Raw genomic sequence first — 44,040 nt, forward strand, 5'->3', positions numbered from 1 at the left:
CGCCCCCCGGCGCCGCGCCCCCCGACTGGCCCCAGCCCACCCCGCCGGACGGGCGCACGCCCCTCCAGAGCCCTTCGCCCTCCCTCCAGGAAGGCGCACCCCCGTACGGCAGCGGGGCCGTCCCCAACGGGCGGGACCCCGCGCAGGGAACTGGCGCACCCCCGTACGGCGGGGTGGCCGTACCGCCGGGAGCCGCCCCGCCCGGGTGGGCCGGCAGCCGCGCCCCCGGGGAAGCCGCGTCCCAGGCGCCCCCGGCCTCCCTCCGGGAAGGCGCGCCCGCGGGGCGGGGTGACGGGCATACCCCAACCCAGGGGGCGCCCCCGTACGGCGGGTTTCAGGGCAGTGTGTACGCGCCGCCGGAGGGGGTGGTGAGTGCCGCGGGGGACCTGTGGTCGCTCGGGGCGGTGCTGTTCGCGGCCGTGGAGGGGCGGCCGCCGGTGCCGGGGGCGGCGCTCGCCAGGGCGGGGGTGATGGCGCCGGTCCTGGTGGGTTTGCTGTCCGGGGACCCGGCGCGGCGCCCGGCGCACGGGGTGCTGCGGCGGGAGTTGCTGGCCGCGCTGGCGCACGCCGGTTGAGATAGGTCGCGAATTGGAACCACGCCGGTGGCTCCAATCGTTGGACGGGCGACGCACAATGTGGGAGAGGCGGGGCGTGGGCCCCGCGTTCGGAGGAAGCTGAGGATGTCGCCAATCACGAAGTACGCCATCGGCGCAGGCGCCGCCGTCTTGCTCTCGCTGTGGTTCTTCGGCCCCGGGTTCATCACCCTGCTCGTCATCCTCGGCGTGGTCGCGGCCCCGGTGGTCGGCTACATGATGCTGGACCCGTCGCAGCGTGAGCGGTTGAAGCGGGCGCGCAGGCGCGGCATCGGCCGTTGACGGGGCGCGGCGGGCGGCGGGGGCGTCAGGCCTCCGCCGTCCGGCCGTCCACCTGCCCGGCGACGCGCACGGTGACGCGGCGCTCGACGTAGAACGACAGGAACGGCACGGTGCCGCCGAGCATCACGCCCAGCATGTACGGCCAGGACCAGCGGGCTTTCATGCCCAGGTTCATCACGGCGACGAGGTAGAGCATGTAGAGGCCGCCGTGGATGGGCGCGATGACCTTCGACAGCCCGTCGACGCCGAAGCCGTAGCGCATCACCATGGCGACGCAGAGGATCAGGAGCATGACGCCGACAATGTAGGCGAGCACCCGGAAGGGCTTGAGAGCCGATTCCACCGTTAACCTTCCAGAACCATCTCGGGGGACCCGGCTGCCCGGTCCCGGTCACTCCGTACGGCGTCGCGTACGAAGTGGAACCACATGAACACGGCGAATCCGGCGAAGATCCACCAGTTGGCGGCGTAAGCCAGGTTACGCCACGTGAGCGTGCCTCCGACCACGGGCGGTGACACCTCGACGGGGGTGAGGGCGGCGCCGGCGGCGGGCTGGGCGACGACGAAGCCGTTGCGCACCTTCTGCCCGCTCCACAGGTTGATCAGCTCGCCGGTCGACACGGTCTGCACCTGGCCCGCGGGCACGCCTTCGGGGCGGCGCTGGACGCTGTCGGTGCCCTGCGGGGGGCGCAGCCTGCCCTCGACGGTGGCACGTCCGGCGGGCACGGCGGTGCCGGGGTCGCCGGCCTGGGCGACCCAGCCCCGGACGACGGGCATGAGGGTGCCGTCGTCGAGCCGGAGCGGTGTGAGGACCCAGTAGCCCTCGCCGCGTGAGACGTTGCCGCCGGGCGCGTCGACGTGCGGCGGCCGGTCGGCGACGAGGAGCTGCCGGTCGGCGTCGTAGACGCCTTCGGCGGTGACCCTGCGCCCGACCGCTGCGGTGAGCATGTGGCCGCCGACGTCGGAGAGCGTGGTGACGCTCACCGGCGCGGGGTCGGTGGTGGCCTGCGGCTTGCCCGAGTCCTGGAACACGCCGAGTTGCCAGCGCCCGAGCAGGATGAACGCGGTGACGACCGCGATCGTGAGCAGGTGCAACCCCATGACGCGCAGCGAGAACAGGGTCTTGAGCATGGTTCCAAGCTATCCGCCCGGGGGGCCGGTCTCGTAACCAACCCACCCGTGGATCACGCGAAAAGGCGCAAAAGCGGCAGGCGATCCCGCTAGGCTGCTGCGCATGTCTGACCAGCATATCGACCCTGCGGGCAACACTCAGCAGTTCCGCGCGTTCGCGCAGCGGTCCGAGCAGGAGTCCAAGACGGTGAAGAAGTCGCCGGTCCTGCCGATCGTCGCCGTCGTCGTGGTGGTCGCCGCCATCGGCGTCGCCGCGTTCCTGCTCCTGCGCTAGCGCCCCGGGGCCGGACCCTCCCCGCCACGCGCCGTGGCGGGTTCTCGTCGTGCCCCGGGGCCGCGCCGCTCAGCGGTGTGAGCCGGCCACCATCGCGCTGCCGCCGCCGCGCCTGACCGGCTCGGCGACCGCCTGGATCCGGCCTCGGCCGAGGAACTCCAGCGCCGTGGCCGCCCCGATCTCCGGGTTCAGCACCAGGTCGTGCCCTCTCGCCTCCAGTTCGGTCTCGTACGCGTCGAGGAACGCCTGCTCGGCCTGCGTCTGGGCGGTGTTGCGCTGGGTGGCGCGCGGCGCGGCGAGCGCTTCCGGCAGCCGCATGCCGAACTCGTACCGGTTGACCAGGATCTGCAGCACGGTCGTGATGATCGTGGAGCCGCCGGGCGAGCCGAGCGCCATCACGGGCCTGCCGTCGTCGAACACGAGGGTGGGCGCCATCGACGAGCGGGGCCGCTTGCCGGGGGCGGGCAGGTTCGGGTCGCCGGGGGCGGGGCCGAAGGTGAAGTCGGTCAGCTCGTTGTTGAGCAGGAAGCCCCGGCCGGGGACGACGATGCCGTTGCCGCCGGTGGACTCGATGGTGAGGTTGTAGGCGACGACGTTGCCCCACCGGTCGGCGACGACGAGGTGGGTGGTCTCGGGGCCTTCGGCGGCGGTGGGGGTGGCGGGTGCGGTGTCCGAAGGCGGGGCGCAGGGCCCGTAGTCGCCGTCGGGGGCGCCGGGTCGGGCCGGGTGCGCGATGGCGCGCTCGCCGATCAGGCAGGCGCGTTCCTTGGCGAAGCCGTCCGACAGGAGCTCGCGCAGCGGGACGCCGGGGAGGTCGCCGACGTAGGCGTTGCGGTCGGCGAAGGCGAGCCGGGACGCCTCCAGGTATTCGTGCACGCCGACGCGGGGCAGCGCGTCGAGGATGTTGAGCGCCTCCCCCACGGTCGAGCCGCCGGACGACGGGGGCGCCATGCCGTAGACGGTCAGGCCGCGGTAGCCGACGCGCGTGGGCTCCCGCATGAGGGCCCGGTAGGCGCGCAGGTCGCCGAGCTCCATCAGGCCGGGCCGGACGTTGCGCGTCGAGCCGGGGGTCACGGGGGGCCGTTTGACCGTTTCCACGATCTCGCTGCCGAGCCGCCCGCCGTACAGCCAGCCGGGGCCGCGCCGGGCCAGCTCGCGGTAGGTGGCGGCGAGGTCGGGGTTGCGGAAGACGGAGCCGACCGCCGGGGGCGCGCCGCCGGGCAGGTAGAGGGCGGCGGTGGAGGTGAAGTCCTTGAACCGGGCGGCGTTCTGGGCGGTCTGGTCGTGGAAGGTCTGGTCGACGACGAAGCCCTTGGACGCGACCTCGATCGCGGGCTGGAGCGCCTGGCGCAGCGAGAGCGTGCCGAATCGGCGCAGGGCGAGGTCCCACTGGGCGACGGCGCCGGGGACGCCCGCCGACAGGCCGCTGGTGACGGCCTCCTCGAACGGGATGCCTTCGAGGCTGGTCGAGGTCATGGCGCGCGGGGCGGTCTCGCGGCCGTCGATGGTGTGGACCTGGCGTCTCCTGGCGTCGTAGTAGACCATGAAGCCGCCGCCGGCCAGCCCGGCGGAGTAGGGCTCGGTGACGCCGAGCACGGCGCCGGCGGCGACGGCGGCGTCCATGGCGTTGCCGCCGCGCCTGAGCACGGCGACGGCCGCCCGGCTGGCGTCGAGGTCGACGGTGGCGACGGCGCCGCCGTGGCCTTCGGCGACGGGGACCTTCTGCGGGGGCGGGTGGTGCGCGGCCACGGCCGGGGCGGCGGGGGCCAGTGAGACGAGGACTGCTGCTGCGGGAACGATCACTCGGCGCATGGTGTCCACGATGACCCAGCTACGCCTGTCGTGGTAGGGCCCCCTGCCACAACCGGAGGATGCGATGGTCATGCGCGGGGCCTAGCGTGGGGGTGTGGGCAAGAAGTCCGGGTTCGATCCCTACCTCGCTTTGATCATGGCGGTCGCCCAGGTCGTGCTGTCCCAGGGGGCGGCCTGGGGGCAGCGGGAGTTCAGGCGGCCGCTCGACGCGGTGGCGTACGTGCTGCTGCTGATCGGCCCGGCGGCGATCGTGTTCCGCCGCAAGTTCCCGGTCGCCTCGTCGGTCGTGGCGCTGCTCGCCACGTACGCCTACACCTGGCTCGACTACCCGCTCGGGCCCGTCTACTTCGCCCCGGCGATCCTGCTGTTCTGCCTGATCACCCAGGGGCGGCGGCTGGCCGGCTGGATCATGGCGGGGATCACGCTCGCGGTCTTCGTCGCGTACGGCTACATCGGCAGCGAGCTGTCGCTCGGGCTCTTCCACGACCTGGCCGTCACCGCGTTCATCCTGCTCATCATGGTGGTCGCGGAGCTCACCCGGATCTGGCGCGAGCGCCGCGCCCAGCAGCAGCGGGCCGCCGAGGAGGAGACCAGGCGCCAGGCCAGCGAGGAGCGGCTGACGATGGCGCAGGAGCTGCACGACGTGCTGGCGCACAACATCTCGCTCATCCACGTGCAGGCGTCGACCGCGCTGCACCTGATCGACGACCAGCCCGAGCAGGCCCGCACCGCGCTGACCACGATCAAGGCCGCCTCCAAGGAGGTGCTGGGCGAGATGCGCTCGGTGCTGAACGTGCTGCGCGAGGGCGCCCCGCGCGCCCCCACGGCGGGGCTCGACCGGCTGGACGACCTGGCCGAGCGCAGCGGCCTGGACGTGACGATCAAGCGGGTGGGCTCGCGCCCGCTGCCGCTGCCGGTGGAGCGGGCCGCCTACCGAATCGTCCAGGAGTCGCTGACGAACGCCGCCCGCCACGCGCCCGGCTCGCGGGTGACGGTGCGGCTGGAGTACGGCGCGGACGAGCTGGCCGTCCGGGTGACCGACTCCGGCGCGACGGCGCCGGGCGCGCTGTCCGAGGAGGGCAGCGGCAACGGCATCCCCGGCATGCGTGAGCGGGCCTCGGCCCTGGGCGGCACGCTGGTGGCCGGCCCGTCGGGCGACGGCTTCCAGGTCTCGGCCCGGCTGCCCCTACCCCAGGAGGATTGATGATCAAGCTGTTGCTGGCCGACGACCAGGCGCTCGTGCGGGCCGGGTTCAAGGCGCTGCTGGACGCCCAGCCGGACATGTCGGTGGTGGCCGAGGCGGCCGACGGGGCCGAGGCGGTCCGCCTGGCCGCCGAGCACCACCCCGACGTGGTGCTGATGGACATCCGGATGCCGGGCACCGACGGCCTCACCGCGACCCGGCAGATGCCGGAGGGGCCGCGCATCGTCATCCTGACGACGTTCGAGCTGGACGAGTACGTGTTCGAGGCGCTGCGCGGCGGCGCGAGCGGCTTCCTGGTCAAGGACACCGAGCCGGCCGAGCTGATCCAGGCCGTGCGGGTGGTGGCGGCCGGGGAGGCGCTGCTGTCGCCCAGCGTGACCCGCCGCCTGATCGCAGAGTACGCCTCCCGCGCCAAGGAGCCGCTGGCCGCCGAGGGCCTGGACCAGCTCACCGACCGCGAGCGGGAGGTGCTGACGCTGGTCGGCTCCGGCATGACGAACGACGAGATCGCCGCCCGGCTGTTCATGTCGCCGGCGACGGCCAAGACGCACGTGAGCCGGGCGATGATGAAGCTGCACGCCCGCGATCGGGCCCAGCTCGTCGTGATCGCCTACGAGTCCGGCCTGGTCAAGCCCGGCTGGCTCTGAGCGCCGGCCAGCGCCGCCGCCGGCGGGCCGGCGCGTCCGGGGGCGTGTACGGGCCGGTCGAGCCGTGCAGCAGCGCGGCCAGGTGGCGGGCGGGTCCCGGGTGGGCGAACACCTCGCCGAGCAGGTCGCGCAGGGCCGCGCCCTCCTCGCCGGACAGCCGTTCCAGCGCCCGCTGGGCGCGGGTGTGCGCGAGCGTCCGCTCGGCCTGCGGGCGGCGCTCGGCCTCGTACGCGTCGAGCACCCGGGCGGAGGCGCCGGCCAGGTGGGCAGCGAGCCTGGCGGCGAGCTCGGCGGCGTCGACGAGGCCGACGTTCAGCGCCGATCCGCCCGCCGGGAACAGGTGGGCGGCGTCGCCCGCGAGGAACACCCGCCCGGCCCGGTAGCGCTCGGCGAGCCGGGCCTGGGCGACGGTGGCGGTCAGCCAGATCGGCTCGCCCAGCGGCAGGTCGCGGCCGGTGACCCGGCGCAGGGCGGCCCGCAGGTCGCCGACGGTGACGGCCCCGCCCTTCTCCCCCGGGCCGCCCTTCTCGCGTACGGCGACGATGTGGACGCCGGGCCGCAGCGAGGTCAGCAGGACGCGGCCGCCGGGGAACTCGTTCCAGCCCCGCGCCAGCCCGCCGAGCTTCGGCCTGCCCCGGAAGTGGCCGAGCCGCAGCACCTCGTCGTCGGTGGTGCCGGGGAAGCCGATCCCCGCCTGCTCGCGGACCAGGCTGCGGCCGCCGTCGCAGCCGACGGCGAACCCGGCCCGCACCGGCCGCTCGCCCGCGACGTGCAGCGTCACGCCCTGCTCGTCCTGGGTGAGCGAGCGCACCTCCCGGCCGCGCCGGATCTCCGCCCCCAGCTCGGCGGCGCGCCCGGCCAGCAGTCTCTCCAGGCGCGGCTGCTGGATGACCACCGTCCGGAGCGGCACGTCCAGCCGGGCCAGCGGCAGCGGCACCGGCCCGAACGGGAAGCGCGGCGGCCTGCGGGCCCCCTTCAGCAGTCCCCGCTGTTCGAGCAGGTCGACGGCCTGCCCGATGACGCCGTTGGCGCGCGGCAGCTCGCTCGGCTCCGGCCTCTTGTCCAGCACGAGCGGCCGCACTCCGGCCAACGCCAGCTCACCCGCCAGCATCAGCCCGACGGGCCCGGCTCCCACGATCACGACATCGTCCATGCCTGTCAGGCTAGATTGACAAATCTCCGGCTGTCAATCTAGCCTGACAGCGTGGACATGGGAGAACTGTCTGAACGCATCAAGTCCCACGACCCCGCCGTGGGCCTGCGCGCTGTCGGCGCACTCCACCGGCTCGCCGAGCAGGTCGAGGCCGTCTCGGTCGGGCTCGCCCGCGAGCAGGGCTGGACGTGGGAGCAGATCGGCGACGCCCTCGGGATGTCGCGCCAGTCGGTGCACGCCAAGTACGGAAAGTGAGGCCCGCCATGTTCGGCATGGACAAGAGCCCGTTCGGTCAGGCGATCAAGGCCGCCCAGGACGAGGCCCGGCAGCGCGGCGACCGCCGCCTGGGCACCGAGCACCTGCTGCTCGGCCTGCTCCGCGACCCGTCCGGCGCCCCGGCGCGGACGCTGGGCGTCGACGCCGCGACGGCCCGGGGCGCGCTCGACACCCTCGACCGGGCCGCCCTGCGCGCGATCGGCATCGACGTCGGCGACGCCCCGGCGGCCAGGCCGCGCAAGCACCCGCCGCTCCCCGGCACCGCGCTGTCCTCCAGCGCCCGCGCCGCCATCGTCCAGGCGGCCAAGGCCACCACCAGGAAGAACCGCGACCAGGAAGGTCCGGGCCGGCTCCTGCTGGCCCTGCTCGACCAGCGCCACCCCGACCCGGTGGCCGAGCTCATCGACGCCCTCGGCGTCGACCGCGCCGCCGCCCGCGCCCGCCTCTCCCCCTGAGGCGTACGGACACCGGGCAGCGCGTACTCCCCCGGGCGGACCCCAGGACACGCCCGCCGTCCGATTCGCCGCGACCCTCCGGCGGCGACCCTGGAGGTACGCCGAAGGAGGAGAACATGAACACGTTCGCGCACGCGGGCTTCTGGCCCGTCATCCCGATGATCTGGGGCCTGTTCTGGATCGCCGTCGTCGCGCTCGCCGCCTGGACCTGGCGCCGGGGCGTCTGGGGCCGGCGGGGACGCCCCGCGGAGACCAGGCCCACCGCGCCCGCCGAGCAGATCCTCGCCGAGAGGTACGCCCGCGGCGAGATGAGCGACGACGAATACCTCGAAAGGATGTCCGTGCTCAGAGGCGGGGCCTGATAAACGGTACGCAGGGTGAAACAACTGTCACTGGCCGCATTCGGCACGCAAGGTTACTTTCCCTACAGGACCTCTTCCAGAAGTGGGGATGAGATGCGGTCAATCGCCAGGTTCTGCGGCCAGTGCAGCTGCGGCTGCCCGGAGCTGTTCGTCGACCCGACGGCGCCTGAGGATCGCCAGGTGGTCATCACGGACGACTTCGGCCAGCGGGTGGAGATGAGCCACGACCAGTTCGCCTCGATCGTGGAGGCGGCCAAGGCCGGATCGCTGGACGAGCTGGCGCTGGTCCACTGAGCACCACGGCACAGGCGCTCACGCTGCTCGGCAGCGGCCTGGCCGCCGGGCTGCTGGCGGGCACCGCCTCGTGCACCGCTGTGCACGGCGGCCTGATGGTCGGGCTGGCCGAGGGGCGCGGCCGGGCGGTGGCCTGGTTCCTGGCCGGCCGGCTCGCCTCCTACTCGGCGGCCGGCGCGCTGCTCGGGCTGATCGGCGCCGCCGTCAAACCGCCGCCCGCCGCCCGGGCGGTCCTGCTGGTCGCCGCGGGCGTGCTGGTGATCGTCTTCGCCGTGCGGGCGCTGCGCCGCACCGGCTGCGCGCCGGGCGGGCGGGAGCTGCCCCCGATGGCCGCGCCGCTGCTCGGGGCCGCCACGATCCTGGTGCCGTGCGGGGTGACGATCGGCATGGAGCTGGTCGCGGTCTCCAGCGGCTCGCCGCTGCCGGGCGCGGCGGTGATGGCCGGGTTCGTGCTCGGCAGCTCGCCCGCGCTGGCGCTCCTGGGTTACGTGCTGCGGCGCGTGTCCCGTACCCGGCTGTCCAAGGTGACGGCGGTGCTGGCCGTCGCGGCGGGGCTGTGGACGATCGGGGCGGGCGTCAACCTGGGCGGCTGGCTGCCCGCGGGCGCGAGCGCCGGGCCGGACCGGCCGCTGAGCAGGACCGTCACCATCTACGCCACCCACGACGGCTACCGGCCCGCGGCCGTGGAGGCGCCGGCCGGGGTGCCCGTCGAGGTGGTGTTCAAGCTGGTCGACCGGGGATGCGCGCAGACCGTGGCGTTCGCCGGGCGCGACCTGGCCGTGCCGGCGACGGTGAAGCTGCCGCCGCAGCCGCCGGGAGAGCTGCGTTACGCCTGCGGGATGGGCATGTTCACAGGCTTCATCAAGTTCTCCTGACAGGCTCGGCGATTACCGTTCGCGATCGGGCGATCACGTGCCACCCTGTGGGCCATGGCGTGGAGGCAAGGTGACGTGGCGCTGCCGGCCGTGCCGGCGCCACGGGTGGGGGACGAGGCCGAGCTGCTGATGGCGGCGCAGGCGGGCGACGCGCAGGCCGCGCACCGGCTGGGCAGGCTCTACGCGCAGCGCGGCGACCGCCTGTCGGCCAGGCAGTGGTGGGAGCGCGCCGCCGCGGGCGGCAACATCGACAGCGCCTACAACCTCGGCATCTGGCACGAGAAGCACGGCAGCCTCGACGAGGCCGTCACCTGGTACGAGCTGGCCGCCGGCACCGGCGACGCGGAGGCCGCCGTCAACCTGGCCACGCTGCTGCTGGAGCAGCGCGGCGACTACGCGATGGCGCGGAGCTGGTACGAGAACGCCGCGCGGGCCGGGTCGCGGGCCGCGGCGCGCCGGCTGGCGCTGATGTGCGAGGACGCGGGCGAGATCCAGGCGGCGCGGGAGTGGCACCGGCACGCCGCCGCCGCCGGTGACGCGCCCTCCGCGCACGACGCCGGGTTCCTCGCCTACTCGGGCGGCGACGAGGAGGAGACCGTGCGCTGGTGGGAGACCGCCTCCCGGGCCGGGCACGCCGAGTCGGCCTACTGCCTGGGCCTGTTCCTCCAGGCCAGCCGCGACCCCGAGGGCGCGGAGGGCTACTACCGGCTGGCCGCCAAGAGCGAGCACCCGGGCGCCGCCTCGCAGCTCGGCGCCATCGCGCTGTCGCGCCGCGACCTGCGCACCGCGCGCGGCTGGTACGAGCAGGCCGCCGGGGCGGGGCGGCTGGAGGACCAGCGGATGGCCGGGTTCGTCTGCGTGGAGCTGAACGACGCGCAGGGCGCCAGCCACTGGTTCGGCAGGGGCGCGGCGGGCGGCGACGCCGAGTCGGCGTTCAACTTCGCGCTGCTGCTCATCGCCGAGTTCGGCGACCTGGGCGGCGGCCAGCACTGGTTCCGCCAGGCGGCGCTGGCCGGGCACCACCGGGCGGCCGTGGAGCTGGGCGGCCTGCTGACGGCGGCGGGCAAGACGGCCGAAGCCGAGGAGTGGCTGGCCGACCCGCCGCCGCCCATCTGGGACCGGCCCGCCGAGCCGGAGCTGGTGGCCCGCGCCGAGCTGGCCGCCGCCGCCACCGGCCGCCGGGGCGGCCACGGGCTGTCGGTGACGGAGCTGACGGAGATCCTCGGCACCTGGGACCTGATGACCAGGCCGCTGCTCGACCACGCCGACGTGATCGGCTGGCTGGTGAGCCGCAGCGGGCTGCACGCCAGCGCGGTCGAGCACCTGGCCTCGGTGCGCGGCACGCTGCTGCGGCCCGGCAGCGGGCCGTGGCCGAGCCCGGGCGAGATCGAGCACGTGCTGGCCACGGCCCGCGAGCTGCGCCGCCGCCTCGGGACGGCCGGCGCCGCCCGCGACGGAGGCGGCTCGCCGCGCCGCCGGTGAACAACCGCCGACCGGCCCCGCGGCTCGGTCAGGCGGCCAGCACCTCGGCCACCGGCGTGTACGGAAGCTGGAGCGCCTGGGCGACCGGCTCGTTGGTGAGCGTGCCGGCGTGCGTGTTGAGGCCGCCCGCCAGGGTCGCGTCCGCGGCGAGCGCCTCCTGCCAGCCCAGGTCCGCCAGCTTGACCGCGTACGGGAGGGTGGCGTTGGTCAGCGCGTTCGTGGAGGTGTTGGGCACCGAGCCCGGCATGTTGCCCACGCAGTAGAAGACCGAGCCGTGCACCGTGTAGGTGGGGTTGGCGTGGGTGGTCGGCCGGGAGTCCTCGAAGCAGCCGCCCTGGTCGATCGCGATGTCGACGAGCACCGAGCCGGGCTTCATCCGCGAGACCAGCTCGTTGCTGACCAGCGTGGGAGCCTTCGCGCCGGGGATGAGGACCGCGCCGATCACCAGGTCGGCCCGCAGCACCTCCTGCTCGATCGCGTACGCCGTCGACACCAGCGTGCGCAGCCGGCCCTGGTAGACGGCGTCGATGAAGCGCAGCCGGTCGACGTTCGTGTCGAGGACGGTGACCTCGGCGCCCATGCCGACGGCGATCTGGGCCGCGTTCAGCCCCGAGACGCCGCCGCCGATCACCACGACCTTGGCCGGAGCCACGCCGGGCACGCCGCCCGGCAGCACGCCGCGCCCGCCGTTGGAGCGCATCAGGTTGTACGCGCCGACCTGCGGCGCCAGCCTGCCCGCGACCTCCGACATGGGGGCGAGCAGCGGCAGCGCCCGGCCCTCCTGGACCGTCTCGTACGCGATCGCGGTGGTGCGCGCCGCCAGCAGCGCGTCGGTGCACGGCCGCGACGCCGCCAGATGGAGGTAGGTGAACAGCACCTGGCCCTCGCGCAGGCGGTGGTACTCCTCCGCGATCGGTTCCTTGACCTTGAGGACGAGGTCGGCCTCTTCCCAGACCGCGTCGGCGCCCTCGCGGATCTTCGCGCCCGCCGACAGGTACTCCTCGTCCGTGATGTGCGAGCCGAGCCCCGCGCCGCGCTGGACCGTCACGCTGTGGCCGTGGCTGACCAGCTCGTGGACGCCAGCAGGGGTGACCGCGACGCGGTATTCGTGGTTCTTGACCTCGGTCGGCACGCCGATCTTCATGGGCGATGCTCCTTTCGGGAACAAAAAATCCGGTACGGCGAGCCGTACCGGATGGGGGGTTTCTACAATCGCGCCCACGCTTCCGTGAGCACCGAGCGGAGTATCGACCCGATCTCGTCGAACTCCTTCGGTCCTGCGATCAGCGGTGGCGCGAGCTGGATGACCGGGTCGCCGCGATCGTCGGCCCGGCAGTAGAGGCCGGCGTCGTACAGCGCGTGCGACAGGTAGCCGCGCAGCAGCCGCTCCGACTCGTCGGCGTCGAACGTCTCCTTGGTGGCCTTGTCCTTGACCAGCTCGATGCCCCAGAAGTAGCCGGAGCCGCGCACGTCGCCGACGATCGGCAGGTCCTTCAGGCCGTCGAGCGTGGCCTGGAACACGGGCTCGTTCCTGGTGACGTGGCCGAGCAGGTCCTCGCGCTCGAAGATGTCCAGGTTGGCCAGCGCGACGGCGGCGGAGACGGGGTGGCCGCCGAAGGTGTAGCCGTGGGCGAACATCTGGTCGCCGTTCTTGAACGGCTCGAACAGCCGCTCGTGCGCGATCATGGCGCCGATCGGCGAGTAGCCGCTGGTCATGCCCTTGGCGCAGGTGATGATGTCGGGCACGTAGTCGAACTTCTCGCCGCCGAACATGGTGCCGAGCCGGCCGAAGGCGCAGATGACCTCGTCGGAGACGAGCAGGACGTCGTACTCGTCGCAGATCTCGCGCAGCCGCTGGAAGTAGCCGGGAGGCGGCGGGAAGCAGCCGCCGGCGTTCTGCACGGGCTCGGCGAACACGGCGGCCACCGTGTCGGGGCCCTCCATCTCGATCGCCCTGGCCACCCGGTCGGCCGCCCAGATCCCGTACTGCTCGGGCGTCATGCCCGGCACGCCGGTGATCTCGTCGGCGCGGTAGTGGTTGGTGTTGGGCACCCGCACCGAGCCGGGCACCAGCGGCTCGAACATCTGCTTGAACGCCGGGATGCCGGTGATCGACAGCGCGCCCTGCGGGGTGCCGTGGTAGGCGATCTGGCGGCTGATGACCTTGTGCTTGAGCGGCTTGCCGACGAGCTTGTAATACTGCTTGGCCAGCTTCCACGCGGTCTCGACGGCCTCGCCGCCGCCTGTGGTGAAGAACACGCGGTTGAGGTCGCCCGGCGTCATCGCCGCCAGGCGCTGGGCCAGCTCGGCGGCCTTCGGGTGCGCGTAGGACCACAGGGGGAAGAACGCCAGCTCCTGGGCCTGCTTGGCGGCGGCCTCGGCCAGCTCGCCGCGCCCGTGGCCGACCTGGACCACGAAGAGTCCCGCCAGCCCGTCGAGGTAGCGTTTGCCGTTGATGTCGTAGATGTAGGAGCCCTCACCGCGGACGATGGTCGGGACCTCGGACTGCTGGTAGGCGCTGTGCCTCGTGAAGTGCAACCACAGGTTGTCCTGAGCGGCCTTCAGGACGTCGTTTTCCGGCTGCGTCATAGCTATCTTCCCTTGTGTCTGACCTCCCCACAGTCTGCATCTTCACCTGCGCTTTGCCAAGCGAATGCGTCGCGACACTCTGCAAGAAAACCGAGATCCGCAGAACCGGTATGTAACAACTACGAAATCCGCAGGTAGATTAGCCGATGCAGCATCCGGTTTCACGCACAGTGAAGCCTTGTGTGATGCAATGAGACGTTAACTATCGAGAACGACCCCGGGGGACCCACCCGTGACTCCTGACCAGATCGAGAGCGCCGTCGCGGCAGCCATGCCCCAGTCCGTCGAGGAACTGAGGCGCCTGGCCGCCATCCCCTCCGTGGCCTTCCCGGGGCACCCCGAGGAGCCCGTGCTGGCGGCGGCAGCGGCGGTGGAGGAGCTGCTGCGCAGCACCGGCCTGGCCCGCGTGCAGCAGATCCCCGTCGAGGGCAGCTTCCCCGCCGTCTACGGCGAATCGCCGGCCCCGCCCGGCATGCCCACGGTCCTGCTGTACGCCCACTACGACGTGCAGCCCGCCGGCGACCCGGCCGCCTGGCGCACCCCGCCCTTCGAGCCCACCCTCATCGACGGGCAGCTCTTCGGCCGGGGCGTGGCCGACGACAAGTCCGGCATCATCTCCCACGTCACCGCCCTGCGCGCCTTCCAGGGCCGCTTCCCCGTCGGCATCAAGGTCATCATCGAGGGCCAGGAGGAGTACGCCGGCGAGCGGCTGGAGGCGTTCGTCGAGCGCAACCCCGACCTGCTGCGCGCCGACGCCATCGTGGTCGCCGACACCGGCAACCCGCGCGTCGGCGACCCCGCGGTGACCACGTCGCTGCGCGGCATGGCGGCCTTCACGATGGAGGTGCGCACCCTGCGCGAGCCCGTGCACAGCGGCTCGTTCGGCGGCGCCGCCCCCGACGCGCTCGCCGCCCTGATGCGCATGGTGAGCGCGCTCCACGACGAGAACGGCGACATCCGCGTGCCCGGCCTGCCGCGCGGCAGCTTCCTCGGCCAGGGCCCCTCCGAAGAGGAGTTCCGCAAGACGGCCGGCGTCGTCGACGGCGTCTCGCTGGTCGGCTCCGGCTCGCTCGCCGACCGCCTCTGGGCCTCCTACGCGATCACCGTGACCGGCCTCGACGTGCCCAGCGTCTCGGGCGCGGTCAACGCCGTCCAGCCGGTCGCGCGGGCCCGCGTCACCGTCCGCGTCCCCCCGGCGGGCGACCCCAAGACCACGGTCAACGCGGTCGTGGAGTTCCTGCGCCAGGTGGCGCCGTGGGGCGTCAAGGTGTCGTTCGGCGACTTCACCGTGGGCTCCGGCTTCCAGGCCGACTCCGGCGGCAAGGCCCGCTCGGCGCTCAACCGCGCCATGGAGCGCGCCTTCGGCCGCCCGCCGCGCGACGTCGGCGCCGGCGGCTCCATCCCGCTGGTCAACACGCTGCTCAAGCAGTTCCCGGCGGCGGAGATCCTGCTGTTCGGCGCCGAGGACGAGGACGCGGCCATCCACGCGCCCAACGAGCGGCTCGACCTGGAGGAGCTGCGCCGGGTGGCCACCACCGAGGCGCTGTTCCTGCGCGAGCTCAGCCTCCCCTCGGCGCTCGGCGTCTAGGGAAAGCCAAGGGGTCAGGGGCGCCAGCGGGTCTGGGCGTAGTCGCCCTTGCGGAAGCCGAGCACCTTGTCCGGGGCGACCTCGAAGACCAGCGCCCGGCCGCCCTCCTCGCTGTGGAAGGCGCCGTCGCGCACCTCGAAGCGCCACTCCTCGCCGTACTTGGCCACGTAGGCGGCGGCGAGCGCGTGGAGCAGGCCGGGGCCGGACACCTGGGCGGCGACGCCCTCGACGACCAGGTCGAGGCCCTCGCGCAGGGTGCTGGCGCCGGTCGTGAGCGCGCACCGCTGGTTGGTCTCCAGGTTGCGGGCCTTCTGCTCGCCGGGGCCGGTGCAGAAGTAGAGCGCGCGCTCGTGCCAGACGGCGATCAGCGGCGTGACGTGCGGGCGGCCGTCCGCCCGCACGGTCGACAGCCAGTACGTCTGCGCGCGGGCCAGCTCGTCGCGGGCCTGCTCCCACGGCGTGGCGGTGGCGCCCGGCGCGCTGAAGCGCTCGTCGAGATGGGTCTCCATGGCGGGGTCCTTCCCGTGTCGGTTCGGGGGATTGGACTCCGGCGGGGTCAGGAACTCGTCGCCGGGCGCGGGAAGAGCCGGACGAACCGCTCGGCGACCTGCTTGTCCCCCTCGACGGCCATCCTGTCGCAGGGCTCGCCCATGAACACGACGGCGCGCAGCGTGCCGGGGTCGGTGTCGAGGACGGCCTGGGCCGGGGCCTGCCCGTCGGCCGCCCGGGTCAGCGTGAGCCGACCGCCGTCCACCGCGGCCAGGAAGCTCTGCTCGCCGAGGCGCAGCTCGACGCTGCCGGTGAAGCCTTCGGCGGCCCGGGGGTCGAAGGTGGACTTCAGGGCGTACATGAGCGCGTCGGGGCTGAGCGGCCGGTCGGAGCGCAGCGGCGTGCGGCTGCCCCAGCGGGCCAGCGCGAGCACGACGGGCTCCAGGTCGCGGCCGAGGCCGGTCAGCTCGTAGACCTGGCTCGCGGCGGGCGGCGGCAGCTTGCGGCGGCGCACCACCTCCGACTCCTCCAGCTCGCGCAGACGCAGGGAGAGCACGTTCTGGCTCGCGCCGGGCAGGCCCGCGCGCAGGTCGGTGAAGCGCTTGGGGCCGAGCAGCAGCTCGCGGACGATCAGCAGCGCCCACCGCTCGCCGACGTGGTCGAGGGCGCGGGCGATGCCACAGGGGTCGTCGTACGTTCTCATCAGGCTCCTTGCCAACTCGCACCAGCTAGTCCTAGTTTAGGACTATGGAGACCGACCTGAACACACTGCCGCAGGGCGACCTCAGGCTGCTGGAGCACGAGGTGGCCCGCAGGCTGCTCGTCTCGACGGAGCTGGCCAGGGTCGCCTACGTCGCCTCCGACGGCACGCCCCGCGTCTACCCGACGATGTTCCACTGGAACGGCGAGGAGCTGGTCATGGCCACGTTCGCCGGCGCGGCCAAGATCACCGCGCTGCGTGCCAGGCCCGACGTCGCCATCACCATCGACGCCAACACCATGCCGCCCGACGTGCTGCTCATCCGGGGCCGGGCCGAGGTGACCGACTGGGAGGGCATCGTCCCGGAGTACGCCCTGGCCCACCACCGCTACGCCGGCCCGGAGCAGGGCGCCAGGAACGTGGCCGAGGCGAACCGGCCCGGCGTGCGCATGGCCCGCATCACGGTCCGGCCCGCCTGGGTCGGGGTGCTGGACTTCCAGAGCCGCCTGCCCGCGCCGATCGCCGGCCGGGAGTGAGCGTGACGACGTTCGCACTGATCCACGGCGGCGGCTGCAGCGCCTGGTACTGGCATCTGCTGGAGGACGAGCTGCGCCGGCGCGGCCACACCACGGTGGCCGTCGACCTGCCCATCGAGGACCCGGACGCCGGGCTCGGCGACTACGCGGACACCGTGGCCGAAGCGGTCCGGCGAGCGGCCCCGAAGGCCGGCGGGGAGGGCACAGGGGAGAGCACCGGGCGGCTGGCCGTGGTGGCGCACTCGTGGAGCGGCTTCGTCGGCCCGCTGGTGTGCGACCGGGCCGGGGCCGACCTGCTGGTGATGCTGGCCGCGATGGTGCCCGTGCCCGGGGAGGCGCCCGGCGACTGGTGGGCCAACACCGGCTTCGGCGACAAGGACATCGACGACGAGGTGGCGCTGTTCATGCACGACGTGCCGCCCGAGCTGGCCGCCGAGGCGTCGCGGCACAACCGGGCGCACGCGGACAAGGCGCTCGTCGAGCCGTGGCCGCTGGAGCGGTGGCCGGACGTGCCGACCCGCTTCCTGCTCTGCCGGGACGACCGCTGGTTCCCGGCGCCGTTCATGCGGGAGATGGCCCGGGCGCGGCTCGGGGTGACGGCCGACGAGATCGACGGCAGCCACAGCGTCATGCTGTCGCGGCCCGCCGCGCTGGCCGACCGGCTCGAAGCCTACGACCGGGAGGCCGCCGAGGACGCGCGGACCGGCAGGTCGTAGACGCGACGGACGCTGCTGCCCAGCCTGCTCACGTCGGCCCCGTACACGTGGATCGACACCCCGACCTCGGCGCTGGTGTTGCGCACCTTGTGGATGTCGCCGGGCGGCGCGAAGCCGCTGACCTCGCCGGGCCGGTTGTCGGCGCGCCCGATCTCCAGCAGGTGGTCGCCCATGTCCCGGTAGAGGGTCTCGTGCTCGACGCCGCTGAGGACGCCGAACGCGCACCACGAGACGTGGTCGTGGATGACGGTGTCCTGGCCGGGCCGCCAGACGACCGCCACGACCGAGAACGCGTCCTGCGCGTGCAGCACGCGGGACACGTACCTGTCGGGTGAGCCGGCGCGCTCCTCCTCGGTGAGGATGTCCAGCGGGGGGAGCCCGTCGCGCAGCAGGTCGGCGACCGCGAACGCGGTCTCGCGGCGGCCGAGGCCGCGGTCGGTGATCGCGCGGATGCCCGGCACCAGCTCGCCGAGCCCGGGACGCAGGGTCGTCTTCATGGCTTGCCTCCTTTCCTCCACGGTCCTACGGCGGCATCGATAGGTCCAACAGAAGTAATGAGGCTCATTCATAGGTACGGTTGATGGATGCTTGATGTCGTGCGGCTTCGCGTCCTGCTGGCGGTCGCCCGGAAGGGATCGCTCACGGCCGCGGCCAAGGAGCTGCACTACGCCCAGCCGTCCGTCAGCCATCACCTGGCCAGGCTGGAGGCGGAGACCGGGGCCAAGCTGATCCAGCGGGCCGGGCGCGGCATCCGGCTGACCGAGGCGGGGCGGCTGCTGGCCGAGCGCGCCGCCGACATCGTGAGCCGGCTCGACGCCGCCGAGGACGACCTGGCCGCGCACGTCGGGCTGCGGTCGGGGCGGGTGCGGCTGGCGGCGTTCCCGTCGGCGCTCGGCACGTTCGTCCCCGTGGCGGCCGGGCTGCTCGGGCGCGAGCACCCGGGGCTGCGGCTGCACCTGACCGAGACCGAGCCGCCCGAGGCGCTCAGGCTGCTGCGGGCCGGGCGGGTCGACGTCGCGGTCATCTTCCGCTACGACGACACCGCGCCGGAGGACAACGGCATCCAGATGGTCCACCTGCTCGACGACCCGAGCTACCTGGTCTCGCCCGGCCCGGACCGGACGCTGGAAGAGCATGCCGGATCGACGTGGATCGCCGGGTGCGACCGGTGCCGCAGCCATCTGCTCGACCTGTGCGACAAGGTGGGATTCGCCCCGGACATCACGTTCACCAGCGACGACATCGTGGCCGTGCAGGCGCTGGTGGCCGCCGGGATGGGCGTCACCGTCCTGCCGGGGCTGGCGCTGCGCGCGCACCGCCACCCGGAGGTGTCGGCGACCCCGATCCCGGGCTCGACCAGGCACGTCTACGCCGCCGTCTACGGCGAGCCGCCGCACCCGCCGGCCACCGAGGCACTGCTGGCGGCACTGCGGTCGGCACTGGGGGCGGCACCACGGTCGGCGCTGGGGTCTGCACTGCGGGAAACCCTTTGACGCGCCCTCCTACGATGGCCGCATGCCGGATCTGACGACACTCGCCCTCTTCTGCGCGGCCACGCTCGCGCTGCTGCTGGTCCCCGGGCCCGCGGTGCTCTTCATCGTCACGCGCAGCGTCGCCCAGGGCAGGTCCGCGGGGCTCGTCTCCGTCCTGGGCGTGCACGCCGGGTCCGTGGTGCACGTCGTCGCCGCCACGCTCGGGGTCAGCGCCCTGCTGGCGGCCTCGGCGACGGCCTTCACCGTCGTCAAGTACGCGGGCGTCGCCTACCTGGTCTGGCTCGGGCTGCGCAAGCTGGTGCGCCGGGGCGGCGGCGAGGAGGCCGTGGCGGTGCCGGAGCAGTCCAGGCGGCGGATGTTCTGGGAGGGGTTCGTGGTCAACGTGCTCAACCCGAAGACGGCCATCTTCTTCCTGGCGTTCCTGCCGCAGTTCACCGACCCGTCCGCCGGGCCGGTCGCGCCGCAGATGCTGGTGCTGGGGCTGATCTGGATGGTGCTCGGCATGGCCAGTGACGGCACGTACGCGCTGCTGTCGTCGGCCCTGGCGGGTTACGTGCGCGGCTCGGCCCGGGCGCGGCGGCGGCTCGACGTGGGCAGCGGGCTGGTCTACCTGGGGCTGGCGGCCTGGCTCACCGGCGAGAAGGCGTAGCGGATGTAGCCGCCGGGTGACATGCCTCTTCCCGAATGATCGCCAGGCGGCGAAGAAGAGCGACAAGCCGGAAATTTCGTGTCTCTAGTGCCATAGTGAGCGGGTGGCGGGGGCTCAGGCGTTTCTGCGCGGCACCCGCCATCGGCGAACCCCATGTCACCCCGCCACCGCCTTCGCAGCGGCCGGAAAGGGTGACACCCTCGTCATGGACGACACTTCGGACGGCATGTAGCGAAGAGGCGGGCCCCATGCACAGGCCACCGCACAGCCTCGGGCTCCAGCGGGTCGTCGAGGTCTACTCCGGTCACGACGACCTCGTCGGCGCGACCGGATCCGGGTACGTGATCGGCCCCGACCTCGTGCTGACCTCGGCGCGCGACCCCGAGTCCCCCTGCCAGGTGCGCTCCTCGCGCTGGCCCTGGTGGGCCGAGGCCGAGCAGGTATGGCGCGGGCGCGGCAGCACCGACGCCGCCCTCCTCCGCGTCCCCGACGCGCCCTGGCGGAACGTGCCAGGCATCGACCACGTCCGCTGGGCCGCCACCCGGCAGGCCGGCCTGCCCTGCGTCGCGTACGGCTACGCCCTCGCCCACAGCCGCGACGACCACCCGCGCGCCCACCCCAACGGCGACCACCCCACCCACCCGAACGGCCACCGCCCCATGATCACGGCAACCGGCCACCTCGACGGCATCCCCGGCTGGGGCCCGCCCACCGCCACCGTGACCGGCTGGACCGTGCCCCCCGCCGTGCCCTCCGCCGTGCCCCCCGCCGAGGCGCCCGGCGGCGCGGACGTGGCGCTGCCGGACTGGCTCGGGCTCTCGGGAGCCGCGCTCGTCGGCGCTCACGGCCGGCAGGTGCTCGGCGTCGTGCGCGCCGGCCGCTCCGGGCACGCCCACCGCCGGCTGGACATCGTGCCCGTCGCCGCGCTGCTCGCCGACGCCGGGTTCCGCGAGCTGGCAGGCGTACGGCCCGAGCAGGTCGAGGAGCTGACCGGCGAGCCCGGCCTCCTCCTGCCCGACCTGCTGCTGTCCGCCCTCGACGAGCTGCCGCCCGGCTCCCCCGACTGGGCGCTGCTCGCCCCGCGCCACGCCGTCGTCCCGTTCCTCGGCCGTACCCACGAGCTGGCCACGCTGCGCAGCTGGGCCGCGAGCCCCGACCGCCTCTCGATCGCGGTCCTGACCGGCGCGGGCGGCACCGGCAAGACCCGCCTGGCCGCCGAGCTCTGCGACGAGCTCGGCTCCATCGGCTGGGACACCGGATTCCTCCGCCTCCCGCCCCTGTCCGGCCCGGCCGTCCCGCTGGACGCCCTGGGCCCGACGCTCCTGGTCGTCGACCTCCCGGAGCCGTCGGCCGCCCTGCCCGGCGAGCTGATCCGGCGGCTGGCCGCCCACCCGCACAACCCTCGCGTACGCGTCCTCCTCGTGGCACGGGCCCACGCCGGGCCCGACTGGTGGCAGCGCTTCGACGCGGCGGCCGGCGGGCTGCTCAAGCACCTCACCCGCACCGCCATCCACCTCGACGCCCGGCCGCTCAGCCCGGTCGAACGCACCGCCCATGCCACCGCCGCCACCCACGCCTTCACCCTGCACTCCGCCCAGGTGAGCTCCCCGCCCGCGCCCCGGCAGGACCAGCCCGCCCCGGGCCGGTTCTTCGTCGTGGGCGACGAGCGGCCCGCCCACCGGCACCCGCAGGCGCGCGAGGACGAGCCGGACCGGCCGCTCCAGGTGCACGTCGCCGCGCTGATGCGCGTACGGGGACTGGCCCCCGAGCCCGGCGGCGACCCCGTCGAGCGGCTCCTCGAACACGAGCAGGCCAGGCACGGCGACCCGGCCTGGCGTCAGGCGGCGGCGGTCGTCACGCTGACCGCACCGGCCCCCGGCGAGCGGCGGGCGCTGCTGTCCGTGGTGCCGGGCGCGGCGGGGTTCGACGACGACGGGCCCGCCTCGGCGGTCGTGGCCGAACGGCTGCTCGGCGGCGTCGACGAGCTCACCGACCTGGTGCTCGCCCTGCACGACCACCCGACGCGCACGGCCGGGCACCTGGCGCGGATGCTCGCGGTGCTGCGGGCGGCGTGCGGCGACGCGCGGGTCCGGGAAGCGCTGCTGGCCCTGCTGACCGGCCGGCTCGACCGGATGGCGGTCGAGGCGGCCACCGGTCCCGGGGAGCAGCTCGGCGACCTGCTGGACGCGGCCGTGCGGGCGTTACGCGACGAGCCCGCGCTGGCCCGGGCGGCGATGGCGGTGCCGCCGGGCCCGCCCGGGCAGCTCGGGCTCCGGGCGCTGGAGGCCACGCTGGCGGAGCTGCGCGCCGAGTCGCTGCGCGCCGGCGGCGACCCCGCCGAGCTGGCCGCCGCCCTGTCGGACCTGTCCGTCCGGCTGGCGGCCCTGGGCAGGCTCCCGGAGGCGACCGCCGCCGCGGCAGAGGCCGTCGAGACCTTCGCCACCACACCCCCGGACACCCACCCGGCCGCCCAGGCCCTCTTCAACCACGCCGCCTGCCTCCTCCTGACCACCCCACCCGGGGAGACGCCGTCACGCGAGCCCGCACCACACGGACGAGCACGAGAGACGGCCACCGGGCACCCACCGGCCGCACCCCGGGAGAGGCCGCCGCACGAGCGAGCGCCCGAGGCAACGGACGCGCCGCCCCCGGAGCCCGCAGCGCGGGAAACGGTGGGCGCCCCTACCCCGGTGGATGTGGCGCGGGAGGCGGCGGGGCGGTTTCGGCGGCTGGCCGAGGTGGAGGCCGGGTATGCCGGGCAGGCCGCCGGGGCGCAGTACAACCTGGCGTGTGCGCTGCTCGGGGCGGGTCGGCTCGGGGAGGCGGTGGCGGCGTTCGCGGCTGCGGGCGGGGACGTGGAGCTGGCCGGGGCCGTCGGGGACGTGCTGCTCGCAGGCACCGGCGCGGGCCGGGCCGGGGACATGACGGGCGGGCCGATGCCGATGGGGCCCGGGATGGCGCTGGACGAGGGCAGGCTGAGGGAGCTCGGGACGGCGCTGGCGGCCGCCGCCACGCGGGCCCTGCCGGAGGCGGCGGACGAGGGTGTGTGGCGGGCGTTGCGGCGGGTGGCCGGGCGGCTGGGGAAGGCGGACGGGGCGCTGGTCCCGGCGGCCGAGGCGGTGGCGAGGCTGCGCGGGGCGGCCGCGCGGGAGCCGGGCCTGGGTGCGGAGCTGGCGTCGGCGGCCGGGGAGCTGGCCGGGCTGTACGCGGACCGGGGCCGCTACGGCGAGGCGGCCGTGAGCGCGGCCGAGGCCGTGGCGTGCCTGCGGGCGCTGGTGGTGACGGAGCCGGACGGGCATCGGCCCGAGCTCGTACGGCGGCTGCTCGACCTGGGCGAGTGCCTGCTGGGTGACGGGCGCGCGGAGGAGGCGCTGGAGCCGTTGCGCGAGGCGGCGACCGGCGGCGGCCTGTCGGCGAGGGGGGCGCGGCTGCTCGGCATGTGCCTGCTGGAGCTGGGCCGCAACGTCGACGGCACGGCGTACCTGGAGCGGGCCGCGGAGCTGTACCGGGAGCGGGGCGAGCGGCGGGTGGACGTGCTCGCCGCCGTGGAGCGGGGCCGGGAGGCGGAGGCGGCGCCGCCTCCGCCGGCGCTGATCAACCTGGTGTCGAGCGTGCGCCCCGAGGAGGACGTGACCAAGGCCGAACGGGAGCTGGCCGACCACCGGCGCGGCGACGGCGACGTGCGCGAGCATGTCGCGGTGCAGGCCAGGCTCGCCTGGACGTGGGCGGCGACGGGCCGCCCGGCGGACGGCGTGGTGCTGGCGGAGCAGGCCGCCGAGCTGCTCGACCGGTACGTCCCTGCGGAGGCGCGTACGGGACTGGCCGGGGGCGTGGCGGCGGCGCTGGGCCGGTCGCTGGTGGCGCTGGGCCGGGACGAGGAGGCGGTGCCGCACCTGACGGCGGCGGTGGCGGCGTGCGGGCCGGAGGTGCGGCTGGAGCTGGTGGAGCGCCTGGTGCTGGCGGCCACGGCGCTGTCCAGGACGCGCCGCGACGCGGAGGCGGAGGCTGCCGCGGACCGACTGGTCGAGCTGCTGCGCGCCCAGGTGGAGCAGCCGTCGCGGGAGTCGAGGCAGTGGGGGGTGCCCGCCGGGGTGGGGGTGGCGGCGCTGGCCGGGGCGTTGCGGTTGCGCGGCGGGATCCGGCTGGCCAGGGGCGATCTGGAGGGGGCGCTGGAGGCGGCCGGTGCGGCGCTGGCGGTGCTGCCGCCGGTGGGCCGTGAGGTGCTGGCCGGTACGTGTCTGCAGCTCAGCGGCCTGTGCCGGAGCCTGCTCGGCGACGGTGAGCGGGCGGCGGTGGAGCTGGTGCGCGGGACGACCCTGCTGTCGGGGCTGTTCGACGAGCAGGTCCCGGTGGCTCCCGAGGTCGCGGCGACGCACCGGCTGGCGTTGCTGCGGCTGGGCGGGCGGTACGTGGACCAGGGCGAGCCGGCCGAGGCGGCGGCGTTCTACGGGCGGGCGCTGGAGGGTCCGGCGGGCGGCCTGGAGGTGCTGGGCGAGCTGGCCGGTTATCTCGGGGTGGCGTTCGAGGCCGCCTCGCGCGGCGGCCCCGGGGAGCGGGCGCGGCTGGCGGAGGCGATGGCCGAGCTGCTGCCGCCGTTGACGGACCACGCCGCCGCGCTGGAGCGTGACGTCCCGGTGCGGGCGGGCGCGGAGGCGTACGAGCTGCTGGGGCGCTGCCTGGAGACGTACGCGGCGGTAACGGAGGTCGTCGGCGATCCGGAGACGGCGGCGGACGGGGCGGAGCTGGCGGTGCGGGTGCTGGAGTGCCTGGCCGCGTGCGATCCGGCCCGTTACGGGGCGGAGCTGGGCGCGGCGCTGGGGCGGCTGGGCGGGCTGCTGCACGAGCTGGGCCGGCCGGATCTGACGGTGCTGGCGCGGGCGGCGGACGTGCCGGGCGGCGGCCGGGCGGCGGCGCTGTACGGGATCGCGCTGCTGGAGGCGGGCCGGACGGCGGAGGCGGTGGCGCTGCTGGAGCGGGCGGCCGACCTGTGCGACGAGCCTGACGACCCGGCGACGTCGGCGCTGACGTACGCGTATCTGGCGGCGGGGCTGGTGGCGCTCGACCGGCCGGGGGCGGCGCTGGACGCGGCGGGCTGGTCGCTGGCGGAGCAGGAGCGGGTGCCCCCGGAGCAGGCGGACCGCGTGGCACCGCTGCGTGCCATGGCCGCCGGGGTGCGCGAGACGGTGCTGCGCGCTACCGATGCCCAGTGATCACCCTCCGGTGAGCACCTGCTTGGCCCACCGGTAGTCGGCCTTGCCGGCCGGGGAGCGGATCATCTCGGCGACGAACGCCCACGCGCGCGGCACCTTGTAGCCGGCCAGCAGCCGCCGGCAGTGGGCGTCGAGCTCGGCCTCGGTGACGTGCAGGCCGGGCCGGGGCTCGATCACGGCGGCGACCCTGCTGCCCCACCGCTCGTCGGGCACGCCGGTGACGACGGCGTCGAAGACGGCGGGATGCCCCTTGAGCACGGCCTCCACCTCCTCGGGGAAGACCTTCTCGCCCCCGGTGTTGACGCACTGCGACCCGCGGCCGAACACGTTGACGGTGCCGTCCGGCTCGACGCTGGCCAGGTCGCCGGTCAGCAGCCAGCGGGTGCCCGCGGAGTCGGTGACGAAGGTGCGGGCGGTCTTGCCGGGGTCGTTGTAGTAGCCGAACGCGATCCGCCCGGCCTTGGCCACGGTGCCGAGCTCGCCGGAGCCGGGCGTGACGGGGCGCAGCTTGTCGTCGAGCACCGCCAGCCCGGCGGTGGCGTTCGGCCGGTAGCGCAGCCCGGTCTCGGGCGAGGAGCCGGCGATGCCGGAGGCGGTGTAGCCGGACTCGGTGGAGCCGAAGTTGTCGAGGATGATCACGTTGGGCAGCAGTTCCTGGAGCCGGTCGCGCACCGCCCCGCTGAGGATGGCGCCGGTGGAGCTGACGACGCACAGCGAGGACACGTCGTACGAGCCGGCCTCCAGGGCTTCGGCGAGCGGCCTGGCCATGGCGTCGCCGGTGATGTTGAGGGTGAAGACGCGCTCGCGTTCGACGGTCCGCCACACCTCGGCGGCGTGGAACTTGCGCACGTACACCATGGTGGAGCCCATCCACCAGGTGATGAACGTGGCCATCTGGGCGGCGCCGTGCATGAGGGGCGGCGCCGCCATCATGATCATCGGGGCGGTCCTGGTGGCCTCCTCCACCACCTCGCGGGGCGTGGCCCGCGGCTCGCCGTACGGGTTGCCGCCGCCGAAGGCCATGAACAGGTCCTCGACGTGCCACATGGCGCCCTTGGGCAGGCCGGTGGTGCCGCCGGTGTAGATGATGTACACGTCCTGCCCGGAGCGCGGCCCGAACCCGCGCTCGGGCCGCCCGGCGCGTAACGCCTCCTCGTACGGGACCGCGTACGGGACGGCCGACGACCCGCCGACGGCGATCAGGTGCTCCAGCCGGGGCGCGTCGCCGGCGACGGCGGCCACCCGGGCGTCGAACTCCACGTCGTAGAGCAGCGCCCGGATGTCGGAGTCGCGGTAGAGGTAGAGCAGCTCGGCCTCGACGTAGCGGTAGTTGACGTTGACGGGCACCGCCCGGATCTTGAGGGCGGCCAGCAGCCCGGCGACGTACTCGACGCCGTTGCACAGGTGGATGCCGACGTGCTCGCCGGGCCGGACGCCGAGGTCCTTCAGGTGGTGGGCGAGCCGGTTGGCCTCGGCGTCGAGTTCGGCGTAGGTGCGGCGTTCGGCGCCGCAGACCACGGCGACCCGGTCCCCGATCGCGTCCGCGAGCCCTTCGTACAGGTCAGCGTGGTTGAACTCCATCAGGGCTTCTCCCGTCCGACGATCCACATCGCGAAGAACTGGGCTCCTCCGCCGTAGGCGTGCCCGAGCGCCAGCCGGGCGCCGTCCACCTGGTGCTCCCCCGCCGCGCCGCGCACCTGGAGCGCCGCCTCGGCGAACCTGATCAGCCCGGACGCGCCGATCGGGTTGCTGGACAGGACGCCGCCCGAGGGGTTCCACGGGGTGTCGCCGTCGAGCGCGGTGGCGCCCGACTCGGTCAGCTTCCAGCCCTCGCCCTCGGCGGCGAATCCCAGGTTCTCCAGCCACATCGGCTCGTACCAGGAGAAGGGCACGTACACCTCGGCGACGTCGATCTGCCGCCGGGGGTCGGTGACGCCGGCCTGCCGGTAGACGTCGGCGGCGCAGTCCTTGCCCGCCTGCGGGCTGACGGTGTCGCGCCCGGCACGGAAGATCGGCTCGGAGCGCATGGCGCCGCCGTGCACCCAGGCGGGGGTGCCGGTGGCGGCGCGTTCGGACGACAGCACGAGCGCGCAGGCGCCGTCGCTGGACGGGCAGGTCTCCAGGTAGCGGATCGGCTCCCACAGCATGGGGGTGGACTCGACCATCGCCCGGTCGATGCCGGGGATCTTCAGGTGCGCGTACGGGTTGCGCAGCGCGTTGAGCCGGTCCTTGACGGCCACGAGCGTGCCGATGTGGCCGGGGGCTCCGGTGCGGCGCATGTACTCGCGGATGTGCGGGGCGAAGTAGCCGCCCGCGCCGACGACGAGGGAGGAGCTGAACGGCAGGTGCGTGGACAGCGCCCAGGTGGCGTTGGACTCGGACTGCTTCTCGTAGGCGACGACGAGCACCCGCTCGTGCACGCCGCCCTGGACGAGCCCGGCGCCGACGAGGGCGGTGGAGCCGCCGACGCTGCCGGCGGTGTGCACGCGCATCATCGGCTTGCCGGCGGCGCCGAGCGCGTCGGCCAGGTACGCCTCGGGCATCATGACGCCCTCGAACAGGTCGGGGGCCTTGCCGATGACGACCGCGTCGATGTCCTTGAACGTCAGCCCGGCGTCCTCCAGCGCGCGCAGCGCGGCCTCGCGCACCAGCCCGGCCATGGACACGTCCCGGCGCTTGGTCGTGTAGTGCGTCTGCCCGACGCCGATCACCGCGCAGCGCTGCGCCATCATGCCTCCAGGACGGTGACGAGGTTGTGCTGCAGGCAGGGCCCGCCGGCGGCGTGGCCGACGACGCGCCGGGCGGTGCCGTCGTGGACGCGGCGGGCGGCCTCGCCGATGCGGATCAGGCCGGTGGCCATGACGGGGTTGGCGGCGAGCGGGCCGCCCGACGGGTTGATCACCGTGTCGTCCGGCAGTTCCAGGGCGCGGCGCAGGATGGGCTCCTCGTGCGCGAACTGCGCGTGCAGTTCGGCCACCTCGACGGGCCCCTTGCCGACCCCGGCGGCCCGCGCGGCGTCGGCGGCGGACGCGGACCTGGACAGGTCGCGCAGGCCGAGGTAGTGCGGCTCGATGCGGTGCGCGATGCCGGTCACGTACGCGGGCCGCTCGCACAGCTCGGCGGCCAGGTCGCCGGCGGCGAGCACGACCGCGGCCGCGCCGTCGGTCACGGGAGCCACGTCGCAGGCCAGCACCGGCCCCGCGACGGGGTCGGCGGCCAGTTCGTCGGGCAGGTCGAGCGCGTACGGGTTGCGCCGCCCGTCGGCCCGGCTGCGCCGGACGATCGCGTCCAGCTCCGCGCGCGGCACGCCCGCCGCCGACGCCTGCAGCGCCGCGTAGGACACCTGGTCGAGCCCGAGCGGCGCCAGGTAGTACGGGTCGAGCTGCAGGGTCATGAGCGTGCGCGGATCGCCGGGCGTGGACTTGCCGAAGCCGTACACCAGCGCGCTGTCCACGTCCCCGTGCTGGAGCCGCACCCACGCCTCGTACAGCGCCCAGGCGCCGTCCATCTCGACGTGGCTCTCGGAGATGGGCGGCCAGGCGCCGAGCGCGTCGAGGGCCGAGACGAACGAGAACGGCGCGCCCGCCAGGTAGTCGCAGCTCCCGGAGCAGGTGAAGCCGAACCGGCTGAGCCCGGTGGCCGCCTTGACCGCGTCGATCACGGGCAGGATCAGCTCCGGCTCGGCCAGCCCGGTGTCGTGGTCGGTGTGCTCGCTCTGGGCGAAGGCGACGATCGCCACCCTTCTCATGACAGCTCCACATCCGGCTCGCCGGTGGGGGCGAACCACCGCACACTGGCCATCGACGGCTTCCGCTCGTCCTCGGGGACCCATACGGCGCGCACCCGCATGCCGTGGCGCACCTCGTGCGCGGGCACCCCGCCGACGAGCGCGATCATCGGCACGTCCGCGCCGTCGAGCAGGATGTACGCGGACACGAACGGCACCTCGGGGGCGCGCGGGTCGGGCAGGTTGTTGATCGCGAAGGTGGTGACGGTGCCGGTGCCGGGCAGCTCGGTCCGCTCGGCGATCCGCAGGCCGCACTCCGGGCACGACAGCCGGTACGGGACGTACACCTTGCCGCAGCCGCCGCATCGCCCGCCGACGAACACGCCGCGCCCGATGCCCTCCAGGAACACGCCGAGCGCCCCGCCCGCCCTGAGCGTGTACGCGCTCCGCACCGGTGAGACGATCTTCGTCACCTCCGGCGCGAAGCAGGAGATGTCGGTGATGTGACCGGTGCGTTCGCCGCGCCACACCGGCCACACCCGGGTCCCGGCGGCGACGGCCTTGGGGTTGCCCGCGTCCACGGCGTGCACGAGCGCCGTGTCGGCCCCGTCCAGCTTGATCAGCGCCCAGGCGAACGGCCGGTCCAGCGGGTGGCCGTCCAGCGGCTCGGGCACCCAGGCGCAGGCCGTGACGGTCCCGGCGGGCCCGACCTCGACGTACTCGCCGGTGACCGGTTCGCCGGTCGCGGGGTCGTACTCCAGCGGCGGCACCAGCACCCGGCCCTCGGCGGTGCGCACGCCGACGAGCCGCCCGGCGCGCAGCTCGGTCAGGAACCGGCCGATCACCGGCCCGGTGGTGCGCGTGTAGCCGCCGGGGAACTCCAGCACGTGCTCGGCCGTCAGCGGCTCGTCAGATGGCACGCTCGTGTCCCTCCCAGTAGGGCGCCCGGAGCTTGCGTTTGAGCAGCTTGCCGTTGGGCTCGCGGGGCATCTCGGCGATGAAGTCGACGGTCCTGGGCCACTTCATCCGCGACAGCCGGCCCTCCAGCGAGGCCAGGATCTCCCGGGCCAGCTCGGGCCCGGGTTCGGCGCCGGGGGCGGGCTCGACGACGGCCTTGATCTGCTCGCCCCATTCCTCGTCCGGGATGCCGAAGACGGCCACGTCGGCGACCTTGGGGTGGACGACGATCTCGTTCTCGATCTCGGCGGGGTAGATGTTGGTCCCGCCCGAAATGATCATGTCGGCCTTGCGGTCGCACAGGAACAGGAAGCCGTCCTCGTCCAGGTAGCCGATGTCGCCGACGGTGAAGTAGTCCTTGAGCCGGTTCGCCTCGGTCTTGGCCGGGTCGCCCTTGTACTCGAAGGAGGCGCCCATCATCTTCATGTAGATGGTCCCGGGGGTGCCGGTGGGCACCGGGTCGCCCGCGTCGTCGACGACGAGCAGCTCGCTGATCGGCCAGGCCCGCCCGACGGTGCCGGGGTGCGCCTTCCAGTCGGCGGGGGTGGCCAGGGTGCCGCCGCCCTCGGTGGCCGCGTAGTACTCGTAGACGCAGTCGCCCCACCAGTCCAGCATCGCCCGCTTGACCGGCACCGGGCAGGGCGCGGCGGCGTGGATCATCCACCTCAGCGACGACAGGTCGTAGCGGTCCCGGGTCTCCGCGGGCAGCGACAGCAGGCGTTTGAAGTGCGTGGGGACCATGTGCGAGTTCGTCACCCGGTGGCGCTCGCAGAGCCTCAGCATCTCCTCGGCGTCCCACCGGTCCATGTACACGAGGGTGTGGCCCATGTGCAGGGCGGTGCCGCCGAACTGGGTGACGGCCGTGTGATAGCCGGGCGAGGTGACCAGGTGGGCGTTGGGGCGGCCGGGCGTGATGCCGAACAGGCCGGGCAGGAACGTCATCAGCTCGGCCGCGTCGTCGGGGTCGAGGCCGCTGAGCGGGCGGCGCACGCCCTTGGGCCGGCCGGTGGTGCCGGAGGTGTAGTGCATGGTGGCGCCGGCCGTCCGGTCGCCGGGCAGGGTGTCCGGCCTGCCGTCGGTCAGGTCGCTCAGCGGGCGGAAGCCGGGGAGCTCCGGGACGCCGAAGCACCTGCCGGGGTCGACGGCCTCGGCGGCGCGGGCGGCCTCGGCCGCGTAGCGCGGGTGCGCGAAGAACGCGCGGGCCTCGCTGTCGGCCAGGATGTAGGCGATCTCCGGGCCGGTCAGGTGCCAGTTGATCGGCGTGTAGTACCAGCCCGCCTGTAACGCGGCCAGGTAGAGCACCAGGCCGTCGGCCCCGTTGGGCACCAGCCCGCAGAAGCCGTCGCCGGGTCGCAGCCCGAGCTCGCGCAGGCCGTGCACCAGCCGGTTCGCCCTGGCCAGCAGGTCACCGGCGCGATGTTCCGTGCCGTCGGGGTCCACGGCGGCGACCCAGCCGGGGTCCGCCTGCGCCAGTCTCCAGAAACCGAGCGTGCCCATCGGAACTCCTCACCCGGGCGCAGACAAACGAGAACCTGTTCTCGTTTCTTTCCGGGAGCGTAACCCGCCGCTAATGTGGGAGCAAGCGCTTGATTTCAGGAGGTGTCCGTGGAATCGCTGCCGATCAGCACCCCCCACTGCCGCGTCGAACGGGACGGCCACGTGGTCGTCGTCACCATGGACCGCCCCGAGGCCCGCAACGCGCTGTCGTCGGACATGCTGATCGGCCTGGCGAGCGCATGGGCGTACGTGTCGGCCGAGCCGTCCGTCCGCGTCGCCGTCCTGACCGGCGCGCAGGGCACGTTCTGCGCGGGCGCCGACCTCAAGGCCATGGGCCGGCCGCCGCAGGACCCCGAGGTCCAGGCGCGCGGCGCGAAGATCGCCGACTACCACTGGAAGGGCCTGCTGCGCGCCGACCTGCCCACCAAGCCGATCATCAGCGCCGTCGAGGGCCACGCCGTGGCCGGGGGCACCGAGCTGCTGGTCGGCACCGACCTGCGCATCGTCGCCGAGTCGGCCACGCTCGGCCTGTTCGAGGCCAGGCGCGCGCTGTTCCCGATGGGCGGCAGCGCGATCCGGCTGCCCCGGCAGATCCCGTACTGCCACGCCATGGACCTCCTGCTGACCGGGCGGGCCGTCACCGCCGCCGAGGCCCTGTCGATGGGGCTGGTCAACCGCGTCGTCCCCGACGGGCAGGCGCTGCCCGAGGCGCTGAAGCTGGCCGCCGACGTCGCGGCCAGCGGCCCGCTGGCCGTCCAGGCCATCCTGCGCGCCTACCGCGACACGCTCGGCCTGCCGGAGCCCGAGGCGCTCAAGGTCTCCGACGAGCTCGGCTGGCCGGTCATCGGCTCCGAGGACGCCAAGGAGGGCACGCTCGCCTTCCGCGAGAAGCGCCTGCCCGTCTACCGGGGCCGCTGACGCGCCGCTCAGTCGCGGGTGATGCGCTCCAGCCGCTCCAGGGCGTCGGCGTACTCCTCGACGAGGGAGAAGACGACGTCCTTGGTGGCGCGGACCTGGTTGGTGATGCCGATGATCTGGCCCGCCGGGAACGTGGCCAGCTCGGCGGCATCGGAGCGGCCGATGCGCCGCAGCGCGTCCGACACCAGCATGAACTGCAGCGGCATCGGCAGCGTGCCCGGCGACCCGGCCGACTCCCAGGCGTCGGTCCACTCGTTCCTGAGCAGGCGGGCGGGCTTGCCCGTCCAGCTCCGGGAGCGGACCGTGTCGCGGGAGGTGGCCTCCAGGATGCGCCGCTTGGCCATCTCCGGCGTGTCGGCCTCCTCGACCGTGAGCCAGAGCGAGCCGGTCCACACGCCTTCCGCGCCGAGCGCCAGCCCGGCGGCCATCTGGCGGCCGTTGCCGATCCCGCCCGCCGCCAGCACGGGCACGTCGACCGCGTCGACCACCTGCGGGATGAGGACCATGGTGGAGATCTCGCCGGTGTGGCCGCCGGCCTCGGTGCCCTGCGCGACGACCACGTCCACGCCGACCTCGACCTGCTTGAGCGCGTGGCGGGGCGTGGAGGCCAGCGCGGCGACCTTGACGCCGTGCGCGTGGGCCAGCTCGACGATGTCGGCGGGCGGCGGGCCGAGCGCGTTGGCCAGCAGCGCGATCGGGTGCCGCAGCGCGACCTCGACCTGCGGGCGGGCGGTGGCGTCTGTCCAGCCGAGCAGCACCCGGCCGGCGTCGGCGTCCTCGCCGAGCGGCGGCACGCCGTGGGCGGCCAGCAGGCCGTCGACGAACTCCCGGTGCCCCTGCGGGATCATCCCCTGGAGGCGGCCGACGAGCTCCTCGGGCGCGAAGTCGGCGCCCTCGTAGGAGGCGGGCATGACCACGTCGACGCCGTACGGCTTGCCGTCCACGTGGTCGTCGATCCACTTGAGCTCCCGTTCGAGCTCTTCCGGGGTGAAGTAGAGCGCGCCGAGCACGCCCATCCCTCCGGCGCGGCTGACGGCCGCCACCACGTCCCGGCAGTGGCTGAAAGCGAAGATCGGGAGGTCGATTCCGAACATGTCCGTGACCCGGGTCCGCATGGCTCGACGATAAGCCGCGACCCCGCCAACTGCAACGTGTTCTACTCCGCGGTTCGGCTACACCGGGTTCTGTGGAACGGGTTCTAACGCGGCATCCGGCGCCAGAGCGCGCGGGGCAGCAGCCGCATCAGGCCGAACGCCGGCCCGAGCGCCGGAGGCACCCACACGCTCGCTCGGCCCTCACGCAGCGCCCGCACCGTGGCCAGCGCCACCTGCCGGGGCGTCGACGACAGCGGCGCCGGCGTCAGCCCCTCGGTCATCCGCCCGATCACGAACCCCGGCCGCACGATCAGCACCCGGGCCCCGGTGCCGTGCAGCGCGTCGCCGAGCCCCTGCGCGAACCCGTCGAGCCCGGCCTTGGCCGACCCGTACACGAAGTTGGCCCGGCGCACCCGCGCGCCCGCCACCGACGACAGCACCACGAGCGTGCCGTGGCCCTGGCGGCGCAGCACCCGGGCCGCGTGCAGGCCCGCCGACACGTGCGCGCCGTAGTTGACGGCCACGTCGGTCATGGCCGCCGCCGGGTCGGCGTCGTAGGCGTCCTGGCCGCCCAGCACGCCGAACGCGGAGATCACCACGTCGAGGTCGCCGACCAGCTCCACCGCCTTGTCGAAGACCTCGCCGTGGGAGGCCGCGTCGAGCGCGTCGAACGGCAGCACGTGCACCTCGGGCGGCGCCGCCCCGGCGGGCCGCTCGACGTTCGGCGTCACGGCGGGCGGCGGGCCGCCGGGCTCGCGCATCGCCAGTACGATCCGGCTCGCGCCCAGCCCCACCAGCAGCCGGACGATCTCCAGCCCGATCTCGCTGCGTCCGCCGAGCAGCAGCACGGTGTCGACCGCGCCCAGAGCGTTCTTCACAGGCCGAGCCTCCTGGCCAGGTCGGAGCGGAACAGCCCGGCGGGGTCGGCCTCGTCCCTGATCCGCCGCCACCGGTCCAGCCCGGGATACATGCGGGCCATCATGTCAGCTCGCAGCCGCGAGTCCTTGGCCAGGTAGACGCGCCCGCCCGCCTCGGCGACCCGCTCGTCGAAGCCGCGCAGCAGCCGGCCCAGCCCGCGCTGCCCGGCCGGGATGTCGAGGGCCAGCGTCCAGCCCGGCATCGGGAACGACAGCAGCCCGCTGGACCCGGCTCCGAACCGCTTGAGCACGGTCAGGAACGACACGGTCCCGGTCGACGACAGCCGTCCGACGATCTCCCGCAGCGTCTTCTCGGCTCCGAACGGCACCACGAACTGGTATTGGACGAAGCCCCGCGGGCCGTAGACGCGGTTCCAGCCCTCGACGGCGTCGAGCGGGTGGAAGAACGGCGCGATCCCCTGCACGACGCTCGCCCGCCGGGGCGCCCTGCGATACCACGCCTCGTTGAAGGCCCGCACGCTCACGCCGTTGAGCAGCCCGCCGGGGGCCCGGCGGGGGGCGCGCAGCAGGGTGCGGGGTGCGAAGTCGCGGGCGCCACGCTCGGCGTGGTCGCCGCTGGTCAGCACGCCGCGCCCCATCCGGCGCCCGCGCGCCAGCAGGTCGATCCAGGCGACCGTGTAGCGGTGGCGGTCGTCGTCGTCGGCCATGGCGGCCAGCGTCTCGTCCAGGTCGCCGGTGCGCCGCACGTCCACCCGCATGAGGGAGCTCGCCACGGGCACGCAGCCGAACGTCGCCTCGCACACCACGCCGGTCAGCCCCATGCCGCCCACGGTGGCGTGGAACAGCGGCTCGTCCGGGGTGAGCGTGCGCACCGCGCCGTCGGCCGTGACCAGCGTGAGCGAGCGCAGGTGGGCGCCGAAGGAGGAGTCGCGGTGGTGGTTCTTGCCGTGCACGTCGGCCGCGACGGCGCCGCCGACGGTGACGTGACGGGTGCCGGGGCTGACGGGCACGAACCAGCCGCGCGGCACCAGGGCCGTCATCAGCTCGTGCAGGCTCACCCCGGCCGAGGCGGTCACCAGCCCGGTCGCCTCGTCGAAGCTCCAGCCGCCCAGCCCGGTGCAGTCGAGGACCAGGCCGCCGGAGTTCTGGGCGGCGTCGCCGTACGCCCTGCCGAGGCCGCGGGCCAGGAGGCCGCGGCCGGGGGCGGCGCCGACCAGCGCGGCCACCTCGGCGGCGTCGCGCGGCCTGACCACGGTCGCCGGGGAGGGTGACGTGCGGCCCCACCCGGTCAGGAACGTCGTCATGTGTAGATCCCCAGCCCTGCCAGCGCGATCAGCAGCGCGGCGAAGATCCTGATCTGCGGGTCGCGCACGGCAAGCTCCTCGGGCTCTTCTCCGATCCCCCGGTCCACCAGGAGATTGTGCCGCAGGACGAGCAGCACGAAGGGCACGATGCTGAGCCCGTAGAACAGGTTCGCGTGCGCGTTGAGCGCCCACAGGCAGTAGGTCACGATCATCGCGCCCGAGCACATGACGCGGACCTGGGACAGGTAGGCGGGCGTGTAGGCGGCCAGCGTGGCGCGGGTGCCGCTCACGCCCTGGGCGCGCAGCTCGGTCTCCCGCTTGCCCGCGACGAGCTGCAGCGCGGCCAGCGACACCACGACGAGGAACCAGCCGGTCACCGGCACGTCCACGGCGACGGCCCCGGCGTAGGCGCGGACCACGTGGCAGCCGGCGACCGCGATCAGGTCCACGACCTCGACGTGCTTGAGCCACAGCGTGTACGCGAGGGTCAGGGCCAGGTAGCCGGCCACGACGGCGGCCGGACGCCAGTCGCCGGTGAGCGCGGCGACGCCGGGGGCGAGCACCATGAGCGCCACGCCGGTCCAGCGCGCCACCGGCACCGGCACCACGCCGGAGGCGACCGCCCGCTTGCTCTTGCGCGGGTGCAGCCGGTCGGCGGCCACGTCGGCGGCGTCGTTGAGCAGGTAGGACCCGCTGGCGGCCAGGCAGAACGCGGCGAACACGAGCATCGCCGCCAGCAGGCTGCGCGGCTCGCCGATCACTCCGGCGGCCATGGGCGCGGCCAGCACCAGCACGTTCTTCAGCCACTGGCGCGGCCGGGCCGCCCTGATCAGCCCGAGGACGGGCGCGGCGACGGGCCGCGCCACCACCCCGTCCTGGCTCATGCGCGCTTGCGGCTCACCGCGAAGATCCCCACGGCCAGCAGCACGACGCCGACGATCGCCAGCACGAGCGGGATCGTGGTCCTGATCAGCGTGATCTGGCTCTTGCTGTCGGCGGCGCTGTCGACGAGCTTCTTGACCGTCTCGTCCGTCATCTTGGCGTGGGCGACGAACGCCTTGGACCGCTCGACGCCGTCCTGGCTGCGCAGCACCTCGTTGCGCTGCTGCTCCTGCTTGACGGGCGCGCCGGTGACCGGCTCGATCCAGTAGGTGTTGACGCCGGAGTAGACGCGGTCGAGCTGGACGTCACCCGACTCGCCCATGCCGAACCAGGCGGCGGGGGCGGTCCTGGTCTCCGTCTTGGTCTCCGGGACCGTCTGCTCGAACTTGTACACGGTCAGGCCGTTGACCTGCTCCTCGGCGACGAACTTGGCCTCGAACGCCTTGCCGGCCGTGGAGTTGAAGACCTGGTAGCTCTTCTTCTCCACGTCGAAGGGGAACTTGTAGATCTGGCCCTGGAGCTGGACGGGCTCCTTGTCGATGCTGACGCCGCAGCAGTTGAGGCCGACGCCGGAGCGCTTGTCGAAGGCGCTGCGCCGCTCGGTGTAGTCGATCGGCTTGCTGTGGGTGACGTCGTTGACGTAGGTGAACTCGTCCCAGACGACCGTGTCGCCCTCGGCTCCCTTGACGTCGCCCCGGGTGGTGACGGTGATGTCGAGGTCGGCGGTCAGCACCTTGCCGTCGGCGGCGCTGAAGTACTGTGCGCCCGTGGCCCGGAGGTTGCTGATCCCGTACTGGTCGGCCTTGGCGGCGATCAGCGCCGAGGCCACCTGGAAGTGCGTCAGGGGGGACAGCACGACGAGAAAGGCACCGATGGCGATCAGAACGCTTCCAACGACCCGGTTCATGGAACCTCCATGGGACAGGTGCACGGATGCCGGTTTTGGGCGATTACGTACTGAAAACGAGTTCTACTTGCCGGTATGTTATTGCCGCCAGTGAGCGACGTCACCAGGGATGCGGAAACGTGACCGAAACAGGTTCTACATCGGCGGGCAGACCCGTGGTGTCCGGCCGCCAGCCCGCGCTCGACGGCATCCGCGCCGTCGCCGCCCTCGCGGTCCTGCTCTTCCACGTCTCCATGGAGGCGGGCACGGCGCTCCAGCCCGGCTTCCTCGGCGGGCTGCTGTCGCGCGGCGAGATCGGCGTGCCGATCTTCTTCACGCTCTCCGGCCTGCTGCTCTACCGGCCGTGGGCGGCCGCCCTGCTGACCGGCGACCCCGAGCCCGCCGCCGGCCGCTACCTGTGGCGGCGCTTCTTCCGGATCGTCCCCGCGTACTGGCTGGTCGTCGCCGTCGCGCTGCTGCTGTGGGGCGGCGCGCACCGCGGCGACGTGTGGACGTGGGCGAAGATGCTGTTCCTGGTGCACATCTACGACCTCGACCCGTGGTGGTTCGGCCTCGGGCCCAAGGGGCTCGGCCAGATGTGGAGCCTCGCGGTCGAGGCGGCCTTCTACCTCACGCTGCCGCTCATGGCCGCCGCCCTGCGCGCCTTCGCGCTGCGGGCCGGGCCCGGCGTCGCCGCCCGCGCCAAGCGCCTGCTGATCGGCCTGGCCGTCTTCGGCGCGCTCTCGTACGTGTACACGATCTTCGAGTACTTCCCCGAGTACCGGCCGTGGATGAACGTGTGGCTGCCGCGCTCGTGGACGTTCTTCGTGCCCGGCATGGCCCTGGCGGTGCTGACCGTCTGGGCCAGGGCAGAGGACGGCCCGGCACGGCGGCTGGGCGCGGCCCTGGCGGCCTCGTGGGGCACGCTGTGGGTCATCGCCGGCCTGGCGTACGCCATCGCGGCCACGCCGCTCACCGGGCCGCGCTTCGTCGGCCTGGGCGGCATCTGGACCGCGTTCTCCGAGCAGCTCCTCTACACGGTCATCGCCTTCTGCCTGGTGGCGCCCGCCGCGCTGGAGCCCGAGGGGGTCACGCGGGTGCGGCGGGTGATCGGCGGGCGGGTGATGAGCCGGCTGGGCGAGATCTCCTACGGCGTGTTCCTGTGGCAGTTCGTGGTGATCTATCTCTGGTACGACTTCACCGGGCAGCAGCCGTGGAGCGGCAACCTGCTGGTCAACCTGGTCGCGATCGGTGCGATCACGGTCGGGCTGTCGGCGCTCACCTACCGCTGGGTCGAGGAGCCGGCCAGGGCGCTGATCCGGTTCGTGCCTCACAGGGCGGGCCCCGGCTCGCCGAACGCGACCGCCCTGAGACAGAAGTCCTGAGCCCCGGCGCCCGCCACGGTGACGCGCAGCCCGGCGCCCGCGCCGTCGTGCGGGACGTAGAACAGGCCGCCGTCGGCGGGCGTGGCGGGCAGGCTCGCCGCCCGTTCCGTGCCGCCCAGGTCGGCCACCACCCGCACCGGCACCTCGCTGGTGTAGGCCAGGGCGACCACCATGCCGGGCCCGCCCATCGACTCGACGGGGAACACCGCGCCCGCCGGATAGCACTCGGCCCCGGCCACCTCGTCGAAGAACGGCACCACCCGGCCCACCGGCACCAGCTTCCCGGCGTCGTCGAACACGTACGGCCTGGCCGACGGGCGCGGGTCGCGCATCCGCCGCCGCGTCTCCGGGTCGGCCAGCGGGCCCAGCACGTTCGAGGTGAGCCGCCGGGAGCCGTTCCACGGCAGCACGATGTGCGGCGGCACCGGCCGGTCGTACACGTCGAGGTCCGGGGCCTCGGCCAGCGACTGCCGGGCGGCGTCCAGATAGGTCCTGACGCGGTCGCCGGTGAGGGTGTCGGCGTAGGCGTTGGTGGAGACCAGCGCCGCGACCACGAAGGCGGCCGTGAGCGTGCCCGCCGCGGCGGGCAGGCCGCCGGGCGTCCGCCGCCGCACGGCGTCCTCCTCCCCGGCGACCGGCAGCGCGGCCAGGGCCAGGCAGAGGGCGAACAGCACGGCGGCGTCGGCGACGTAGCGCGTCTCGGCCCCCACCATGTCCCACAGCGTGGCGCGGGCGATCACCGTGGGGACCGCGTCGGCCACCACGACGTAGGCGGCCAGGATCGCCCACGCCCGCCAGGCCCGCCGCCGGTACACGCAGGTGAGCGCCACCAGCAGCGCGATCAGCGCCCACGAGGCCACCACCGTGACCGCCTCCGGGTCCGCGAGGCCCCCGGTGGCGGTGACGCCGCCCCAGCGCAGCGGCCCGCCCACGGCGCCTGTCGGGAACGTCTCGCCCAGCAGCCGGCGCACCACCCCCGGCACCAGCTCGGCCTTCGGCCCGGTCAGCGCGTCGGACCCGGCGCTGTCGCGGCGCAGCAGGTAGAGCACCGCGTAACCGGCCAGCAGCGCCCCCTGCGCCCACCAGCCCGGCCGGCGCAGCTCCGCCAGGATCGAGCGGGCCCACAGCCCCCTGCCGAGGAACGCGCTGGACACCCCGAGGATCACGAAGGGGATGAACACCCCCTTGGTGGAGAAGGCCATGCCGGCGGCCGTCCAGATCAGCGCGTGCCACCTGCCCTGCCCGGTCCTGGCGTACCGGACGTGCGCGGCCAGCGCCCCCGCCAGCGCGAGCTGGAGCGGGACCGCGTTGAGCGCCGCCGACCACCAGCTCATCGCGGGCACGGTCAGCGGCGCGAACACGTACACGGCCAGCGGCGCGAGCACCCAGGGCCGGTCGCCGAACAGCCGCCGCAGCAGCACCAGGAACATGACCGACGCCGCCGCCTGGAGCGCGATCGTCACGAACGAGACCAGCGCCCAGCTGTAGGGCGCGACCGCCGAGAGCACCCACACCAGCGCGAGCGCGCCCGGCATGAAGTGCCCCTTGTGCACCCGGGTCAGATAGTCCCAGGTCAGGCCGCTGTCACCGGCCGCGGCGACGAACAGGAAGTCGTCCTCGACGAAGTACGCCCGGCCCAGCACGCTCGCCCTGAAGGCCAGCGAGATCGCGACGAGCAGCAGACCGGCGCCGACGACCGGACCGGTGCCGAGGGAGGGCAGGGTGATCTGGAAGCCGGCGGGGCGTTCGTCCTGGACCGTCAACGCGTTCCCTCCTCTGGAGTATGCTCCGCGCCGTGGACACCCCTGCACCGTTCCGGGCGGATCTGGCGAGGTCCGTCCGGCTGCTGCGCGCCTTCCGCCTCGAACAGAGCGATCCCGACTTCTTCTACGGCACGCTGGCCGCCGACACGGTGGCGCAGCTCGGCACGTACACGGATCTCGACGGCGCGACGGTGGCCGACGTGGGCGGCGGGCCCGGCTACTTCGCCGACGCGCTGCGCGCGGCGGGGGCGCGCCCGGTGTGCGTCGACTGCGACGCCGGCGAGATGCGGCTGCGCGACGGCGCGCCCCCGCGCGACGCGGTGCTGGGCAGCGCGCTGGACCTGCCGCTGGCCACCGGCTCGGTCGACGTGTGCTTCTCGTCCAATGTGCTGGAGCACGTGCCGGACCCGCGACGCATGGCCGACGAGATGGTCCGCGTCACCCGGCCGGGCGGCGTCGTCTACCTGTCCTACACGATCTGGCTGTCGCCCTGGGGCGGCCACGAGACCTCGCCGTGGCACTACCTCGGCGGCCACCGGGCCGCCCGCCGCTACGAGCGCACGCACGGCAGGCCGCCCAAGAACGTCTACGGGGAGAGCATGTTCGCCGTCGGCGTGGCGGGGCCGCTGGCGTGGGCGCGCCGCCACCGCGACGTGGACGTGCTCGACGCGATCCCCCGCTACCACCCGCGCTGGGCCCGGCATGTCGTCCACCTACCTGGCGTCCGCGAGCTCGTCACCTGGAACCTGCTGCTGGTCCTGCGCCGCAGGTGAGCGCCGCCGCGCCAGCCACAGCGCGGCGGCCACGCAGCCCGCGCCGAGCAGCCCGCCGCCGACCGGCGCGACCGTCCCGGCGATCAGCTCCCAGCGCCGGTAGAAGGCCGCCGTCTCCAGCGCCGCCCGCACGTCGCCCGCCGCCGTGGTGAAGTCGGCGTCCAGCGCCACCAGCCTGCCGCTCCCGTCGGCCGTGACGAGCGTCTCCGTCACCCGGTCCGCGGTCTTCACGGGCAGCCCGCTGACCGGTTCGACCCAGAAGGTCCGGCGGATCTCCGCGTAGCGGGCCACGCCCACGTCGCCCGCGCCCTTGAGCCCGAGCAGCCGGCGCGGCACCGGCGGCTGCTCCCCCGGCACGAGCTGCCTCGGCGTGCGCTGCGCGTAGCGGTGCGTCTCGACGCCGCGCACCCGCTCGACCCCTTCGTACGTGACCGGCACCGCCCGCCGCAGCCGCAGGTCGAACAGCGTGTAGTCGCGCGGCTCCGCCCCGAACGGCCACCGGTACGCCTGGCCCGACTGCTTGATCCGGGCGTCCTCGTCCAGATACTCGCCGCAGCAGTTGACGATCACGCCGGTCCGCCGGTCGAAGGCCAGCCGCCGCTCGTGGTAGTCGAGCCGCCGGTCGTCGCGGGTGGCCAGCGAGACCGACTCGGTCCACACCGCCCGCCGCTCGTCCCCGGCCAGCACGTCGCCGATCAGCCAGCGGGTCAGCACCAGCGGGCCCCGCTGCGGCTTCATCGTGGCCGGGTCCAGGTAGGTCGCGGACTCGGCCACCGACCTGGTCATCGTCTGCTGCTCCAGCGGCGCCACGAACACCCGCGCGGAGACGTGCCAGCGCATCAGCGGGACCATCGTCAGCAGGAACGCCCCGGTCGCGGCCAGGACCAGCGCGAGGGTCGTGCGGCTCACGGTCACGGGACGGGCACCGCCTGACCGGGGGTGACCGCGCCGACGCACACGCCGGGCGGCAGGTCGGGCAGCACGATGCGGTCCGCCCCCGGCTCGGCGACCATGAACACCTTGCCGAGCCCGGCGCGCAGCTTCACGTCGACGGGCCGGTCGGCCATCCACAGCGTGACCTCGGTGTCGGCGCGGGCGGAGTAGCCGAGCCGGATCAGCGTGCCCTCGACGCGCGGCGGCGAGGCGGCCAGCGGCACCTGCACGGTCCCTCCCGTCGCGGGCCAGCAGCCGTCGGGCGTGCGCGGCGCGAGCTCGGTCCCGGCGACCTCCACCGGCCGCAGCCGGCCAAGGTCGTCGAAGACCAGGCCGTCCAGCGCCGCAGGCGGGTCCTGCATGCGGGCCCGGAGCTGCGGCGACGCCATCGCGCCCAGCACCCTGGAGGTGAGACTGTAGGTGCGGTAGCCGCCCGGCACCACGTCGGCGGGCACCAGCCGGTCGTAGACGACAGCGCCGGGCGCGGCCTTCGCCAGCTCGGCGCGGGCGGTCTCGATGTAGCCGTGCCGCCGGTCCGCGCCCAGGTAGCCGGCGAAGATCGTCACCGAGACGAGCGACGCGCCCGCGAACACGCCGAGGGCCGTGCCGCACAGCCCGCTCACCCGTTCCCTGGCGGGCAGCGGCCTGCGGTACGGCTCGGCCTCACCGGGCAGCGGCAGCAGCACGAGCCCGACGACGAGCGCGAGCAGCGGCGCGGCGTCGGCCACGTAGCGGGTGTCCGTACCGGCGAACGAGCCGAGCAGGTGCACCCGCCCCCACAGGACGGGCAGCGCGTCGGCCACGACGGCGTAGCCGAGCAGCAGCCCCCAGGCCAGGTACGCCCGCCGCCGGTAGTAGCCGGTCACCACGACCAGCAGCGCGAGGACCAGCAGCGAGAGCACCACCAGCGGGGTGGGCGGCGCGGCGACGCCCCAGTCGTTCCCGGCGAACCACTTCCACGGCCCGCCCAGCACGGTCGTCGCGAACGTCCTGCCGAGCAGCTCCCACAGGAAGCTCGCGGCCTGGTCGAAGAGGGGCAGGCCGCCGGTGTTCGGCGCGGCCAGCGACCGCTGCGCGTACAGGGCGCCGAACGCGGCCAGCACGCCCGCGTACATCAGCCAGGCGGCCAGGCGCCTGCGCAGCCCGCCGAAGTAGATCGCCGTCAGCGCGAGCAGCACCAGCGGCACGGCGAAGCCCTTGACGAAGCCGAGCAGCCCGACCAGCACCCAAGCCGCCGCCGCCACCGCGTGGCGCAGCCGCCCGGTGCGCACGTGATGCCAGTGCGAGGCCACCGCCATCGGCAGCGCGAGCTGCAGGAACACCGTGTTGAGCGCCGCCGCCCACCAGGCGAGCGCCGGGAACGTGATCGGCGCCAGCAGGAACACGAGCAGCGGCGCCAGGATCGCCGGCCGCGCGCCGAACACGACCCGCAGCATGCGCAGCACGGCGAGCCCGGCGGCCGCGTGCAGCACGAGCACGCCGCCCGCCGCCACCCCCCATCCGTACGGCTCCAGCCGGGCCGAGAGCCAGGCCAGCAGGAACCCGCCGGGCATGAACTGGCCGAAGTGGATCCGGGTCAGGTAGTCGAAGGAGAGCCCGCTCTCGACCGCCCTGGCCACGAACTCGTAGTCGTCCTCCTTGAAGTAGGCGTGCTGGAGGAGCACCGCCTTCCACGCCAGCGCGGCGGCGACCATCACGACCCCGGTCAGCACCACGCCGTGCCGGCGCACCGCCCTGACCAGCGGCCCGGGTACCGCGATCACGATCCGGCCGGGCTGCTCCGTCGTCGTCATGGCACGCTCGTCATGGTCGGGCCGCCCGCGGCGACGGGGACGGGGGCTCGGGTCCTGGGCGCGGGCCGTGTCCTGGCGGCGGCCTCGACGCAGAGCTGCGCCAGCAGCGGCACGCACAGGAGCTGCGTCCACAGCCCGCCCACGCCGGCCGCGACCCCGGCGGCGGCGACCAGATACAGCGCGATGCCCGCGTACGGGCCGGACAGCGGGCGCAGCAGCCGGGCCCGCGGTCCCGCGCGCAGGTGCTCGGCGTCGCGCAGCGGGCGCAGCCACAGGCCCGGCAGGAACGTGAGCGCCGCGACCGCCGCGCCCGCCGGCCCGCCCACCCAGTAGCCGACCGCGACGGCCACGGGCAGCATCAGGCCCCCGCGCGGCGCGGCGGGCCGGCACGGCGGCAGCCGCCGCAGCCGCCCCCGGCCGGGCGTCAGCGCCAGCGCCAC

General features: G+C 74.2%; 43 protein-coding genes. 20 read left to right on the top strand and 23 right to left on the bottom strand.

Annotation, left to right across the window (positions count from 1 at the left end; translation table 11 throughout):
* The first annotated feature begins 368 nt into the window (after positions 1-368).
* Both KME80_RS35295 and KME80_RS35300 read left to right on the top strand, forming a co-directional pair.
* Positions 369-575, top strand: coding sequence for a hypothetical protein (locus KME80_RS35295; protein ID WP_219511219.1), 207 nt, complete (start codon positions 369-371; stop codon positions 573-575).
* Between the two features lie 105 nt (positions 576-680).
* Positions 681-875, top strand: a complete 195-nt coding sequence (locus tag KME80_RS35300; RefSeq protein ID WP_219511221.1) for a tail-anchor membrane protein — start codon at positions 681-683, stop codon at positions 873-875.
* 25 nt (positions 876-900) lie between these two features.
* Here KME80_RS35300 and KME80_RS35305 read toward each other — a convergent pair whose 3' ends face one another.
* Positions 901-1,218: a DUF3817 domain-containing protein gene (locus KME80_RS35305; protein ID WP_219511223.1), complete on the bottom strand. Its 318-nt coding sequence runs from the start codon at positions 1,216-1,218 to the stop codon at positions 901-903.
* A 2-nt stretch (positions 1,219-1,220) separates the two neighbouring features.
* The gene (locus tag KME80_RS35310) at positions 1,221-2,006 is read right to left on the bottom strand and encodes an SURF1 family protein (RefSeq protein WP_219511225.1); all 786 of its coding nucleotides are present in this window, start codon (positions 2,004-2,006) and stop codon (positions 1,221-1,223) included.
* 103 nt (positions 2,007-2,109) lie between these two features.
* Here KME80_RS35310 and KME80_RS35315 point away from each other — a divergent pair, with 103 nt between their 5' ends.
* Positions 2,110-2,280 carry a hypothetical protein gene (locus KME80_RS35315; RefSeq protein WP_219511226.1) on the top strand — a complete coding sequence of 57 codons (171 nt, stop codon included), beginning with the start codon at positions 2,110-2,112 and terminating at the stop codon, positions 2,278-2,280.
* Positions 2,281-2,349: 69 nt separating this feature from the next.
* Here KME80_RS35315 and KME80_RS35320 read toward each other — a convergent pair whose 3' ends face one another.
* On the bottom strand, positions 2,350-4,092 hold the full coding sequence (locus KME80_RS35320; RefSeq protein ID WP_219511236.1) for a gamma-glutamyltransferase family protein: 1,743 nt from the start codon (positions 4,090-4,092) through the stop codon (positions 2,350-2,352).
* 94 nt (positions 4,093-4,186) lie between these two features.
* Here KME80_RS35320 and KME80_RS35325 point away from each other — a divergent pair, with 94 nt between their 5' ends.
* Both KME80_RS35325 and KME80_RS35330 read left to right on the top strand, forming a co-directional pair.
* Positions 4,187-5,296, top strand: coding sequence for a sensor histidine kinase (locus KME80_RS35325; RefSeq protein WP_219511238.1), 1,110 nt, complete (start codon positions 4,187-4,189; stop codon positions 5,294-5,296).
* A complete protein-coding gene (locus tag KME80_RS35330) occupies positions 5,296-5,943 on the top strand; it encodes a response regulator (RefSeq protein ID WP_219511241.1) in 648 nt (215 codons plus the stop codon). Before KME80_RS35325 ends, KME80_RS35330 begins: the two co-directional genes overlap by 1 nt.
* On the opposite strand, the gene KME80_RS35335 is transcribed toward KME80_RS35330, so the two are convergent.
* A complete protein-coding gene (locus KME80_RS35335) occupies positions 5,924-7,096 on the bottom strand; it encodes an FAD-dependent monooxygenase (protein ID WP_219511244.1) in 1,173 nt (390 codons plus the stop codon). The genes KME80_RS35330 and KME80_RS35335 overlap by 20 nt on opposite strands.
* 57 nt (positions 7,097-7,153) lie before the next feature.
* Between KME80_RS35335 and KME80_RS35340 the strand changes: the two genes are divergently transcribed.
* From KME80_RS35340 to KME80_RS35365, 6 genes are all read left to right on the top strand, one after another.
* Entirely contained in the window at positions 7,154-7,351 is a 198-nt protein-coding gene (locus tag KME80_RS35340) for a hypothetical protein (RefSeq protein WP_197094079.1), read from the top strand.
* A gap of 17 nt (positions 7,352-7,368) precedes the next feature.
* Complete coding sequence (locus KME80_RS35345) at positions 7,369-7,827, top strand: Clp protease N-terminal domain-containing protein (protein WP_246646300.1); 459 nt, start codon at positions 7,369-7,371, stop codon at positions 7,825-7,827.
* 116 nt (positions 7,828-7,943) lie between these two features.
* The gene (locus KME80_RS35350; RefSeq protein ID WP_219511249.1) at positions 7,944-8,189 is read left to right on the top strand and encodes an SHOCT domain-containing protein; all 246 of its coding nucleotides are present in this window, start codon (positions 7,944-7,946) and stop codon (positions 8,187-8,189) included.
* 93 nt (positions 8,190-8,282) lie between these two features.
* Positions 8,283-8,483, top strand: a complete 201-nt coding sequence (locus tag KME80_RS35355; protein ID WP_219511251.1) for a hypothetical protein — start codon at positions 8,283-8,285, stop codon at positions 8,481-8,483.
* Between the two features lie 50 nt (positions 8,484-8,533).
* Positions 8,534-9,358, top strand: coding sequence for a sulfite exporter TauE/SafE family protein (locus tag KME80_RS35360; protein ID WP_281427332.1), 825 nt, complete (start codon positions 8,534-8,536; stop codon positions 9,356-9,358).
* Positions 9,359-9,412: 54 nt separating this feature from the next.
* A complete protein-coding gene (locus tag KME80_RS35365; RefSeq protein WP_219511254.1) occupies positions 9,413-10,840 on the top strand; it encodes a tetratricopeptide repeat protein in 1,428 nt (475 codons plus the stop codon).
* Between the two features lie 28 nt (positions 10,841-10,868).
* Here KME80_RS35365 and ald read toward each other — a convergent pair whose 3' ends face one another.
* Together ald and KME80_RS35375 are read right to left on the bottom strand one after the other, a co-directional pair.
* Positions 10,869-11,984 (bottom strand): alanine dehydrogenase, encoded by a 1,116-nt coding sequence (ald, locus tag KME80_RS35370; protein WP_219511255.1) that lies wholly within the window; start codon positions 11,982-11,984, stop codon positions 10,869-10,871.
* A gap of 62 nt (positions 11,985-12,046) precedes the next feature.
* Positions 12,047-13,429, bottom strand: a complete 1,383-nt coding sequence (locus KME80_RS35375) for an aspartate aminotransferase family protein (RefSeq protein ID WP_219511257.1) — start codon at positions 13,427-13,429, stop codon at positions 12,047-12,049.
* Positions 13,430-13,661: 232 nt separating this feature from the next.
* Here KME80_RS35375 and KME80_RS35380 point away from each other — a divergent pair, with 232 nt between their 5' ends.
* Positions 13,662-15,017 carry a M20/M25/M40 family metallo-hydrolase gene (locus KME80_RS35380; RefSeq protein ID WP_219511258.1) on the top strand — a complete coding sequence of 452 codons (1,356 nt, stop codon included), beginning with the start codon at positions 13,662-13,664 and terminating at the stop codon, positions 15,015-15,017.
* A 14-nt stretch (positions 15,018-15,031) separates the two neighbouring features.
* Here the strand turns inward: KME80_RS35380 and KME80_RS35385 are convergent, their stop codons facing one another.
* Together KME80_RS35385 and KME80_RS35390 are read right to left on the bottom strand one after the other, a co-directional pair.
* On the bottom strand, positions 15,032-15,526 hold the full coding sequence (locus KME80_RS35385; RefSeq protein ID WP_219511260.1) for a pyridoxamine 5'-phosphate oxidase family protein: 495 nt from the start codon (positions 15,524-15,526) through the stop codon (positions 15,032-15,034).
* Between the two features lie 47 nt (positions 15,527-15,573).
* On the bottom strand, positions 15,574-16,209 hold the full coding sequence (locus KME80_RS35390; protein ID WP_219511262.1) for a winged helix-turn-helix transcriptional regulator: 636 nt from the start codon (positions 16,207-16,209) through the stop codon (positions 15,574-15,576).
* 44 nt (positions 16,210-16,253) lie between these two features.
* Between KME80_RS35390 and KME80_RS35395 the strand changes: the two genes are divergently transcribed.
* Both KME80_RS35395 and KME80_RS35400 read left to right on the top strand, forming a co-directional pair.
* Entirely contained in the window at positions 16,254-16,742 is a 489-nt protein-coding gene (locus KME80_RS35395; protein ID WP_219511265.1) for a pyridoxamine 5'-phosphate oxidase family protein, read from the top strand.
* A gap of 2 nt (positions 16,743-16,744) precedes the next feature.
* On the top strand, positions 16,745-17,458 hold the full coding sequence (locus KME80_RS35400; RefSeq protein ID WP_219511266.1) for an alpha/beta fold hydrolase: 714 nt from the start codon (positions 16,745-16,747) through the stop codon (positions 17,456-17,458).
* Here KME80_RS35400 and KME80_RS35405 read toward each other — a convergent pair.
* Positions 17,413-17,955, bottom strand: a complete 543-nt coding sequence (locus tag KME80_RS35405; RefSeq protein ID WP_219511268.1) for a cysteine dioxygenase family protein — start codon at positions 17,953-17,955, stop codon at positions 17,413-17,415. The genes KME80_RS35400 and KME80_RS35405 overlap by 46 nt on opposite strands.
* Before the next feature lie 87 nt (positions 17,956-18,042).
* Between KME80_RS35405 and KME80_RS35410 the strand changes: the two genes are divergently transcribed.
* The 3 genes from KME80_RS35410 to KME80_RS35420 all read left to right on the top strand — a co-directional run bounded on the left by KME80_RS35410 (position 18,043) and on the right by KME80_RS35420 (position 24,810).
* Positions 18,043-18,951: a LysR family transcriptional regulator gene (locus KME80_RS35410; protein WP_219511270.1), complete on the top strand. Its 909-nt coding sequence runs from the start codon at positions 18,043-18,045 to the stop codon at positions 18,949-18,951.
* 22 nt (positions 18,952-18,973) lie between these two features.
* Positions 18,974-19,600, top strand: coding sequence for a LysE family translocator (locus KME80_RS35415; protein ID WP_219511272.1), 627 nt, complete (start codon positions 18,974-18,976; stop codon positions 19,598-19,600).
* A 248-nt stretch (positions 19,601-19,848) separates the two neighbouring features.
* Complete coding sequence (locus tag KME80_RS35420) at positions 19,849-24,810, top strand: hypothetical protein (protein WP_219511274.1); 4,962 nt, start codon at positions 19,849-19,851, stop codon at positions 24,808-24,810.
* Here the strand turns inward: KME80_RS35420 and KME80_RS35425 are convergent, their stop codons facing one another.
* Genes KME80_RS35425 through KME80_RS35445 form a run of 5 tightly spaced genes read right to left on the bottom strand, consistent with a single transcriptional unit; the run spans position 24,811 to position 30,991 of the window.
* Positions 24,811-26,391, bottom strand: a complete 1,581-nt coding sequence (locus KME80_RS35425) for an acyl-CoA synthetase (RefSeq protein WP_219511276.1) — start codon at positions 26,389-26,391, stop codon at positions 24,811-24,813.
* The gene (locus KME80_RS35430; protein WP_219511304.1) at positions 26,391-27,539 is read right to left on the bottom strand and encodes a thiolase family protein; all 1,149 of its coding nucleotides are present in this window, start codon (positions 27,537-27,539) and stop codon (positions 26,391-26,393) included. Before KME80_RS35430 ends, KME80_RS35425 begins: the two co-directional genes overlap by 1 nt.
* Complete coding sequence (locus tag KME80_RS35435; protein WP_219511277.1) at positions 27,539-28,558, bottom strand: thiolase family protein; 1,020 nt, start codon at positions 28,556-28,558, stop codon at positions 27,539-27,541. The genes KME80_RS35430 and KME80_RS35435 overlap by 1 nt, the downstream gene beginning before the upstream one ends.
* Positions 28,555-29,457, bottom strand: a complete 903-nt coding sequence (locus KME80_RS35440) for a Zn-ribbon domain-containing OB-fold protein (protein ID WP_308126056.1) — start codon at positions 29,455-29,457, stop codon at positions 28,555-28,557. The genes KME80_RS35435 and KME80_RS35440 overlap by 4 nt, the downstream gene beginning before the upstream one ends.
* Positions 29,447-30,991: an acyl-CoA synthetase gene (locus KME80_RS35445; protein ID WP_219511279.1), complete on the bottom strand. Its 1,545-nt coding sequence runs from the start codon at positions 30,989-30,991 to the stop codon at positions 29,447-29,449. Before KME80_RS35445 ends, KME80_RS35440 begins: the two co-directional genes overlap by 11 nt.
* Positions 30,992-31,099: 108 nt before the next feature.
* Between KME80_RS35445 and KME80_RS35450 the strand changes: the two genes are divergently transcribed.
* Positions 31,100-31,909, top strand: coding sequence for a crotonase/enoyl-CoA hydratase family protein (locus KME80_RS35450; RefSeq protein WP_219511281.1), 810 nt, complete (start codon positions 31,100-31,102; stop codon positions 31,907-31,909).
* A gap of 8 nt (positions 31,910-31,917) precedes the next feature.
* Here the strand turns inward: KME80_RS35450 and KME80_RS35455 are convergent, their stop codons facing one another.
* The 5 genes from KME80_RS35455 to pgfA (KME80_RS35475) form a co-directional block, all read right to left on the bottom strand.
* Entirely contained in the window at positions 31,918-33,024 is a 1,107-nt protein-coding gene (locus tag KME80_RS35455; RefSeq protein ID WP_219511283.1) for an NAD(P)H-dependent flavin oxidoreductase, read from the bottom strand.
* Between the two features lie 83 nt (positions 33,025-33,107).
* Positions 33,108-33,881 carry a decaprenylphospho-beta-D-erythro-pentofuranosid-2-ulose 2-reductase gene (dprE2, locus tag KME80_RS35460; RefSeq protein ID WP_219511284.1) on the bottom strand — a complete coding sequence of 258 codons (774 nt, stop codon included), beginning with the start codon at positions 33,879-33,881 and terminating at the stop codon, positions 33,108-33,110.
* The gene (dprE1, locus tag KME80_RS35465; RefSeq protein WP_219511286.1) at positions 33,878-35,185 is read right to left on the bottom strand and encodes an FAD-binding oxidoreductase; all 1,308 of its coding nucleotides are present in this window, start codon (positions 35,183-35,185) and stop codon (positions 33,878-33,880) included. Before dprE1 ends, dprE2 begins: the two co-directional genes overlap by 4 nt.
* Positions 35,182-36,069 carry a decaprenyl-phosphate phosphoribosyltransferase gene (locus tag KME80_RS35470; RefSeq protein ID WP_219511288.1) on the bottom strand — a complete coding sequence of 296 codons (888 nt, stop codon included), beginning with the start codon at positions 36,067-36,069 and terminating at the stop codon, positions 35,182-35,184. The genes dprE1 and KME80_RS35470 overlap by 4 nt, the downstream gene beginning before the upstream one ends.
* On the bottom strand, positions 36,066-36,974 hold the full coding sequence (pgfA, locus tag KME80_RS35475) for a cell envelope lipid trafficking protein PgfA (protein WP_219511290.1): 909 nt from the start codon (positions 36,972-36,974) through the stop codon (positions 36,066-36,068). The genes KME80_RS35470 and pgfA (KME80_RS35475) overlap by 4 nt, the downstream gene beginning before the upstream one ends.
* A gap of 119 nt (positions 36,975-37,093) precedes the next feature.
* Between pgfA (KME80_RS35475) and KME80_RS35480 the strand changes: the two genes are divergently transcribed.
* Entirely contained in the window at positions 37,094-38,338 is a 1,245-nt protein-coding gene (locus KME80_RS35480; RefSeq protein WP_308126057.1) for an acyltransferase family protein, read from the top strand.
* On the opposite strand, the gene KME80_RS35485 is transcribed toward KME80_RS35480, so the two are convergent.
* Positions 38,284-40,101, bottom strand: a complete 1,818-nt coding sequence (locus tag KME80_RS35485; protein ID WP_219511296.1) for a hypothetical protein — start codon at positions 40,099-40,101, stop codon at positions 38,284-38,286. The genes KME80_RS35480 and KME80_RS35485 overlap by 55 nt on opposite strands.
* Before the next feature lie 20 nt (positions 40,102-40,121).
* Here KME80_RS35485 and KME80_RS35490 point away from each other — a divergent pair, with 20 nt between their 5' ends.
* Positions 40,122-40,874, top strand: coding sequence for a methyltransferase domain-containing protein (locus KME80_RS35490; protein ID WP_219511298.1), 753 nt, complete (start codon positions 40,122-40,124; stop codon positions 40,872-40,874).
* Here the strand turns inward: KME80_RS35490 and pgfA (KME80_RS35495) are convergent.
* The 3 genes from pgfA (KME80_RS35495) to KME80_RS35505 all read right to left on the bottom strand — a co-directional run.
* The gene (gene pgfA / locus KME80_RS35495) at positions 40,815-41,783 is read right to left on the bottom strand and encodes a cell envelope lipid trafficking protein PgfA (RefSeq protein ID WP_219511300.1); all 969 of its coding nucleotides are present in this window, start codon (positions 41,781-41,783) and stop codon (positions 40,815-40,817) included. The genes KME80_RS35490 and pgfA (KME80_RS35495) overlap by 60 nt on opposite strands.
* 2 nt (positions 41,784-41,785) lie before the next feature.
* Entirely contained in the window at positions 41,786-43,600 is a 1,815-nt protein-coding gene (locus tag KME80_RS35500) for a hypothetical protein (protein ID WP_219511301.1), read from the bottom strand.
* A partial coding sequence (locus tag KME80_RS35505) for a hypothetical protein (protein ID WP_219511303.1) occupies positions 43,597-44,040 on the bottom strand: 444 nt, incomplete at its 5' end. The genes KME80_RS35500 and KME80_RS35505, both read right to left, overlap by 4 nt.

Source organism: Nonomuraea ceibae (assembly GCF_019396325.1).
Taxonomy (GTDB): domain Bacteria; phylum Actinomycetota; class Actinomycetes; order Streptosporangiales; family Streptosporangiaceae; genus Nonomuraea; species Nonomuraea ceibae.

What these genes read in the sequence shown, in the direction of transcription:
- KME80_RS35300 (WP_219511221.1), top strand. Translation starts at nt 681, where the DNA reads ATGTCGCCAATCACGAAGTACGCCATCGGCGCAGGCGCCGCCGTCTTG.
- KME80_RS35310 (WP_219511225.1), bottom strand. Translation starts at nt 2,006, where the DNA reads ATGCTCAAGACCCTGTTCTCGCTGCGCGTCATGGGGTTGCACCTGCTC.
- KME80_RS35315 (WP_219511226.1), top strand. Translation starts at nt 2,110, where the DNA reads ATGTCTGACCAGCATATCGACCCTGCGGGCAACACTCAGCAGTTCCGC.
- KME80_RS35320 (WP_219511236.1), bottom strand. Translation starts at nt 4,092, where the DNA reads ATGCGCCGAGTGATCGTTCCCGCAGCAGCAGTCCTCGTCTCACTGGCC.
- KME80_RS35330 (WP_219511241.1), top strand. Translation starts at nt 5,296, where the DNA reads ATGATCAAGCTGTTGCTGGCCGACGACCAGGCGCTCGTGCGGGCCGGG.
- KME80_RS35335 (WP_219511244.1), bottom strand. Translation starts at nt 7,096, where the DNA reads ATGGACGATGTCGTGATCGTGGGAGCCGGGCCCGTCGGGCTGATGCTG.
- KME80_RS35340 (WP_197094079.1), top strand. Translation starts at nt 7,154, where the DNA reads ATGGGAGAACTGTCTGAACGCATCAAGTCCCACGACCCCGCCGTGGGC.
- KME80_RS35345 (WP_246646300.1), top strand. Translation starts at nt 7,369, where the DNA reads ATGGACAAGAGCCCGTTCGGTCAGGCGATCAAGGCCGCCCAGGACGAG.
- KME80_RS35350 (WP_219511249.1), top strand. Translation starts at nt 7,944, where the DNA reads ATGAACACGTTCGCGCACGCGGGCTTCTGGCCCGTCATCCCGATGATC.
- KME80_RS35355 (WP_219511251.1), top strand. Translation starts at nt 8,283, where the DNA reads ATGCGGTCAATCGCCAGGTTCTGCGGCCAGTGCAGCTGCGGCTGCCCG.
- KME80_RS35365 (WP_219511254.1), top strand. Translation starts at nt 9,413, where the DNA reads ATGGCGTGGAGGCAAGGTGACGTGGCGCTGCCGGCCGTGCCGGCGCCA.
- ald (WP_219511255.1), bottom strand. Translation starts at nt 11,984, where the DNA reads ATGAAGATCGGCGTGCCGACCGAGGTCAAGAACCACGAATACCGCGTC.
- KME80_RS35375 (WP_219511257.1), bottom strand. Translation starts at nt 13,429, where the DNA reads ATGACGCAGCCGGAAAACGACGTCCTGAAGGCCGCTCAGGACAACCTG.
- KME80_RS35385 (WP_219511260.1), bottom strand. Translation starts at nt 15,526, where the DNA reads ATGGAGACCCATCTCGACGAGCGCTTCAGCGCGCCGGGCGCCACCGCC.
- KME80_RS35390 (WP_219511262.1), bottom strand. Translation starts at nt 16,209, where the DNA reads ATGAGAACGTACGACGACCCCTGTGGCATCGCCCGCGCCCTCGACCAC.
- KME80_RS35395 (WP_219511265.1), top strand. Translation starts at nt 16,254, where the DNA reads ATGGAGACCGACCTGAACACACTGCCGCAGGGCGACCTCAGGCTGCTG.
- KME80_RS35405 (WP_219511268.1), bottom strand. Translation starts at nt 17,955, where the DNA reads ATGAAGACGACCCTGCGTCCCGGGCTCGGCGAGCTGGTGCCGGGCATC.
- KME80_RS35410 (WP_219511270.1), top strand. Translation starts at nt 18,043, where the DNA reads ATGCTTGATGTCGTGCGGCTTCGCGTCCTGCTGGCGGTCGCCCGGAAG.
- KME80_RS35415 (WP_219511272.1), top strand. Translation starts at nt 18,974, where the DNA reads ATGCCGGATCTGACGACACTCGCCCTCTTCTGCGCGGCCACGCTCGCG.
- KME80_RS35420 (WP_219511274.1), top strand. Translation starts at nt 19,849, where the DNA reads ATGCACAGGCCACCGCACAGCCTCGGGCTCCAGCGGGTCGTCGAGGTC.
- KME80_RS35425 (WP_219511276.1), bottom strand. Translation starts at nt 26,391, where the DNA reads ATGGAGTTCAACCACGCTGACCTGTACGAAGGGCTCGCGGACGCGATC.
- KME80_RS35430 (WP_219511304.1), bottom strand. Translation starts at nt 27,539, where the DNA reads ATGGCGCAGCGCTGCGCGGTGATCGGCGTCGGGCAGACGCACTACACG.
- KME80_RS35435 (WP_219511277.1), bottom strand. Translation starts at nt 28,558, where the DNA reads ATGAGAAGGGTGGCGATCGTCGCCTTCGCCCAGAGCGAGCACACCGAC.
- KME80_RS35445 (WP_219511279.1), bottom strand. Translation starts at nt 30,991, where the DNA reads ATGGGCACGCTCGGTTTCTGGAGACTGGCGCAGGCGGACCCCGGCTGG.
- KME80_RS35455 (WP_219511283.1), bottom strand. Translation starts at nt 33,024, where the DNA reads ATGCGGACCCGGGTCACGGACATGTTCGGAATCGACCTCCCGATCTTC.
- dprE1 (WP_219511286.1), bottom strand. Translation starts at nt 35,185, where the DNA reads ATGACGACGTTCCTGACCGGGTGGGGCCGCACGTCACCCTCCCCGGCG.
- KME80_RS35470 (WP_219511288.1), bottom strand. Translation starts at nt 36,069, where the DNA reads ATGAGCCAGGACGGGGTGGTGGCGCGGCCCGTCGCCGCGCCCGTCCTC.
- pgfA (WP_219511290.1), bottom strand. Translation starts at nt 36,974, where the DNA reads ATGAACCGGGTCGTTGGAAGCGTTCTGATCGCCATCGGTGCCTTTCTC.
- KME80_RS35490 (WP_219511298.1), top strand. Translation starts at nt 40,122, where the DNA reads ATGCTCCGCGCCGTGGACACCCCTGCACCGTTCCGGGCGGATCTGGCG.
- KME80_RS35500 (WP_219511301.1), bottom strand. Translation starts at nt 43,600, where the DNA reads ATGACGACGACGGAGCAGCCCGGCCGGATCGTGATCGCGGTACCCGGG.